The following is a 57,671-nucleotide window of genomic DNA, read 5'->3' on the forward strand; positions in this document are numbered from 1 at the left end:
TGAACACTCTGTACATTCTAAATACTAATAAATTAATTCAAACAAAGACATTGACTAATCGTAAGAAAGGCATGAGCCCAGTAGATTTCCGGGTTCATGCCCTCAAAGCTGTGCTTATTTAAATAAAGTGTCTAACTTTTGGGCTCACTGGGACGAGGTTACATATCGTATGCCAGCTACCATTCAGTTACCTTTAGGTCCCCCTTTGTAAAGGACATTAATTTTGAACTTAAACAAAGGAAGGTACTACCTCATTGAATAAAAAACAAGCAAAGGAGCTTGCCGTCGATACGATGCAAAATGTCAACCTACCAAATCCCGCGAAACTATTAAAAAGCTATCCTTTTCAATTGTATGAACATAAAAGCTGATGATGAATTGGTCAAATAAAGAACTGATTTACAAAATCTTAACATTGGATTAATGTGGGATTTATATTAAATGATTATGATTAATCCGTAACAAACAGTAATAAACATTAATAATTCCACATTAAATGGAGGCACTTTTTATGAATTACACATTCAAGAAGAATTGTTACAAGTCTATTCAAGCTGTGATGTTAGGAGTGAGTGTACTAGGATTAGCTGCTTGTGGAGCTACTAAAGAGGAGACTGCTCCAGTTATTAAGGATCCAAGTTCGTTAACCCTGAAAGAAATTGAAACAAAGGCAAAAGAAGAGGGGACAATTAATAGTGTCGGTATGCCTGATTCATGGGCTAACTGGGGAGAAACGTGGAATGAAGTGATGAAAAAATATACATTGGAACACAATGATACAGATTTATCCAGTGCCGAAGAGATTGCCAAAATGGAATCTGAAGGAGAGAATGCAACAGCTGATATCGGCGATGTAGGGGTTTCCTTTGGGCCCATCGCGGAACAAAAAGAATTAACGATGCCATATAAAACTTCCTATTGGGACGAGGTACCTGACTGGGCAAAGGATGACAATGGAGATTGGGTTGTTGGCTACCAAGGAACGATTGCATTCTTAACTAATAAAGAATTAGTAGATAACCCGCCAAAATCATGGGATGACATATTAAAAGGAGATTATAAAGTAACAGTTGGAGATGTTCAGCGTGGTACACAGAACCAAATGGCCGTTCTTGCTGCCGCTAAGGCTTACGGTGGTGATGAAACAAATCTCCAACCAGGAATTGACTATTTTGCTAAGCTTGCCAAGCAAGGCCGCCTTAGCTTAACTGATGCCAAGCCGGCTAACATCGAAAAAGGTGAAGTGGAAGTTGCCCTTGTTTGGGATTTCAATGCTCTTGGCTACGCTGACCAAATTAACCGCGATCAATTTGACGTCGCCATTCCAAGTGAAGGTTCAGTCGTAAGCGGCTACGCAACTATTATTAACAAAAATGCAAAGCATCCGCATGCGGCAATGGCAACTAGAGAATATATCTTAAGTGATGAAGGACAAATTAACTTAGCTAAAGGATTTGCCCGACCAATTCGCGATGTAGAACTTCCGAAAGAAGTAGCTGAAAAAATGGTTCCAGAAGAACAGTACAAAAATGCAAAACCAATTGAAGATTACAAAGCTTGGGAAGAAACGGCTAAAAATTTACCACAGCTTTGGCAAGAAGAGGTGTTAGTCCATGTCAAATAAAGTTATAGCAATTATTGTTGATGGTATGAGATATGATAAAGCATGTGAGGCTCTTGGATTTATTCAACATCTAGTTGAAACAAATCAGGCAGCACTTTACAAAGTAAAGTCGGAACTCCCAAGTCTTTCCCGTCCATTATATGAAGTGTTACTAACAGGTACACCGGCATCAGTGAACGGAATTACGTCCAATCAAGCCGTTCGCTTATCTACTGAGAAAAGTCTCTTTCATCTTACGAAAGAAAACGGCTTAAGAAACGGAACGGTATCTTATTACTGGGTAAGCGAACTTTATAATCGCGCGCCATTCCATTTTATTGAGGATCGTGAGCAAGAGGAAGAGTCTAAGCCGATTCAATATGGGAAATTTTATTGGGATGATGACTATCCGGACAGTCATGTGTTAATGGATGCAGAAGCTTTGCGCAGAAAGTATGACCCACACTTTTTATATATTCATCCGCTCGGTGTAGATGTAAAAGGAGAAATTTTCGGTTCGGAATCGAAAGAATATCGTGAACAAATCTTAAAAATGGGAAGCTTGTTGGCACAACTTTTGCCAATTTGGATCAAAGAAGGTTACCACATTTTAATTACATCTGATCATGGCATGAGTGAATATGGCAACCATGGCGGCATAACTGATGGTGAGCGTGATGTACCGCTCTTTATCATGAGTCCAAAAGTAGAGCCTGGCGTTTACAGTGAAGTAGTTCCGCAATTAGCTTTTGCACCGCTCGTTTGTGAACTTTTAGATATTGAGCCGTCCAATAAAATGATTTCATATCAATTTCCAGGTCTGAAAGGAAAAAATACCCTTTAAAAAAGATACACTATTCAACATTAAAATGAAGAATGAAGGTTGACGGGAATTGGTTTAACGAACGTACTGTTGTTAAACCAATTCCCAAATTGTTAGAGAACATAGAGGAGCGAGAAGTCTTGCGAAAAATTAAAAAACAAAAAATTTACTTATTAGCTCTTTTACTGCCATTTATTTTGTTTGTGATTGGATTTGAAATAGGACCATTAGTGGCAATGATTAAAAATAGTTTTTATGCAGACAATGGAATTCAAGTTACGATTGATCAATATATCACCATATTTAAAAGTAAATTTTACTTACAAGCCATTCAAAATAGCCTTGTCATTTCTTTATTTTCTGCTGTAACTTCTGTGATTATAGCAGTCATTGCAGCCTATTCGTTTACAAAGTTCTCACAAAAAATACAAAATCGCTTACTGATGATCGCCAATATGACGTCGAACTTTGAGGGTATTCCCCTTTCATTTTCATTTATTATTTTACTTGGAAACAATGGGTTGTTTACGTTGCTTTTTTCAAAGATTGGTGGGGATGTGTTTGCGGATTTTAATTTATATTCATGGACAGGCCTCATTCTTGTTTATATATATTTTCAAATTCCGCTTGCTATTATGCTCATCTACCCATCTTATCAAGGAATTAAGAAACAATGGAAAGAAGCCTCTTCATTATTAGGAGGATCAACATTATCATTTTGGCTTCACATTGGGATTCCAGTTCTTTTACCTAGTATTGTAGGTACATTCAGTATTTTGTTTGCTAATTCGATGGGAGCTTACGCTACAGCGTATGCATTAGTAGGCAGCAACTATAACTTATTGTCATTGCAAATTGCCTCTCTAGTTGCTAGTGACGTTGCATTAAAGCCGCAGCTAGGTAGTGCGATGGGAGTTCTTCTAGCAGCGACAATGATTGGAGCGATGTGGTTCAATGAACGAATGATGCGCCGCATTAGGAGGGATTTAAGATGAAATCTTCATTGACTTTTCATAAAGTGATTGTTGGGTTACTAGTTATGTATTTATTAATTCCGCTTGTAGGAACATTTTTATTCTCGATTGCCGGTAAATGGGATCATACCATTTTACCTGAGAGTTATACAATGGATTGGTATATTGAATTATTTCAAGATGAACGGTTTTATGATGCTTTTCGACGAACGCTGTTTTTAATTGTCATGTCAGTAGGTCTTAGTGTTGTTATTATGCTTCCGACTATCTTTATCATCACGGTATATTTCAGTAAATGGGAAGGATTACTTCAAGCAGCAGCTATGCTTCCTTATGGAATTCCTCCCATTGTTGGAGCTGTAGGATTAATCAAGGTATATTCAGATGGACCGATTCAAATTGCCGGAACACCTTGGATTTTAATCGGTGCTTATTTCATTACGATTCTGCCATTTATGTATCAAGGTATTCGTAGCAGTCTTCGTACGATTAATGCTGTGCAGCTTGTTGATGCAGCTGAATTACTCGGTGCTACAAAATTCCAGGCGTTTCGCACAGTGGTGTTTCCAAATATAATATCTGGTATTTTAGTGTCTACCTTATTATCAGTCGCTCTTTTATTTAGTGAGTTTGCTTTTGCCAATTTGCTTGTCGGGGGCCGATTTGAAACCATTCAAATTTATCTTGCCGACAAACTAAACAGCAGTGGTCACTTAACAAGTGCAATTGTTATTACTTATTATTCAATGATTTTACTTTTAACGGGGATTGTATTAAAACTTACGTTTAGAAACGAAAAAAATCCTGTCGTGTCAAATAAGAAGCGAATTCCTTCATTTTTAAAAAAACAACACTGTAATAAAAATACTGCTATAGAAGGTGAAAAGTAATGTGCTATGTAACCATTGATCAAGTGACTAAGGGGTATGAAAATCAAGTCGTTCTAAATGACATTTCTTTAACATTAAAAAAAGGAGAATTTGCTACACTTCTTGGGCAAAGCGGATGCGGGAAAAGTACATTATTACGTTCCATTGCGGGGCTTGAAGGTGTGGATGTAGGAAGAATCTTAATTGATGGAAAAGATATTACTAATTTATCACCGCGTCAGCGTGAAGTCGGTATGGTATTTCAGTCTTATGCGCTTTTCCCAAATATGAGCGTTTTTGACAATATCGCGTACGGCCTTAAAATGAAAAAGGTAAAAAATATTAAATCAAAAGTGAAAAATATGATTGATATGGTTGATTTAATAGGAAAAGAAGAGTCGTATCCTCATCAATTATCTGGTGGACAACAGCAGAGGGTTGCTCTTGCCCGTGCGCTTGTCATGGAGCCGAAAGTACTGCTTTTGGATGAGCCGTTAAGCGCATTGGATGCTAAAATTAGAAAAAGTTTGCAAAAAGAATTAAAGAGAATACAGAAAGAGTTAGATATTACAACTATTTTTGTTACCCATGATCAAGAAGAAGCAATGACGATGTCTGATCGAATTTTTGTCATGAATAAAGGAAAAGTTGTACAATCCGGTTCTCCATCAGAAATTTATACTTCTCCAGTCAATACATTTGTTGCAAAGTTTATCGGAAATTATAATGTTTGTAATATGGAAGTTTTCCATAAACTTGTTCGCAGCACAGAATTAAAAGGGAATGAAGTCGCCATTCGTCCTGAAGTTTTACAATTAGTTTCTGCTGGTGAGGATAGCTTGGATTTACAAGAGAACTGGGGAATTAAAGGGTTTATCAAAGATGTTTCTATGACAGGGAATGTTTTAAGATATGAAGTAGAAACAGATGAGTCCGCTTTCCTTGTAGACTATCTTCACCACCGAGGGAAAATGTTTGAGCAAGGAGCACGCGTTCATATTCTTGTACCGAAGGAAGAATGCATTATTTTATAAATTATTAATGATCACGGGGGAAGTAATATGTCTGTTTTGCCAGAAGAAAGAAAGAATGAAATTTTAAAAGAACTTAACAAAATGGGAAAAGTAAAAGTTATGGAATTAGTTGATCAATTTAATGTTTCAGAGGAAACGATTCGACGTGATTTAATGATATTAGAGGAAAAAGGACTTTTAAAGAGGGTTTACGGTGGAGCGATTAAAACAGTTTTTGAATTTGCGGAGCCTCCATTTACACAGCGTAAAACGGTGAATCAAGTAGCGAAAATCAAGGTTGGGAAAAAAGCAGTAGAACTCATTTCTAACGGAGATGTGATTGCCATTGATGTAGGGACAACCATGCTTGAATTTGCGCAGTGTATCGAAAATAAAATAGACATTACGATTTTGACCAATTCTCTTCCTGTGTCGTCTGTGTTAACCGAATTGCTCAATGAAAATAAGTTTACAGGACAAATTCTATTACTAGGAGGACAAATTGATCCAAAGCATCAATCTATAAGCGGCGGTCTCACTGAACAAATGTTAAACCAATTTAATATTGATAAAGCGTTCATTTCAGCTGGTGGTGTTTCCATTCAAAGTGGGGTTAGTAATTATCATTTACATGAAACATTAGTTTCACGCAAGATGGTCGAGGTATCAAAGCAAGTTATATTGCTAACGGATTACTCTAAAATTGGTGTCGACACATTTAGTAAAGTTTGTCCTCTAGAAAAAGTCGATGTGATTGTCTGCGAGCAACCATTTCCAGTGGAATGGAGAAATCATTCAAAATTAGAGGAGATCAATTGGATTCAAGCATAGTCAATCCGTAAAAGGACATATCGAGATGGATGAAGGAGTTCTCTCTCTTTTTTGATTGGATTTTTATTGATAGCAGGTATAAAAGCTAGAAAGAGAATTTAATAGATAGAATGAGAAAAGGGGCTATATAGCATGAGTTTCATTGCGATAGATTTAGACGGAACATTATTAAACGACCAGAATGAAATTAGTGAAGAAAATATAAAGGCGGTTCAATATGCCCAAGATAGAGGCTTTGAAGTAGTTATTTCAACAGGACGGGCTTATTTTGACGTTCAAACAATTTGTGAAAAAGCCGGGATTTCCCCATTTGTAATCGGGACAAATGGCGCAACCATCCATTCCAAAAGCGGAAAGTGCATTTCTTCTATTACGATAACTAAAGATTGTGTCGAATCTATACTCCAATGGTTAGATGAACGGAATTATTATTACGAAGTGTTTACTGATAAAGCCATTTATACTCTTAAAAAGGGTAGAGAACATTTCCATAATGAGATTAAAAGTTTGAAAAACGCAGATTTGAATACAGATATGAAAGAATTAGTTGAAGTAGCGGAAAGGCAATTTGACCAGTTTGGATATGTTTTAGTTGAAAACTATCATGATATCTTAAAACAGGAGGAAGAATTCTATAACATATTGGCATGTTCTTTTGATAAAAAGAAATTAGAAGAAGCATGGAACCAATTCAAACAGTTTGATGAGTTGATGGTTGTTTCATCTGCTGATCACAACATTGAAATTACTAGTAAAAGAGCTTCAAAAGGAATGGCCCTTGAAAAATTGGCTTTTTTGAGGAATGGCTCCCTGGATCAGGCTATGGCAATCGGGGACAGCAACAATGATTTATCCATGTTCCAGAAAGTTGGATACAGCGTAGCGATGGGAAATGCGAAAGATGTCATAAAAGCTGTTTGTACAACGACAACCCTTAAAAATGATGAGAATGGGGTAGCTTATGCGATTTATCGATATATGGAGAACTTCGTGGTTCAAAAATAAGTGTCAATGCCGAAGGAGAGAGCGATAAAATGGCATGGATATATATCATAATGGCAGGACTTTTGGAAATCGTCTGGGTGATCGGTCTTAAATATTCTCACGGATTCACCAAAATTATACCTAGTATAGTAACGGTAGTTATTATAATCTTTAGTTTCTTTTTACTTTCAAAAGCTTTACATTCCATTCCCTTAGGAACTGGTTACGCCATTTTTACCGGATTGGGAACGGTGGGAACAGTAGTAATTGGGATGCTTTTTTTGGGAGAGACCATTAATCCACTGAAAGTATTTTTTATGGCTTTAATGATATTGGGGATAATTGGAATAAAGATCAATCCGGCACAACCTAAACATTAAAGGAAATGATATGATTTATGCAAGGTTAGGAGATGATTCAATGGCTTGTTTTTTTCTTCTTATTGCCGGATTTGCCGAGATCGGCAGTGTTATAAGCCTGAAACGTGCAGACGGGTTTAAAAAATTGCTACCCTCTGTAGCGTGTCTTTTTTTGGGGAGTTTAAGCTTTTATTTTCTTTCTTTGTCATTAACTTCTATTCCAGTGGGGACTGCCTATGCAATTTGGACCAGTATCGGCTCTGTTGGAAGTGTTTTAGCAGGAATGATCTTCTTTAATGAACCTAGAAGTTTAAGATTAACCCTATTTATTATGTGTATTATTGCAGGGGCAGTAGGTATTAAAATGACTTCTGGACATTAAGGTCAGGGTTTTAAATGGCAATAAGTAGATTTGGTGGCCTATTTACTAAAATTTTGTATGCTATCGGTGGTCTTACTCCATCTATACTGATGTTCACTGGTGTCTATATGTGGTGGTATAAGAAAAAGAACAAGAACAAACGGAAACAGAAAATCGACTCGAGAGCCGTAGCATAAACACACGGCGATATGAAATCCCTTGTAATCTTATCGCTTATATCCATGTCAAGTAAATTTCAAGAAAAATTATTTACTCCCGGATCGAAGGCCGGGAAGTAGACGTCTATTTAATGGGCAGCAGTTTTACCTTAACTTTAATAGCTTTATAAAATGTCCGATTCTAATATTATGGAATCGGGCATTTTTTTATGCAAGGAAAGCATCAATTTCCCCAGTATTAGGTTCCTGTATTGGTATCTAATTTCCAATGGATATAGATATGATTAGCAAAATATCCTACGCAATGTATAGCCATTTATACTCATCATGTAAAGGTCCATATGATACACGATTTGGTAGCATACTTAGATTCACATCCAAAAAGTCTGCTAACTCTCTTTGCGGTGGAAGTTTTGTGCCTGGAACTAAACGCCCCTATATAATGTTACATTCTACTGCTTAGCTAATGCCTGATAAATCGGTCTATCTTCTCGATTTAATGTCGGCTTCCATGTCATTGAATATTTTTCAAACGGATTAATAGGCACAATCCTCATCCTTTTTTCATACATTTATAAAATTGTATGGCAACAAATTCAAATCCATAAATTCCTTTAAGTATTCATCCATAAGAGCCCGATTTTTAATGAATAAAGGACATTACCTATTTGATATAAACTAATATGTAATGTCCTTTAATTTTATCTATATTTTTTAAATGTAGGTCTTGATAAACAATGATATGTGGCAAATAGACATATTTTTCCTAATATTGCCCAATTAACATATGATATCGATAATAGATCAATAAAGGCCCAGGTCGAACTGGATGCCAAAAGATATAGTATTCTCTAGTGGAAAAGGAATGGAGAAAGCCCAAATAAATAACTGACTGCTCAAAAAAAACGTATTTCGGTCCATTAACAGACATTTACTTTTATTATTTAGATAGTTAAAGTTATAAACAATAATAAAAACTTACTATTCAGTATTATTCGAAAAATAAAAATGGAGGATCGGATGAATACAAAAGTATTAGTAATAGGTCCTATAGATTTAGTAGAACTAGTGTTTACTATCGGCCAATCGTACTCTGACATTACCATGTTACCTGCACCTTACAAACATGAACAGGAAACAATAGAAGTGATTAAAAGAAGAGTCGACGAGGCGGATGTTTTATTCTTTGTAGGCATAATTCCTTATCAAATGGCAAAGAATCAAAATATTACAAAACCTATGGTATTTATCCCCTCAACAGGAACATCCTTGTATCGTACTCTTTTTAAGATCATTACAGAAACTTCTTTTAATCCAATCAAGGAACCGTTAAGGATTAGTATAGACACATTGCCAAATAGAGAAGTAAAAGAGTGTTTTGAGGATTTAGAAATATATCCAGAAAAGATGTTTCTGAAAGCTGATCAAAAAGCGGATGAATTGGTTCATTTTCATTATGAATTATGGAAAAATAATCAAACTCAGGTGGCCGTTACCTGTGTTAAATCCGTATACGAATCGTTAAAAGGGCTAGGGGTGCTAGTATTCAGGGTTCTCCCTACAATGTCCGCTATTCGAACTAGCTTGAATAATGTTCTTTTGGAGGGGAAGGCCTTGCTTCAAAGCGATACACAAATTGCCATTGGTATCCTGCATTTTAATAACTTGCTTTCTTCTTTAAAAAAGCCCATATCAGAATATGGGGAACAGCGAAAAAAGGCTGCACTTCAAAATCTTCTAATCGATTTTTGTGAAGAGGTCCAGGCTATTTTTGACTGGTCAGAACGAGATGAAGTCCGATTTATAACCACTCGGGGCGCCATTGAAAGGACTACCCACAAATATAAAAAAGCTCCGCTATTAGATGAGATAGCCATGAAAATTGATGTAGAGACCACCATTGGAATAGGATTTGGACATACAGCAAACGAAGCGGAAGTGAGTGCTCGTAAAGCACTTATGAAAGCGAGAGTTAATAAACCGAGTTGCTTTGTGGTTGACATGGATGGAACTGTTTTTGGGCCTGTCGGAAAAGATGGGAAATTGAAATATTCCTTGCGGAGTGACGACCCACATCTAATGAATTTAGCAAAAACAGCTGGGCTCAGTATTGCAACCATAAACAAATTACTTTCCTTTTGTGAGTGCTTTGGCAATAGATGCATCACTTCAAATGATCTTGCTAACGGATTAGGTTTGACCATTAGGAGCGCTAGGAGAATCCTGAATACCCTTGAAAATACGAATCTAGCTGTCATCGTGGGTGAGGAACAGCCCATTAACCGGGGGAGACCCCGACAGTTATATGAATTTCAATTTTCCAGGGAGTCAGTCAAATAGGGTTTTATTCATTTAATAGTGAAGAAAGGGGAAATTTTATGAGAATAGCAATTGGTCAGTTGGCTCACGAAACGAATACATTTTCTCAAGTAAGAACGACAGTCGACTTATTTAAAGTATGGGAATGGACCCAAGGAGAGGAACTTCTCGATAGGCATACTGGTGTATTGGATTATTTGGGTGGGATGATCCATCGGGGAGAAGAGCTAGGGATTGAAATTGTGCCGACCTTTGCAGCCATGGCCAATCCATCAGGAACGATAACACCTGAAACGTTTCAAAAAGCAAAAAATCTATTAATATCAAGCATTATGAATTCGGGCAAACTGGACGGGATTTGTCTATTTCTTCATGGAGCAGGAGTAGCAGAAGGTATTGACGATATTGAAGGTGAGATTTTATCGGAATTAAGAAGCATTTTGGGATCAGAAATACCAATCGTAGCTGCTTTGGACCTGCATGGTAATATTACGGAAACCATGGTTAAAGAAGCAGATGTACTACTCGGCAATATAGATTACCCTCATACGGATTCCTATGAAAGGGGGATAGAAGCGATTGATGTAACTGCTCGTATCATTCAAGGTAAAGTTAACCCGGAAATGTCTCTAACTAAATTACCATTACTTATTCCTACTACTACTTCCTACTATTCTCCAATTAAAGAAATCAATGAATGGTGCCAGGAATGGGAAAAGCATCCTAAGGTGCTTGATTGTACCTTATTTCACGGCTTCCCATATTCAGATATCCCTCACGCAGGAGTTTCAGTAATTGCCATTACGAACAATGAACCCTCATTAGCACAAAAAATTTCAGATGATATAGCTGTTAGAATTTTTGAGAAAAAAGATGAATTTTTTCCTATATTGCCTTCACCAAAGAAAGCCATTACATATGCTTCCTCCCAGAAGGAAATGCCCATCATCATTAATGAAGCTTCCGATAACCCTGGTGCGGGTACACCAGGAGATGGCACATTTTTATTGAAGGAAATGATTGAAGCAAACATTCCAAATAGCTGCTTTGGATTTATTTTTGATCCAGGAGTTGCGGAAATGGCGCATAAAGAAGGTGTGGGTTCCCTAATTCAAGTCGAATTAGGCGGTAAAACAGATACATTACACGGCAGCCCTCTAAAAATATCAGCTTATGTAAAAAGTCTATCTGATGGCAAGTTTATTCAATCCTCACCGATGTGGAAAGGAAGCAAAGTGAACCTGGGTAGGAGTGCAAGATTATTGGTTGGAAACGTGGATATCATTGTATGCTCTGTAAATTCACAGACATTTGATGAACAAATTTTCCTCCTTCATGGAATCGATGTTGAAAAATCAAGTATTGTTGGATTGAAATCATCTCACCATTTCCGGGCAGCCTTCATGCCTATTGCTAAAGAAATTATAACTATTGACTCGCCAGGGTTAAGCAGTGCAAAGCTATCAACCTTTAATTACAAGAATATAAGCAGACCTATTTACCCTTTTGATTCTAGTTTAAATAATCTATTAGTCTAACTAAAATATAGGATGTGATCAAATGCTAGACGTAATAATAAAAAATGGAAGGGTTTATGATGGAACAGGAAACCCATGGACGAAAACTGACATTGGAATAGAGGATGGAAAAATTGTTTTTATGGGAAATTTAAGCGGTGAACAAGCTGTACGAACTATCGATGCCAATGGGTTGGCAGTTTCCCCAGGGTTTATTGATCCTCATGTCCATTCTGATTTGCTCTGCACCGTTCCGGAAGTTCATAAAATAAAGGCACTTCAGGGTGTGACTACAGAGTTATTTGGACAGGATGGCATTTCTGTCGCTCCTGTATCGGAAAAAACAAAGCCGTTATGGCAAAAACAATTAAGTGGACTAAATGGCGATATCGGGGAGTGGCCCTGGAATAGCATTGATGAATATTTTTCATTTCTAGAAAAGTCAAAGATGATAGGCAATGCTGCTTACCTAGTACCTCATGGCGCGGTCCGTTCCTTGGTTATGGGATTTGAGGATAGAGCGGCTACTAAACAAGAATTGGAAAAAATGCGTTTGCTGGTCGAGGAAGGAATGCGTTCAGGAGCAGTAGGCTTGTCCTCAGGTTTGGTATATCCGCCAAACGTTTTTTCCAATAAGGAAGAATTAATTGAAATATGTAAGGGTACTGCGAAATATGACGGCTGTTTCGTTGTCCATATTCGCAATGAAAGCATTCACTCGTTAACTGCATTGGATGAAGTCATAGATGCCTCCAGACAATCGGGTGTAAGATTACATATTTCCCATTTTAAGATAATCGGCCAGGGAAATCGGGATAAATTTAAGAAAGCACTTGACAAGATGAATGCCGCTAGACAGGAAGGGATTGAAATTACTTTTGATCAATATCCATATTCAGCCGCTTCAACCGTTTTTCATGCCATACTTCCGCCTTGGATGCATTCAGGGGGAACGGAAGAAATGCTGATTCGATTGGGTGTTCCAGAAGTACGAAAAAGAATCACGGAAGAATTTAAAACAAACACAGAATATGAAAATTGGGTGTTAAATTGTGGCTGGAAAAATATCATTATTACATCCGTTCAAACTACTTCGAATAAAAGCTTAGAAGGTAAAGGTATGATTGAAATTTCAGAAATTAGGCAGCAGTCCCCTGAAGATGCCGCATTTGATATTCTGATAGAGGAAAAGGGAAATGTAGCCATGGTTATTCATTGGGGTTTTGCAGAAGATGTTCTGCTGGGCATGTGTCACCCACTGCAAATGGTAGGATCTGATGGGATTTTTGGTGGAAAGCCGCATCCTCGGTTATATGGGACATTTCCGAGAGTATTAGGAAAATATGTTAGGGAAGAAGGAGCTTTGACACTTGAACAAGCCATTCGTCGAATGACAGGTGCTCCTGCGCAGCTGATGAGATTAAAGGATAGGGGGTTAATAAAAACGGGTTATCAGGCAGATATTGTTATATTCGATCCTGACAAAATTAAAGATCGAGCTACATTTGAGAATCCGCTATCAGAGCCAGAAGGCATACTTGCAGTTTATATAAACGGAAAATTAACCGTTTACCAGGGGGAATACACAGGAGCACGAGATGGAAAAGTAATCAAAAGTATTCCAAGTTCAAAAATTGATACAGTGGGAACATTCCAGGGTCGATAAATAATTCCAATTAATTTGCCTACGAAAAATGAGTAGAAAAGGGAGGAATAAGATGAAGCGTTCCATTGGAGTGTCCCAAAATAAGCACTTTATATTATTTTTACTGTTTGTTGGTTATCTGGTTGATTACTTGGATCGGATGGTCATGAGTGTGGCTGTTGTATCTATTAAGGAAGAATTTAATTTGGATGCTGCTGCTGTCGGGGCGATTTTAAGTAGCTTCTTCTTATCCTATGCTATCATGCAAATACCAGGAGGATGGCTGACAGACAAACTGGGCTCGAGAAAAGTCTTAATATGGTCCATCATAGTGTGGTCGGTTTTTACCGTATTTACCGGTTTTGCTTGGTCTCTTATTTCGTTACTTATCATACGTTTTCTCTTTGGACTTGGACAAGGAGGGTATCCTTCAGCTTCCCAAAAGGGGCTTGCGGATTATTTTCCCCGGGATGAAAGGCCAAAGGCTTCTGCTTACTTGATGTCATCCAATTACTTTGGGATGGCACTTGCCCCATTGGTGGCTGCGCCGATGATTTTATTTATGGGCTGGAGAAACATGTTTTATGTAATCGGATTGCTAGGAATACTGTTAACGATAGCTTTCTGGGTGTATTTTAAACCAAAAGAAAGCACTGCTCCATTAAAAGAAAATAGAATTCCAATGAAGGAATTGCTGATGAATTCCGGATTGTGGAAAATAACCGTCATGTGGTTTGCTGCCGGAATAGTAAATTGGGGGCTTTCTTCCTGGATTCCATCTTATTTGATGGAAGCAAGAGGAATGGATCTGTTGTCCATGGGTTTTTATGCAGCGTTACCGGGTATTTCAACTGGAGTTGCTATGTTGTTCAGCGGATGGGTTCTTGACAGGTTTTTTAATAACTTAGAAAAATATTATGCAGCATTTGGCATGCTCATGTCAGGGATATTCCTGTATATGATGTTTACCTCGACCTCCCTTGAAGCAGCTATGGTATATTTGAACCTTTGTATGGTCTTTAAAAGCTTTGCCTTTACAGTTGCCTTTGCTTTGCCGCATAAAATCATGTCTAAAAAGGTTATCGGTTCCGCAATGGGAGTAATTAATATGGGGGCACAGGCGGCAGGATTCATATCACCTCTTGTCATGGGCTTTATAATCACCCTTACAGGATCCTACAATGGGGCCTTTTGGTTCTTAATCGCTTGTTCCGCCATTTCAATAATTGCTGCGCTATCCATTAAAAAGAATAATCATATGAAGCAACCAAAAGATGTTGACTTATTAGCATAGTACATGAAAAGGCGACGCATACCTTGCCAAAAACGATAAAAATATGAAAATTCAAAAACCCCGGAGTTGGCCTTGAAAGCCACCCCGGGGTTTTTGAATTAATTTAAGAAGACTCAAAAATAAGCAGGTTTCTCTTTTTCCTTCCCTTCATTGAAAAATTTGTAGTTTTTTCTAGTATCATCAGCTACAGTACAAGCCGTTTTATAATAAAGACATATCATATTACGAAGGGGAAATCTTGAAAAACTGAGAAATGGATTTATTCTTCTATTGTTTTTTCATCCAAGAAACTCCATCTCTCTATTAATAAATTTTTAAAAAAAGGAGACATTTAGGGAATGTGGCCAATTAACAATGGTAAGGAAAGGATACATCAGCCGAATAAAAGTACAATGCTGTCCATACAAGAGATAAAAGCCATTGAGTCCTGGATATCTCAAATAGGGATATTCCAATTTTATTTAACCGCTGCACAAATAGTATCTACCGCCAGAAAAACGCTAAAGTTCAAGTATAAAATGATCGGGCATGGTCTTAACAGAGTCGTCTATGATTTAAATAATGGCTATATTTTAAAAATTGCATTGTCAGAAATAGGATTAATAAGCAATGCAAATGAAGCCTATATATATAATAACTGTAATGAGGAAGTCAAAAAGTATTTATGTCCGGTTAAGGAGCATGGGACGGGCTGGATTATCATGAAGAAGGTGGACACGAAAGTGCCGTTTGCAATCAAGGAATATACGAAACTGATCACGTTGGAATTAAAATTCCTGAGGTACGGTATTATACCCATAGATTTGCGTTTAGATAATGTCGGATATAACGAGAATGATGAAATGGTTGTCATTGATTATGGTTTATTCACCATGGATCTCAAAAGCCCCGTGCTGCGATGGTTTGTTTGATCATGGGTCTATCCAAAGAAAATATAAAATGGAAATTACAATGAAGTGATTAGGCGAAGCGGTGAATCTTGTGGGCCGTTCTTGATTTTATCGAATTGTTTAAATGAAAGAAGCATGTTACGAAGGGCTTTTTGTGCAACATGCTTTTTTATCTGGTTTAAAGGATCATAAGTGATGACACAACGCTTGCCACTTTTTTATCATTTTGAAATAAATCTGCGAGTACATAAGCAGTTTTTTTCCCGATTCGGTCTACTTTTGCTTCAACCTGTACGTCTCCTAATCTCACTGGTCGATGAAAGGTAGTATGTAAATCAATGGATGCGAAGGATTGTCCGATGCTTAATTTAGATGATATCGCATAAGCCATCATAATATCCGCTGCAGAAGTGACAAATCCACCCATTGCTACACCAATTCCGTTAATAAACTTTTCATCTACTTTCCATACACCTCTCGCAATTCCATCCTGGGCATAATTTGCTTCAATCTGTAACGTTAGATCACAATTCGGAGGTTGTTTCCCCTCTGTTAAAACTTGTAAAAGTTCATGTCCTTTAAGTGATTTCCCCATTAAATTGCCCCCCTTGAATAAGTTGAAACTACAGAATATTCTAACATATATCTCGATGTTAAATGTCAATGAAGTTGTTGAGTTTACAAATAAAGTAAATGAAAATGAAGAAGGGAGCGGATTTCTGAAATCAACTGGAATGTTTTTTGTTGGGTTGTAAAATTTCAACGTTGATTGGAACGTAGGGTACTCGCTTTCCGCGGGCGGTCCCGGGAGCCTCCTCGGCTTCCGCCTGCGGGGTCTTCCTAGACACGCTTTTCTAAGCAGGAGTCTCGAACACCCGCTCCAATCAACTGTAATGGATTTTTAGAAAAAAACTGTAGGCATAATGGCTTTTCTTCGAACTTGCCTACCTTCTTATAGTTTTTTTTGCTTTTTAACTAAAAGGCATATTATCTGATTGAAATTTGAAGTTATTAATTATCAAAAAAATCAAAAATCTCCTTCTTTTTCTAATTAAATTGTGATAGTGTATAAAACAAAGAAGGATTACCTTCACCATTTTTATAATAAAAAGTATTTGATTCGTCGGAAAGGGGTAATATTTTGGAACATCTTCCTTTTAAATTATTAGTAAAGGAAAAATTTGACCATTTATCGGCAGGTCAAAAAAAAGTTGCCGCTTACCTGATTGAAAATTTGGATGAAGCCGCCTTTAAAACGGCATTTCAAATTGGTCGGGAAGCGGAGGTTAGTGAAACGACGGTCATTCGGTTTTCCTATTCATTAGGATTTGAAGGGTTTAGTAAAATGCAGGCCAGAATTCAAAAACAGCTGCTGCACCAAAATCATATAGACATATCCAATAGTGATTCCATTCTCGGCATTGATGACAAGCAAGATCCATTTACCAAAGTGATAGAAAACGAAGTTCATATTTTAAGACATCTATTAGATCATACGAACGTTCAGGATATATGGAGAGCTGTCGATGTCTTGATCCAGGCTGATCAAGTATTAATTGCAGGGCATCGCATTTCCCATGCCGCCGCCTATTGGTTCTCCTATACTCTAAGTTCATTAAGGGAAAATGTAAGTTTATGTTCACCAACAGGTGACTTTTATGAAAAGTTTTGTAACCTCACTAACAAGTCTGCGATAGTTGTTTTTTCCTTTCCGAGGTATGCGAATGAAACATTAAAAGTTGCTGAGTGTGCCAAAGAACAAGGAGTTTGTTTAATTTCAGTTACAGACCGCCTTCTGTCACCTGTTGGCCGCATCGCTGATATTGCATTGACAACTGAAGAAAACGCAGAAACCGGAACCAATTCAATCGCTTCCGTTATTAGTTTATTGGACTTGGTTATTGCAGGCATACATCAAAAAGACGAAAAACGGATCCATACCCATCAGCAAAAATTAGAAAGGCTATATTCAAGTTATGAAGTGTTTAATGAATGAGTTTTTAATAAAGTTAAAATTCATGTAAAGGAGGAGGTGCATCATTATGAACCCGATTCAATATATTGATCAGCATCAAGAATCATTGATAAAGTCCTACCATGACCTGCATTCTTTGGCTGAGCCAAGCTGGCAGGAGGAAAAAACGTCTTGCTATATATTAAAATGTCTTAGGAAAGCAGGAATAACCACAAAAACATTTCAGAGCCATCATGGAATCATTGCCGAGATTCCAGGCATCTCAAAAAAGGTTGTGGCATTAAGGGCTGATATGGATGCGCTTGTTCAGGAAGTAGATGGAATTGTAAAGGCCAATCATTCATGTGGACATGATGCACATAGCACAATGGTTTTATATACAGCATTGGCCATTGCCTCCAGTGGAATCCGTCCTAAACACACTCTCCGATTTATATTTCAGCCTGCGGAAGAAAAAGGAGAAGGCGCTCTTCAAATGATCAATGATGGCGCATTGGAGGATGTTACATATTTATTCGGGGTACATGTAAGACCCAGTACGGAGGTTCCTTATATGAAAGCTTCCCCCGTCATTGTCCATGGCTCTGCCGAAACAATAAGGGGAACAATCAAAGGCATTCAGGCCCATGCATCCCGACCGCAAGATGGAATAAATGTCATCGAGGCAGCGGCTTTGCTTATACAAAAATTACAGCAGATTAATCTAGTTACCGAAACTCCTTATTCCATCAAAATGACTCAATTTGAAACAAAAAACAAAGCATCAAACGTCATCCCGGAAACAGCTGGCTTTGCAATTGATGCCAGAGCACAGTCAAATGTTGTAATGAATGAACTAAATAGCTTAACAAAGGAAGCTATTGATCAGACAATGGTGCAAACTGGTACATCCATCTCCTGGTCTGCGGAAGAATTTGTTCCAGCTGCGAGCTTGCATGAAAAAGCGATAAAGCTGGCTGAGGCCGCCATAGGAGATATCATTGGGACGGAAAATGTCGTTCCAGCTTGTGTTTCTCAAGGAGGAGAGGATTTTCATTTTTATACAGCCCAAAATCCTGATATAACCGCAACCATGATAGGGTTAGGCTGCGATTTAACGCCTGGTCTTCACCATCCGGATATGAAGTTTAATTTACAAGCACTAATTTATGGAACGAAAATTTTAATTAACACAGTAATGATGGCGACAGAAGAAGAGAATTTTTCACTATAAAAATCTAATTAAGAGGTGTTTCATGAAAAATACCGCACTCGCATCACAAACGGATGTCCAAGTAGCTTCAGATGGAAAACAGCTGGAGCGCAAGCTCAAACCAAGGCATCTTTCCATGATTGCAATCGGCGGAACCATTGGAACAGGGCTATTTTTAGCAAGCGGTTCCATCATTCATACCGCGGGTCCTGGAGGAGCTGTAGCTGCCTATATTATTGCCGGAATCATGGTTTTCTTTCTGATGACAAGCTTAGCGGAAATGGCCGCCTTTATTCCTATTACAGGCTCTTTTAGCACATATACATCAAGGTTTGTCGATCCGGCTTTAGGGTTTGCGATCGGATGGAATTATTGGTATAACAATGCAATCGTAGTCGCTCTTGAATTAGCAGCTTCCTCCCTGATCATGAAATTTTGGCTGCCTTCTGTCCCGGGCATCATTTGGAGCGCATTATTTCTTGCAATCATATTTGGCCTGAATATCTTATCGGTAAAAGGATATGGGGAATCAGAATTCTGGTTTGCCATTATAAAGGTTTTAACGATTATCATTTTTATAGCGGTAGGATTATTAATGATTTTTGGAATAATGGGCGGTCATGCCGTAGGTTTTGAAAATTTCACCAATGGGGAAGCACCGTTTAAAGGTGGCTTTTTATCCATAATAAGTGTCTTTATGGTGGTTGGATTTGCTTTTCAAGGCACTGAGTTAGTAGGAATTGCAGCCGGGGAGAGTGAAAACCCGAGAAAAAATATTCCCAAGGCTATTAAGCAAATCTTCTGGAGACTCCTCTTGTTTTATGTATTGGCGATCATCGTGATTGGATTTTTAATAAGCTATGACGATCCGCGTTTGTTAAGCTCGGATATTGAAGATATTGCGGTAAGTCCCTTCACACTAGTTTTTCAAAACGCCGGGCTTGCCATAGCTGCCTCCGTTATGAATGTGGTCATTCTTACTTCTGTTCTTTCAGCAGGCAATTCCGCCATGTACGGAGCTTCTCGCGTCCTTTGGGTGCTGGCGAAAGAAGGAAAAGCCCCTTCGTTTCTAAAAAAAGTGAATGCAGGCGGCATTCCAGTGAACGCTGTGTATTTTTCTACCATCGTTGGGATGGCAGCCTTTCTAACCTCCCTTTTCGGTGAAGGCACGATTTATACCTGGTTATTGAATGCTGCAGGTTTATCCGGTTTTATATCCTGGTTAGGAATTTCGATAACACATTATCGTTTCCGGAAGGCGTTTATTGCACAAGGAAGAGATTTGAAAGATTTGCCTTATGTATCAAAATGGTATCCATTCGGTCCGATATTAGCCACAATTTTATGTGTTACAGCTATCCTGGGACAAAATTACTCTGCTTTTTTCGGCTCTGAGATTGACTGGTATGGAATTTTAATTTCTTATATTGGGCTTCCTTTATTTCTCCTGGCTTTTCTAGGCTATAAAATCGTAAAGCGAACAAAAAGAATTCCATTGCAAGAAGCTGATTTCAGTAGTCAGGAATGATTTCTTTGTCAAAAAGATAGGGAAGTACGACATTTTATAGTAAATAAGGGGTTAAGTGCCTAGCCCGACAAGCGAACAGCTGTTTAACTAACTTGACCAGCTTATGGTTGTTTGGACAAAAAAGGCGCTTGGGCTTTTCTTAGGAGGTTGACCATGACGAAACCACAGGAAATTGTAATTTGTTCTCTTCATCGAATTGAAGAGCTTGAGGACGTAAGAAAGCTAGAATCTAACATTTGGGGAGATACTGATTCAATCCCCTCACACCAAACCATAACAGCAGTGAAAAACGGCGGTTTGGTTTTAGGAGCTTATTTCGAGGGTCAGCTGATTGGATTTCAATACAGCTTTCCGGGTTTTAATGGTAAATCAGCCTATCTTTGTTCACATATTCTAGGCATAGATGAGCAATTTCGCAACAAAGGTATAGGGGAGAAGTTAAAGTTAGCCCAACGTGAGGAAGCGTTAAAGCTCGGCTATTCCCTTATTACCTGGACTTACGATCCTTTGGAAAGTATTAATGGGTATTTGAATATAGCCAAGCTTGGCGGGGGATGTTCCTCATATATCGCAAACTGCTATGGAGAAATGGAAGATCTTTTAAACAGTGGAGTTCCTTCTGACCGCTTTCTTGTCGAATGGCATATTGGCAAGAAGGAGACAACGGATTCTAGTGGACGGGAAATTCTGCTGGACCTTATGATGGAAAACTCGCTTATTCAATGGGAAACAATTGAAAAGGGATTGCCAGTTCCATCTTTCACTCTTCCTCTGCCAGAACAAGAATATGATATAGCTTTTGTGGCCATTCCAAAAGATTTCCGAACAATAAGAGATACAAATATTCAAGCGGCCAATGAATGGCGAATGAAAACCAGGGACATATTTACCGATTTATTTCAGCAAGGATGGGAGGTAACAGATTTTATAAAGAACTCCATGACAGAAATTCCGGTTCAGTTTTATGTGCTAAAAAGGAAATAAGCAGGGAGATTTTAATATGAGCCCGTAATTTCAGGCTGCTGTCAGCCTATTTAATAAAAAATTGGTAAGACTGTGTCTTTTAACAGTTTTATCACCAAAGGAGAATTTCTAAGTGAAAATTAAACAAGTTATTCTAAGGCATCTTAAGCTAGACTTGCTTGAACCTTTTACAACTAGCTTTGGGACGGAATACAATAGGGATTTCATCCTTGTAGAAGCAAAAAGCGAGGATGGCATTTCCGGTTGGGCTGAATCGGTTGCGATGCTCGACCCTCTGTATAATGAAGAGACCTTAAAAACAAACTGGCATATACTCGAGGATTATCTAATTCCAATTATTCTTAAAAATGAAATCAAGCATCCGGATGAACTCTCTGAAAAATATTTCTCCCATATTCGTGGTAATTATATGGCAAAAGCAGCTTTAGAGGGTGCTGTATGGGATTTGTATGCGAAAAAGCAAGATGCTTCTCTCTCAAGTGTGTTAGGTGGAACAAAAAAGAAAATTGAAGTGGGGGTAAGCATCGGAATAAAGGACTCGATCGATTCGACCCTAGATATGATTGAAGCTCGTCTCGGTGAAGGCTATAAACGCTTTAAACTAAAAATCAAACCGGGCTGGGATGTTGAATTAATAGACAAGGTCCGAAAAGTATATCCTGAAATCCCGCTCATGGCAGATGCAAATTCAGCTTATACCTTACAAGATATAGACCGGCTATCCGCCTTGGATGATTATAAATTAATGATGATTGAACAGCCGCTTGCCTATAACGATATCATTGACCATGCAGATTTACAATCAAGGTTAAAAACACCTATTTGCCTGGATGAAAGCATTCACTCCTTAGAGGATGCAAGGAAAGCTATTAAATTAGGCAGCTGTAAAATTATTAATATTAAGATTGGCCGTGTCGGAGGTTTGACCGAATCCAAGAAAATCCATGATTTATGTCTTGAACATGAAATTCCGCTATGGTGTGGTGGTATGCTGGAATCAGGCATTGGAAGAGCGCATAATATTGCAATCACTTCACTGCCAAACTTTACTCTTCCGGGAGATACCGCAGCTTCCTCCCTTTACTGGGCAGAAGATATCATTGACCCTGAAGTTACAGTGGAAAACGGAATAATCAAAGTTCCGGAATTGCCTGGAATTGGCTATGAACCAAGCTTGGAAAAAATCAATAAGTATACTATACACAGTCAAACATTTAATTTAAGTTAGAATTAGTTAAAAGAAAAAGGGCAGTTACTTGCTTCAACATCTATTTGTCAACAATCACTGCTAAATATGGACCTTCAAGTAAAGCTTATTTAATCGTTCCGATAGTGGGTGCATTTCTTATTGATGTTTTTGCCATGCCAATTATCATTATAAGTATTAATCTATTTAAATGATAATTTGTTCTTAATGATGGAATGAATTTCATAATTAGTAGCTTTGTTTATCGGGTTTATTATAATGCATGAAAAAAGTGGTTTTATTGCAAAGCCCTAAATGGTCAAAATATAGTTTAGAATATAGTGACGATACCGAATGTTTTTGATTGTATCAAGAACATTCGGTATTGTCTTTTTTTTCCGAAATTGCCCACATAGCAGTTAATACACATTGGTTTTTCTGTCTGATTATTAATGCAACAGAACCCCATCAATTTCAAGTAGGTATGAACGACCTTGTGTGTATAGCACGATCAAGTAAGAATGAATTTATGCTACGATGGTCAGAGACCAGTACACCTAAGCTCAGTTATGCCTCTCTGTTTATTGTATCCACACTATTGGCAATACACATTTTTTTTGGATCTGCACTCTGGTCGAAATTGTTTTCAACTGAAGTAAAGTAATAATAAAAGGGGAGAAAATAGTTGTCATATTCACTAAAAATAATAAGAAAAAGTGAACAAATAACCAGTCTTTGGTCAGGTGGTAAAACAACTCAACTTGCTATTTATCCTGAAGATGGAGATTACTCGAACCGTGATTTCAACTGGCGGATAAGCACAGCAGATGTCGAGGTGGACGAATCCTTATTTACTCACCTTCCAGGCATTCAGAGAATCATCATGATCCTTGATGGTGAAATGTTACTGGAACATAAAGGAAAGCACCGTGTGCATTTACAGCCATTTGAACAGGATCGGTTTGATGGAGGCTGGGCAACCCGAAGTATTGGGAGGGTTACGGACTTTAATTTGATGTTAGCAGAAGGATGCGAAGGAGACCTTAGCACGATTCATTTGAATGATGGAATCCATTCTGAAGTGTTGGATAATGGCGAATCTAAGAGAAGATCCGATGCGTATTATTGTTTCAAAGGAAAAAGTAGAATGAGTATCGATGAAAAAGAGTCAATTGTTTTAGGGCAAGGTGACTTGGTAATCTTGAACATGGTTCATTTCTGCAATAATTTAAATATAAGGTTATCCAATTACGAAGACGGCACATCTGCAACAATTATTAAAGTAAGTATTTTTTATTGATGGAAAATCTGGTTCTAGTGCAAAAAAACATTCAATTATGAAAGTAGAAAGAGTTTACTTTATTCAGATTATATACAGGAAAAAGTAAACAGGATATTAAATAATAATAAATCAGAGCTGTCCTTAGACGGCTTTTTGTTTTTAAAAAAAATTGAGATAATTCAGTGACTTAAGGAGATAAAAATTCTATCAAGATAATTTTATGATTAAAATTATTTTGATATATCCAACTTTAGGAATATTCGGTAAGTAAAATCAGAATTAAAACACTTACATTTCCTATTATCTGTGTACAATTAACTGAAAATATTGAATTGTCTTTAAAATAAAACGATTTAGTGTTATTATTTTAGAATATTCAAAATATTTAATTGGAAGGTGAGGGAACTCATATGTCACAGATGTTGGCTTTAGTTATTGTTATTCTGATTTTATTTGTAGGAGACATTGTGGCGGTACGAACAAAAGCCTGGGTACCTTCCGTTTTCGTTTCCGCAATCCTATTTCTATGTGGTTATTGGACATTCTTCCCGCAAGACATCGTTTCAATAGCAGGTGTTCCACCGGTAGTGGCAACCATGATGATGTACCTATTGATCACGAATATGGGAACATTGCTTTCAATAAGAGAATTGGTAAACCAATGGAAAACGATTATTATCTGCTTATCTGGTATTCTCGGTATTGTTGCACTATTATTCGGAATTGGCATATTCATATTTGATTTGCAAACTATCCTTGTGGCGATTCCACCTTTAGTAGGCGGTATGGTATCTTCAATAATCATGTCAGAAGGAGCGGCAGATGCAGGACTTACGAGTTTGTCCGTTTTTGCCATCGTTATTTATGTAATGCAAGGCTTTGCTGGATATCCTTTAACTTCAATTGTCTTGAAAAAAGAGGGGAAGAAGCTTCTAGGACAATACCGCAATGGGCAATTAACGGTAAAAAAGAGTGATACTGCATCCGCTGCAGAAGGCATGACGGAACTAAAGCTGTTTAAAAAACTTCCTGAAAAATATAATACGGAATATTTTAAATTTTTCAGACTTGCGGTTGTTGCTTTTCTCGCATACCTTGTTTCGACTGGATTAGCGCCGATTATATCAATAAATGCGTTTGTTCTTTGCTTACTATTCGGGGTTGTTGGAAAAAGTATAGGTTTCTTGGAAAGACAGACTCTGCAAAAAGCAAATGGATTTGGATTTGCCATCATGGCCCTTATGCTTTTCGTCTTTGATGGATTAAAAAATGCAACACCGAGTATGATGATGGAGATTCTTTACCCACTTGTTGTTTGCATTTTCTTAGCTGTTATTGGCATGTATATATTCTCATTCATTGCAGGGAAATTGTTAAAAGTGAGCAAAGAAATGGCCTTTGCTGTATCTTTAACAGCATTATACGGATTTCCTGCAGATTACATTATCACCAATGAAGTCGTCAATTCATTAACAAAAGATGAAAATGAAAAAGAAGCATTGCTAAGCCATATGCTGCCGCCGATGCTTGTTGGTGGATTTATATCGGTTACAATCGTATCGGTTATTTTGGCAGGAATATTTGTACAATTCTTGTAAAATAGGAGGGATTCTAAGTGAGTCTTATCGAACGTATAGAAACGCAAATAAATGATTTGAGCGAATTTACATCAACACCCGGAAAAGGGACTACCCGGCTTACGTATAGCAAGGAAGACTTACTTACACGCAATTATATTAAAAATAAAATGATGGAATCCGGTCTAACAGTACAGGAAGATGGATTCGGAAATATTTTTGGAAAGCTTGAGGGCACTTTAAAAGATGCACCAAGCGTTTTGATCGGTTCACATTTTGATTCCGTTCCAAATGGTGGTGCGTATGACGGACCCGCCGGTGTAATTGTCGCTCTAGAAGTGGCTGCCCTATTTGCAGAAAATCAATTAACACCTAAATATCCATTGGAAATCGTTGCCCTGATTGAAGAAGAGGGTGCTCGTTTTGGTGGAGGACTAATGGGGTCGAGAGGAATAGTGGGAACACTTAGTGAGGAAAGTTTTAAAAACCTAAGGGATAAAGAAGGTATCACAACAATTGAAGCGATGTCAAAAATGGGTCTGGATTCATCACTTCCGAAAAGGAGAAATCCCAATAGCATTAAAGCATTTCTCGAATTGCATATAGAACAAGGGCCAATCCTTGAAGAGAAGGATATCCCCATTGGTGTTGTAGAAACTATTGTTGGTTTAACTCAATTAGAAGTAACCATTGAAGGAAAGGCAGGACATGCAGGCACAACCCCGATGGATCGCCGTACGGATGCATTGGTTGCATCCGCTCAGATTATTTCTCAATTACCGGGCTTTGCGATTGAGGAAGGTGAAGGAACGGTTATCACGACAGGAAGACTACATGTTTTACCAAATGGAGCCAACGTCATCCCAAATAAAGTCGAATTTTCGGTAGATATCCGATCTAGCAAGGAAGAACATATTAACAATGTCATCAAGCGGATGAAAGAATTAATCGAATCCTATCATGAACAGGGGATCCATACAACTGCGGAACAGGTGTTATATATGCCGCCAAAGGTATTGAGTGATGAAATAAAAGCCTTATTAAAAGATAAAAGTTCTGAATTGGAAATTCCATACTGTTCCATTAATAGTGGAGCAGGTCATGATGCGATGGTTTTTTCCGATGTGACTGATGTTGGCATGCTCTTTGTTCCAAGTAAAGCAGGACTAAGTCATTGTCCAGAGGAATGGTCTGATGCACGTCATTTAGCAAATGGAGTGCAAATATTTTACGAAGTGGCTAAATGTTTAACGGAGGTGGAGTGAGAATGATTAATCAAACGATAAAAGAAGCGATTCAAAATTATAGTGATGAATTAATAGAGATACGTAGAAAACTTCATAGCGAACCTGAGTTATCATGGGAAGAAGAAAATACAACTGCCTTTATATGTGAATACCTTGAAAAATTAGGAATACCTTATCGCAAAGCAGCACCAACAGGTGTCATTGCAGAAATTAAAGGCGGTAAGGCAGGAAAGACGGTCGCATTAAGAGCGGATATGGACGCCCTTTCTGTTGAAGAATTAAATAAAGACTTGCCGTATGCTTCAAAAGAAGAAGGGAAAATGCATGCATGTGGTCATGATGCACACACTTCAATGCTATTAATTGCAGTGAAGGCACTAAACGAAATAAAAGAAGAATTACCTGGGAATGTGCGATTAATCTTTCAACCAGCTGAAGAAGTAGCAACAGGTGCAAAGGAAATGGTTAAACAAGGGGCTGTCAAAGGTGTTGATAATGTTTTTGGCATACATATTTGGTCGCAAATGCCAACAAACAAGGTTGCTTGTTCTCAAGGACCTTCATTCGCTTCAGCAGATATCTTTACAGTAACGTTTAAAGGAAGAGGGGGACATGGTGCAATGCCACAGGATTGTATCGATGCAACTATTGTGGCCTCTTCATTCGTCATGAATGTACAATCTGTCGTATCAAGAACGGTCGACCCACAAAATCCCGCAGTTTTGACAGTTGGAAAAATGGTCGTTGGCACACGATTTAATGTCATTGCAGAAAATGCCGTAATTGAAGGGACTGTCCGTTGTTTTGATCCTAAAACACGTGACCATATTGAAAAACAGCTCCAGGTTTATGCTGAAAATGTTGCTAATATTTACGGAGCGACCGCACAGGTTGAGTACTACCGTGGAACGCAAGCTGTCATTAATGATGAATACAGTGCCAAATTAGTGCAAAAAGTGGCTTCAAATGCTTTTGGTGAAGACGCAGTATATAATGAAAAGCCAACAATGGGTGGAGAAGACTTTAGCTTCTATTTAGATGAAGTACCTGGAAGCTTCGCTTTAGTTGGATCTGGAAACCATGAAAAAGATACGGTATGGGCCCATCATCACGGGAAATTCAATATCGACGAAGATGCGCTTGCTACCGGTGCAGAACTTTATGCTCAATATGCATGGGCATATTTGAACGAATAATTGACCAGATAAAAGAGGGGATAAGGAAATTAATAATAGGTGTTTGAATGCCAGAAGGCCGCCAATTGGCGGCCTTCTGGCGTAAAGGGTTAAATTACAATTATGCATCATATCAAGTGAAAATCTATTTCATATTATAGGTCGTTTTGTTCGCAGATTTCGTTAATATGTATTGTTTTTAACAATTTCAATATCAAGAAAATGAGTTTGACGAAAAAAAGTTAGCTTTTTCAGTGGACGGATTGGTGACTATCACAATATTTTTATTATTCTTTCCTATTACTTTATTTTCCATGGCGTGCTTTCTATTCATGTAGAAATGCCTTATATTAAGCATGCAGCGACCGATTCTTGTTAAGGTCGTAACGAATTCTCAAGGAGAATCAGTTTACATGGATTTTTTATACAAGCAAACGGTATCTACTGGTAAATCAGTTATACTGACGTTACGGTTAAATAAGGAACTATTATTGTGAGTAAATGAGTCGATTATTGGATTCAATTTGCTCTTTTTATCATTATTTTTGGGGTTTTAGAACCGATGATAATACCTAGGGACGATTGAATATAAAGTTTTTAAATATTAAAAATTCATAAATTAATTTGAAAAAAAATCAAATGACCATCAACTTTGATTAGCTTTTAATTTACTACACCCCATCATGTGAAACAACTAGGAAGTCAAATTAAATATAGGAAGAATTACCAATGTCTATTTTGTATAAAAAATTTCCCGTGAAGTATTATATGAAGATAATACCCATTAAAAAGGGGGGGGAAAATGAGCGATCATGTAAAAGGCGAATTATCTTTATTCACCGAGTACCTTTTATCATTATTATTTACAGCATGCCTGGCAATTTTTCTCTCAAAGTTTACTGATTTATTTCCATGGCTTTCCTTTATTGGAGTGTCAATAGGTCTTGCTCTTATGATTTTCTGTTGGGAACAAAAGAAAAATCAATGGTATCTTTTTATTACAGGCTTATTATTTAACACCATAGTTTGGTCAATAGTTTTGAAATGGCCCTCACTTTTCTAAATATATTTTATTCCTGAAAAAACATAAAACAGCTTAATTCATATTCAATGGATTTGCGCTGTTTTATGTTTTTTAAGTCCATCACTCTGGAAATTACCATATCACTTTTTCCGTGATAACCACTCTGCCACGATTGCAGCTTCTTCATTTGAAATAACCCCTGCTGGCATGCCGTTTTTACCATTATTAATAATATCTTCTATATCACTTTGTTCATATTTTCCACCAACTTTATTTAAAGCTGGACCAGCTCCCCCTTGTAAATTTTCCCCGTGACAAGATATACAACTATTACTTACAATTTCTTCTGCATTACCAGCTGAAGTACCCTGTGTTCCCCCATTTGAGCTTGGTGATGGTTGATGACCTTTGTAAAAAAATAGTAAAAATATTAGACATCCTGCAAGAACAATACTTACTCCAGAAGTAAGCCAAATTTTTTTCATAAATACCTCCTGTATTTAATGTATTGTGGATTAAAAATCCTTTTGATAATAGAACAAAGAAAGTTTCTAATTTATCTTCTACATAATAATAGAATCCGTTTATTGGGGAAAATACATAAACCTCTAAGTTTTTATTTACTCTTCCAAAGTTTTAAGGATGATTATTTAATTCATATCTTTCCCCAAAGTTATTTTTGCATGAATAGATTTTTCTAAATGATAGGATTCTTTTAAATCTAATCTTGAATTACAAAAAAATCCCCTCATAACATTTCCAACTTTCTGAATGATTATCTAACAAAAGTTAGATATCATGATGGTCGAATTACTGAAAAACTGATTTGAACTATTAGAAAAGATTGAATTTGAATCTTGAACTGTAAACAAAACAGGCATGTATAGATATAAACTAGGTATAAAATTGAGCAGTTTTGAGAATATATGTATAAGGAATAAATAAGTCACCTACCACCCTTTGGTGTGAATAATAACGTTTACTGGAAAGGTTACAAAAAGAATTTACCAGTAATGCAACTGACGTTTTTTTAATGGAGGATTGACGTGATGTTTCAGAATATTGGGATTCCAGGCTTGGTCGTAATTCTTATCATTGCACTTGTTATTTTCGGTCCGAAAAAACTACCTGAAATTGGTCGAGCATTTGGACGGACATTAACTGAATTCAAGGGTGCAACAAATGAATTAATTTCTGATGATGATAAACAGGAAGAGAAAAAACATGAGCTATCGACTGCTGAAAAGAAGATGCTGGATAAACAGTAGGGTCCATAGTGTATATACAGGTGGGCATTTTTCGTATAACAGGAGGCGGCCACCATGGAAAACATAGATTCACATCTTATTGAACATCTTGATGAACTTCGGCAACGAATGATTAAAACTTTGATAGCCTTTATTATCTTTTTCGTTGGTGCGTTAGTTTTTGTCGAAGACATCTATAGTTTGATAATTAAAGATCTTGAGGGGAATTTAGCTATCCTTGGACCAAGTGATATTTTATGGGTGTATATGATTATTTCGTGTGTTTTTGCCATTGCGGCTACGATTCCTGTAGTAGCCTATCAGACTTGGAAGTTTATAGCACCTGCCCTGACAAAAGAAGAGAGCAAAGTGACTCTAAGGTTTATCCCAGGATTATTTATTTTGTTTATTGTCGGAATCTCGTTTGGATACTTTTTGTTATTTCCAATTGTGCTCGGATTTTTAACAAATATGTCAGCGGGGCAGTTTGAAATGATGTTTACAGCAGATAAATTTTTTCGGTTCATGCTTAACTTGATTTTACCGTTTGGCTTTCTATTTGAAATGCCATTGGTAGTGATGTTCTTAACAAGATTAGGAATTCTCAATCCAGTAAGGTTGGCAAAAGCAAGGAAAGTATCCTATTTTTTTCTGATGGTCGTATCTATTATGACGACTCCTCCGGATTTCATATCGGATATACTCGTCATTATTCCTTTACTGGTTCTTTACGAATTGAGTGTCACTATATCCAAGATTGTTTATAAGAAAAAGATAATAAGCGATGCATCAATGTGATGAAGAATTTCACACCTTTATTTTGAAGAAGGAGGCTTTTTTGTGTCGGACAAAGAGAAAAGTCAAATCGAAAAACAAGGGACGACTAGACGTACCTTTTTAAAGAATTCTGGATTAGCGGTCGGAGGTCTCATTTTAGGTGGAGCAGTTGGAAGTATGTTCGATAGAAATTCGGAAAGTGGAGTGAAAACAGAACAGAAGAGTCAAACTCAAGCTAATAATCCGAATGAAGCCCTGATGTTTTTTTATCCAGAAGAATATCAGACGACAGCCGCAGCGGCAGAACGTATTTTCCCAAAGGACGATCTTGGACCAGGGGCTATGGAATTAAATGCGGCGATTTATATTGACCATCAACTTAACAGTGGGTGGGGAGTAAATGAAAAGGATTATAAGCTAGGACCCTATTATATGCCAGAGCCAACACAAGGTGAACAGAATAAGCTTTACCGAAAAGATTTGTTCCGGCTAGGCTTAAAAGAATTGAATACATATAGCAACAAAAACTATAAAAAGAAATTTACAGAATTAGAGGCTAATGTACAGGATGAAGTATTAGCTGCGTTTGAGGAAGGTAAAGCAAGTTCACTTTCTGGTGCATCTTCATCGGCATTTTTCCAATTGTTAAGAACTTTGACCATTGAAGGTGTATATGCTGATCCATTGTACGGCGGAAATAAGGAGATGCTAGGTTGGCAGATGCGAAAGTATCCTGGTTCTCGAATGGGTTATACAAAAGAAATTCAAAGTAAGGAATTTGTAAAACTAGATCCAAATAGCCTTCAGAGTCATATGAAACATTAATGATTGAAAGGGATGAAAAACATGGCAAAAAAACTACCTAAGGTAGCCGTCGTTGTTGTCGGGATGGGCTGGGCTGGAGGTATTATTGCCTCAGAATTAACAAAAGCAGGCATTAAAGTCGTTGGACTAGAGCGCGGGAAAGAACGGGATATGAGCGATTATTTAATGGTGCATGACGAACTACGTTTCCAACATCGTGAAGAATTAATGCAGGATTTATCAAAAGAAACTATTACTCATCGTAATAATCAAAAGATGAGGGCACTCCCTATGCGTAATTATGGAACTTTTATCGTGGGTGAGGGTCTTGGGGGGGCTGGTAGTCACTGGAATGGGCAAACCTACCGTTTTCTTCCTTATGATTTTGAAATTAAATCGCTAACTGAAAAAAGGTATGGCAAAAATAAAATTAAATCAGACTATCCGATTCAAGACTGGGGCATTACATATGACCAAATCGAACCATATTATGATACATTTGAAAAAATGGCGGGTATTTCTGGTGAAACTGTTGAGTTATATGGAAAACGCTCCAATCCTTATCCAACAGGACCTATGATAAAAACACCTGTTTTAGCCGAATTTGAACAAGCAGCGAAGAAGCTTGGCTATAAACCATATATGATTCCTTCTGCAAATCTATCAGAGAATTACGAAAACCCGGATGGTATTTCACGTTCAGCCTGTCAATATTGTGCGTATTGTGAAAACTTCGGTTGTGAGTACGGGGCAAAAGCAGATCCAGTTGTTACGGTCATTCCTGTTGCAAAAGAAACTGGTAACCTTGACCTGCGCACCTATTCAAATGTCACCCGTATTTTAAATGATGGCACAAAAGCCACTGGTGTTATTTATGTGGACACCTTCACAGGTGAAGAATTCGAACAACCGGCAGAAGTAGTGGTCTTAGCGAGTTATGTATTTAATAATGTAAGACTTTTACTTAATTCAAACCTTGGAACACCTTATGATCCAAAAACCAGAAATGGTGTAATTGGTAAAAATTACTGTTACCAAGTGAGTTCAGGATATTCAAGCCTTTATTATAATGACCGTGAGTTCAATATATATGGAGGAGCCGGTGCATTAGGTATTGAGATCGCAGAATTCACAGGTGATAATTTTGACCATTCCGAAGTAAACTTCCTTCACGGAGCGGGAATTCGTACAACCCAGTATGGTAACAGACCCATAGCAAATAATAATTCACCGATCGGGACACCTTCTTGGGGTGCAGAATTCAAAAAGCAATCAATCAAATATGCCAATAGCATCCTGCAAGTCAAATCACAAGGTGCAAGTATGCCGCACATACAAAACTACCTTGATCTGGATCCTACTTATAAAGATGTATATGGTATGCCTTTATTACGGATGACATATGATTATACCGCTCAAGATCGTGAGTTAGTAAAATACATGGCGAAAGTAACAAGATCGATTGCAAAAAAAATGGGTCCTGATCATATTGATACGGTCGCTGAACAAGCAGATTTTAACGTAAACACAGATACGAATACGCATAATACAGGCGGCGTCATCATGGGGGCTGATCCAAAAAATTCAGCAGTTAACACTTACCTGCAAATGTGGGATGCTGAAAATGTATTTGTTGCGGGTTCTTCAGCATTTCCTCATAACAGTTCGTTTAACCCAACTGGTACATTAGGTGCCTTTTCATATAGAGCAGCGGAAGGAATAGTAAAATATCTTAAAAAGGGTGGTTCTCTCGTATAAGACAGTTTTTGACTCTAAAATAACAGGACCTGTTCCCAACAAAAATGGGAGCAGTGTTTTATTTTAGGACGATTTTTCAAAAGTAACAAAAATTGCATGCTCTATTTAAGACTAAGTACATTGTTTAAGGTACATATTAAATTAAATACCAAAAACTTAGGATACGGGGGTTTATAAAATGAAAGGTAAATGGAAAATCACTATTTTACCCGCTTTACTTTCGGTAAGTTTTCTATCAGCATGTAACGCTGGTAATAATGACTTTAATGATCAAGAGGAAGTAGATTATCGTCCTGTTCGGTATGATAGTGATACGAATTCTAATAATAATGATGATAATAATCGATCATTCAAGCATGATGAAAACCCTGACCAAACAGATAAACAAATGGAAAAGGGCGATAATCTTGAATTTAATAAATCGAGAGGCGATTTATAGAACCTTAACCATAAATCCTGAGACGATCAAAAATCCGTTGTTTATCCAATACCCACTAGGAATAGATTCTCATTAAATTTATACTGTTTGATATTCTTGGTATGGTGTATGAAAAGAAGAGGAATCAGAGGCAACCTGCATAAGAAAAAAAAGTTTTTTCCAGAGGTTTGTTTTACCGTTTTTTCAAGTTGAACCTTTTATATATCTTCTTTAAAACGATAAACATAGTTATTCTTCAATTTTTTTAATTCTGTGTATTCACATATATGTGTAGTTGTTTTGTTATATAAGCAGAGCGAATATTATGTATTAAACTAGCAGGGTTTCTTCAAGCATAAGGTTTATTTGTACCGATCTAATTGAAATTGGATAAACACCTCATCAATAGAGGATTTTAATATAAAGAGACGATTAATTCCATTATTTCGATAAAACATCGACCATTTAACTGTCTGGAATTGTAGAAAAGCCAACGCTTTTTCTGCTTCAGAGTAGCTTGTAGAAATACTTTCAAGTTCCCCAATGCATGTGCTAATTTCCATTCGAAGAGATGCGTCATTTGCAAACTGCCAATTTGATTGAAAAAGTTTCAATCGGTTATCAAAGTCAGTTGAATCCATATGTCTTGGGAATTGAAATAAAACAATTACTTTATCTTGAAAACCGAATACAACTGGAGCGTAATATTGAAACGTCTTTTTAACATGAGACACAAGCCGGTGAACTGCATATTCATGAAATGTATATCAGCATGAAAATATATTTGTATAATTGCTGCCGTATGATATGAATGCTGATCGATACCAAGTTCAGTTGCTTTTGACATAAAAGTAACTGATCTTTTATTAACAAAAGACTTTGAAAACTATCGTTCATTTTTTATATAAAATGAATCGGAAAGCGTTTGCCTTCGAATCATTTCTAAGGAAATAATAGAGCTTGATTGATCAAAAGGGTAAGCTCGTCTTCATTTACATCTACAATCAGTATGCCTAATATTGTACTAATTGCTATAATCGAAATGAAAGTAAAAGGTTTTCATTTGCCCATTAATCTCGATTGTTTTAAAACCTTGTATTCATTTCAGTTTGCGTCAAGTTGAACTTGCATGAAACATACCATAATGATAATTATCCATGTTAATTCATTCTCTAAAACCCTTATTTGCCATTCATTATTTTGTTTATACAATCAAGATAAGCTACCTATTAATTTTAAGATGTTGATAGATTCATTTTTTTCTATAGACAGGGCCTTTGAAAATCCATTCATTTTAAATGGGAAACTGCTAAAGTTAGGGGAGATAGATGTTGTCTTTCAAACTGAACTTCTCCTATCGGTTGTAGCTGCCGTATGGAAGTAAAAGTAAATGTAAGACATAGAAGAACTTTACAAAAAAGGTTTTGCGAAGGAGGAACACATGTGGGCAATTACTTATCAATCAGTGAAATGGCTTCCATTCACAGTATCTCAAGGCAAACACTTATTTATTACGATAAGATCGAATTATTTAAACCAGTACATATAGATGAACATGGTTATCGGTATTATAGTGCAGTTCAGATTCCGTTTCTAAGGGAAATTTGCTTTTTGAAGTCGATTGGCATCAAACTGAATGATATTAAGGACCATATAGGAAATCGGAATTTAACAACTGCCATGTCACTTTTGGAATTTCATCAAGAATTCATTGATAAAGAAATAAATGCCTTGATGAATACACGTACATTTATTCAGCAGAGATTAATGAAATATTCAGAAGCCAAAAATATTAAAAGTGAATTGGATAAACCTATTATAGAAGAATTTCCTGAAAGGCATGTCTTATTTATACCATTTGAAAATGAATTGTGCCGAGAAGAATTACATTTAACGCTGATGAAAGCTTGGAATGTATTAAGTAAACATGAGATGCTTCCGTCAGAGGGATTTGGCACGGTTATTTTAAAGGATAAGCTTGGAACTGATGATGTTTTCGAGGGTGCGGGAATATATACTTCTTTACCCTTTATAGATCCTGATATGGATAATATGATGACGTTGCCTGCTGGTCAGTATGCATGTGTGTATAAATATGGCATGCCATATGACATTGAGTTTTTAAATGAATTGGTTCATTGGATCAGTGAAAATCAGTATAGAATTGCAGGGGACGTCGTGGACGCTTGCTTATTGGATACGACCTTTTACGAGAATGATAATAGTGTTGATTTTTGTCAGCTGCAAATCCCTGTAGAGAAAATTACTTGAATTTTCAAATATCCATTGACTGTATAGTAGAAATACACTTTAGAATATCAGTTGTAACCGATACCATATAGGTTATTTGAATTTGATTGATACATAGGATACTGGTCATAAAGTTATAGGGGGATTTTTTATGTCTGAAAAAATGAATAAAGTGACAGATTTACGTTCTGCCTTGGAACTACTGAAGTCCATTCCAGGACAATTGATTGAAACGGATGAACCTGTCAATCCTCATGCTGAATTATCTGGGGTTTATCGTCATGTCGGTGCTGGCGGAACAGTAATGCGTCCAACAAAAATCGGACCTGCCATGGTTTTCAATCATGTATTGGGACATGAAGATTCAAGCGTGGTGATTGGACTTTTAGCCAGCCGGGAAAGAGTCGGTCTCATGCTGGATACAAAACCGGAGCGACTGGGGTTCCTTTTAAATGAAGCTGTAAAAAATCCAATTGATCCAATCACCATTACAAATGATAAAGCGAAAGCTCAAGAAGTGGTTCACTATGCAGAAGATCCGGATTTCGATATCAGAAAGTTAATACCTGCGCCTACGAATACAGAGGAAGATGCAGGTCCGTATATCACCATCGGCATGTGCTATGCCTCCGATTCGGAAACGGGTGAATCTGATATAACGATACATCGTTTATGTTTACAAAGTAAAGATGAGATGTCCATGTATTTTGTTCCTGGCCGCCATTTAGAAGTCTTTCGTGAAAAGGCTGAAAAAGCAGGAAAACCGTTACCTATTTCCATTAGTATCGGTGTTGACCCTGCTATTGAAGTCGCTGCTTGTTTTGAAGCACCTACGACTCCCCTTGGCTTTAATGAGTTGAGTGTTGCAGGGGCGATAAGGAAAGAAGCGGTGGAATTGGTCCAATGCTTGACTATTGATGAAAAAGCTATCGCAAATGCTGAATATGTAATTGAAGGGGAATTGGTTCCCGGAGTGCGCGTTCGGGAAGATCAAAACACCAATACTGGAAAAGCAATGCCGGAATTCCCTGGTTATACAGGTTCAGCTGTTGCGGAACTGCCTCTAATCAAAGTGAAAGCTGTAACGCACCGTGTCAATCCAATCATGCAAACAGTTATTGGCCCAAGTGAAGAACATGTGAATATGGCTGGCATTCCAACTGAAGCAAGCATTCTGCAAATGGTGGAAAAGGCAATGCCAGGAAAATTATTGAATGTTTATGCACATACTTCAGGAGGAGGTAAATACATGGCTGTTCTTCAATTCAAGAAAAGTCAGCCAAGTGATGAAGGTCGCCAAAGACAAGCTGCACTACTGGCGTTCTCTGCCTTTTCTGAACTTAAGCATGTGTTCATAGTGGATGAAGATGTGGATCCCTTCGATAGTAATGATGTTTTATGGGCGTTAAATACTCGTTACCAAGGTGATGTTGATACGGTTCTCATTCCTGGAGTGCGCTGTCACCCGTTAGATCCTTCACAAGATCCCGCATACAGCCCCACCATTCAGGAAAAGGGGATTTCTTGTAAGACCATTTTTGACTGTACAGTACCGTTTCATTTAAAAGATGAATTTAAAAGGTCTGAATTTAAAGAGGTAGATCCAAGTCGATTTGTGCCTGGATTTTCCAATGCATGAGTTTCCATAAAGTTTCGATTCGATGACTAATGTAAGGAGGGGAATTAATGAAAATCATTGTTGGGATAACAGGAGCGACTGGAGCCATTTTTGGAATTAGGATTCTTCAAATGCTAAAAAGCAGTGAAGTGGAGACCCATTTAATCATGTCCCCTTGGGCACTTGCCACCATTCAACATGAAACATCATATTCTGTTAAAGAAGTGGAGGGATTAGCTGATCATTCCTATTCTTACAAAGATCAAGCAGCAAGAATTTCAAGTGGATCGTACCGGGTTGATGGCATGATCGTGGCACCTTGCAGTATGAAAACTCTAGCTTCCATCCGGATGGGACTAGCGGATAATTTATTAACGCGATCTGCTGACGTCATGTTGAAGGAAAGAAAAAAATTATTACTAATGACTAGAGAAACCCCTCTGAATACGATTCACTTAGAGAATATGACGGCGCTTTCCAAAATGGGGACTATTATATTCCCTCCGATGCCAGCCTTCTATAATCATCCTGAGAATGTTAACGATATCATTGACCATCTTGCTTATAGGGCGTTAGATCAATTTGAAATCGATACTCACGGTGCGAAACGGTGGGAAGGAATGAAATATCGCACCAAAATATAACGGATTGCTTGTGAAGTAGGGAAAAAGGTGGGAAATGAATGGTATGGAAATGTCAGTAGAAGTTTTCGACTTGTTAAATGGTAAAGAGCTTGTCGACAAGCAGCATGAAGCCATGATGCTGTTGACGGTAAGTGAAGAAGGATGGCCACATACTGCAATGATTAGCGTGGGTGAGATCGTAGCGATAAGCAGGAAGGAATTAAGGATTGGCCTATGGCCGGATACTTCGACTACAGCCAATGTCATTCGTACCCATAAAGCTACACTGGTTTTGTTTTGGAAAAATAAAGCACAATATATCAGACTCTCATTAGAGAGATTAAAAGAGCTGCCAAATGCCCAATACAAAAGAGAAAGATTCCACGCCAAAATAATAGAGGCACGGGAGGATATGGCTAAGTATGCTGAAATAACCTCTGGAATTAAAATCGACTTGAAAAACCCTAAAGAAGTTGTTGAACGTTGGAGTGAGACCGTAGAGGACCTCCTTCAATAAAAAACCCAGGCATCGACTTTAAGTTACTGAGAAATCGAAATTATCAAATAATAATTGTAAAAATCCGAACTTCATGTAAAATGGAATCATTACATGTATTTATAACTTGCCTATTCATTAACCATTAAAAAAAGCCCTTTTTTAATGAAAATTAATGAACTGACTGGCTATCTTAATTTCTCGATCAAGTTAACTTGATGGTGAAGTTAAGATAGCTTTTTTTATTAAATATGCTGGCTGGTTATGTTAATAATCATGAAATGGGGAATGTCACTATGGAAATGTATGTAAAGGAATTGGGGAACAAAAGAATTCAAATTGCAGATTATCCTGGAGAGAAAGGGCCAATCATCGCCATACATGGTTTAACGGGTAATCATAAGCAAATGCATTATTATGCAGAAATGTTAAAGGACGAGTACAGAGTCATCTCGATTGACTTGAGAGGGAGGGGAAATAGTTCGAGGACAGATGTACAGTCTTCTCTTTTTAAACATGCAGAAGATGTAATTGAGTTAATTCAAGAATTAAAGATTAATAACCCGATTTTAATCGGGTATTCAATGGGAGCCTTCATCTCAAGCGTTGTAGCCTGCAAATTAACCTCGGTAAAGGCCCTGATATTATTGGATGGTGCGGCCAATTGCTCTCAACAACAAAGAGACATCGTACAACCTTCTCTAGGCCGATTAAGTAAAGAATATGAATCCCAGGAAAGCTATATTGCAGAAATTAAGGAAATCTATAGCCGTTTGGGTATCAAATGGACGGATCATCTGCAAAGTGTAGCAGAGTATGAGGTACATGAAGTGGATGGTCATTGGGAGAATAAATCAACAGAAGACAGCATTATTAAGGATTTTGATAGTTTTTATTCTTTTGTCCCTAAAGAGATTTGTAGACAAATTTCCTGTAAAACGTTATTGGTGTATGCCAGTGGGAAAATAGGGGAATTTCCCCCTTTATTTTATGAAGAAGCCTATGCTGATACGAAGAAATATACGCCTGATATCGAAATGATCGTTTCTACATGTAATCACTATACAATGGTTTTTGAAAATAGAGTGGAGATTAACGAAGGAATAAAATCTTTTTTAAAACGAATTTGATTTTTTGCAGTTATTTTTTAAAAATATATTGAAATTAACAGAAAGTAGTGTAATATTATGAATATATAAAAAACTTAATTATTGCCTATTCATTAGCTATTAAAAAATAACCTTTTTTAATAACAACTAGTGAACAACTGGCTACCTTAAACACCTGCTGTCAATTATTGATAGTAATGTTTAGGGTAGCCATTTTTGTCGTGATAATGTAAACGCTTAATGAATTTGGGGGTTTTACCGTTGAAAATCATTGATTTAACATTGGAACTTTACGATGGTCTAGTTACGGATAATGATTTACCTGCAATAGGCATTAAAGATGAACCTTTTGAACATGAGGGGAAATCTGATTCACATCCTAAAGGCTGCCGTTCCAAGTTGATTTCTTTTTCTGACCATAGTGGGACACATGTCGATGTGGCTCCACGTTACTCAGAAAACGGGGAGTCGGTTGAAAACATCAATCTGAAGAATATGTTTGGGGATGCCCTCATACTGGATGTAAGCTTGTTAAAAGCGACACATGAACCTGTTACGAAAGATTTACTTGAAGAGGCGGAAAGCCGGCAGGGAGTATATGTTGAAAAAGACGATATCGTCCTCATCAGGACATGGGGGAAGTCCTGGGGGGAAGAAGGCTTTTTTGAAGCACAGGCATTAGATGATAGTGTGGCCCAATGGTTAATTGAGAAGCAAGTACATATTGTCGGGTTGGATTTGCCCAATGCCGATTTGAACCAGGATTCAGAAAGCGGAATTCATCAAAAATTACTGAAGAATGATATATATATCGTTGAAAATCTAGTGAATCTCGAAAAATTACCCAAGCATTCTCGTTTTCTTTTCTTCGGGATTCCTTTAAAACTAAAAAATTCAACAGCTTCTCCTATTAGAGCACTATCGATACTTGACTCTCAATTAATTTAAAGAGGTGCAGACGAATGAGCGAAGGATTATTGTATTTCAAGGATGTATATGATGTTGTACCAGGCTGGGTACAAAAAATGCACGAATATAGCCCTAATGCACTTGATCACTATACCAACTTGCGCAGTAACATCATGCAAGAGGGAGCCTTGACGAAGAAGGAGAAAGATATATTACTGGTCGGTATGAATGCTGCAAGGTTGTATGAACGGAGTATGGTTTACCATACAAAAGGGGCAATGGATGGTGGAGCAACATTACCGGAACTGGTGGAATACCTAATAGTTTCATACTTATATAACGGAACTAAGGCATTAAAAACTGGGATAAAGTCATTGGAATATGCCCTTACACTTAAAGGGATTCGATATCCTGAAGGAAGTGGCCATAAAGAAACAACAGAAGAAATCCTGTTGTATATGATTGAGTTATTAGGTGATGAGGAAACGGGATTCGTCTCGAATGTTTTGAAACTGGTTAAATCGGAAGACCAAAACTCCCTTAAAGATTATATATTAAGTGACTCAGCTGTATCAAAAAGGCTAAAACATATCCTTATGACAGGAATATTCATTACAGAATTAAAAGGGAAACAGGTTGGGGAATGGATGGAGGCGGCAAGGGTAAATGGAGCTTCGGAAGAACAATTAGCGGAAGTGGGCCTCATTTGCTTATTGACTGCTGGAATACCTGCTTGGTTTGAGGCAAGCGATTCATTGATTGAAAATAAGTAACGTGAGATTGGTGGGGAAAACATGACGAAAGTACATCAAGATATAGAAGCAGCTTTATCTTGTGTGAAGAATGGTCATACATTAATGGTAGGTGGATTTGGCTTGATCGGGGCCCCTCTTACGTTAATTGATGGATTGGCCAAAAAGGATGTAGCAGGCTTGACGGTAATCAGCAACAATTTAGGCGAGAAAGGGAAAGGTCTGGGAGCTCTCCTAAGCCAGAAGAAAATAAAAAAAGCGATTGGTTCTTATTTTACAAGCAATCGTGAAATTGGGGAGTTTTACCAACGTGGCGAAATAGAGTTAGAACTATTACCACAGGGAACATTAGCTGAATCCATTCGTGCTGGCGGTGCAGGCATAGGCGGTTACTATACGAAAACAGGTGTAGGGACCGATTTAGCTAAAGGAAAAGAAGAAAGGGAAATAAATGGGGCTACCTATATTTTTGAACCTGCCATAAGAGCAAATGTAGCTTTAATCAGGGCGTGGAAGGCAGATACACTTGGTAATCTTGTTTATTATAAAACGGCTCGAAACTTTAATCCTGCTATGGCAACGGCCGCAGATGTCGTAATTGCAGAAGTGGATGAGATAGTTGAACCTGGAGAACTTTCGCCAGAGGAGATTGTAACACCGCATCTATTCGTCGATGGAATCATTAAGGCAAAGAAAATCCTGACGAAGGAAGGTGTGAAAGATTATGGGTGACAAAGAATTCATGCAAAATATGATAGCAAGACGCGCGGCAAAAGAATTGACGGGTCCTTGTATAGTGAACCTTGGAATCGGGATTCCGACCTTGGTTGCAAAGTACATTGATGATGAAAATGTTTTTTTTCATACGGAAAATGGATTATTGGGAGTTGCTGATGTAGAGGAAGATGAAATCGATCCCAATTTAGTCAATGCAGGCAAGTTACCAGTAGCGCAATCGATTGGAGCATCATTCTTTAATAGTGCAGAATCGTTTGCAATGATCCGTGGAGGTCACATTGATGTTGCCATCTTAGGTGTTTTGCAGGTAGGTCAAACCGGTGAAATTGCAAATTGGGCGGTACCAGGCAAGAATATCATGGGTGTTGGAGGAGCGATGGACCTGTTGGTTGGCGCCAAAAAAGTGATCGTGACCATGACACATACAAGTAAGGAAGGTAAAAGTAAAGTTTTAAAGAAATGCACCTACCCGATTACTTCCACTAGAAGCGTTGACATGATCATCACCGAGTTGGCTGTCTTTGAAGTTATTGACAAACAGTTGAAATTGATTGAATTGATGCCCGGTGTAACGATCGAAGAAGTAAGAGCAAAAACAGAAGCGGATTTTATCTATTAAATGTTAAAAAGGTGGATTAAATGAAAATACGTTCAGTAGAAGTATACATTATTGATTTACCCACAATTCGTCCTCATCAGCTTGCCATGCATACGATCGTGGAACAAACGATCATTCTTGCCCGTGTCATGGATGAAGAAGGCGCGGAAGGTTGGGCAGAGGTGGCGACAATAGGCGGGGCTTCATATGGTGAGGGGACGCCAGAGGCGATAAAAGTGAATATTGATACATATATCGCCCCGCTTATCATTGGTAAAAACCCCGTCCATTATGACAAAATCATGCATGAAGTTTCACTCAATGTTAGAGGAAATAATTTTGCGAAGGCTGTCGTTGAATCAGCCATGGTGGATTTAGTAGCCAGAAGGAGAAACATCCCTGCTTATGAATTATTCGGTGGACAAATTCATAAATCATTGCCGGTGGCATGGACTTTGGCAAGTGGGGATACAAATAAAGATATCGAAGAAGCGAAAGAATCCTTACACAAAAAACGTCATAATATCTTTAAATTGAAAATTGGCAAAGGGAATCCATATAAGAATGTGGAGCATGTATTGAAAATTATTGAAGCCGTGGGAGATCAAGCACGCATTACGGTTGATGTTAATCAGGCATGGGATGAAACAACGGCTACGTATTGCATTGAAGCCTTACAGGAAGGCGGGGTTTCCATGGTCGAACAGCCGCTGCCAGCTTGGGATAATGAAGGGATGTCAAGATTGACCGATCGTTTTAAGGTCCCGATCATGGCCGATGAGTCATTGAATTCTTTACAAGATTCATTTCAAATAGCTAAACATAGAGCAGGTAATTCATTCGCCTTGAAAATATGTAAACATGGCGGGATGACCCAGACGAAAAAGGTGGCTGCAATTGCTGAAGGTGTAGGTTTTGGTTTGTATGGCGGAACGATGATTGAATCATCACTAGGCACGGCCATTTGTGCCCAACTTTATTCAACCATTCCCAAATTTGAATTCGGTACTGAATTATTTGGTCCGTTACTTTTCAAAGAAAATATTACGCTAAACGAAATAAAATATGAGAATTATGAAATAATCATCCCGGATGGTCCAGGATTTGGCATGGAGATAGATATGGAAAAAGTAAAACATTTTTCAAGAGGTCTTTAATTAATATAAACTGAAAAGGGGATTATGGAAAACCCACTAGTTTATGCAAGTAATCTTGAGAGGATGTAGTTTTATATGGGACAGCCAACATTATTAATCACCGCCTATGCGAAGGCGCCGCAAAATACGAGCATGTATGAAAATTATAAATACGCTGGGATGGTACTTGAAATCCACAAGGAAAGTCACATCATCATTAATGCAGAATTTACGTTTTTAACAACATTGGCCCAGGATTTTTTTAAGCGAATGATAGTTGGTTTTGATTTTAGTAAAGATATTGATTCTTTAATAGAGAATATTAAAACGGACTTTTTAGCTCCATCGCAGCAGTCGGTGATTGTTGCCCTGAAAATAGCTCACCAGAGATATAAGGATAGTTTAGAAGAAAGAAATAAAAATAGCAGGAGGTAGAAAATTGAGCAATGTAGTTATTATAGACTCGGTTCGCACCGCTATAGGGAAATTAGGGGGAGCATTGGAAAATGTTCCTGCCGATTTCCTGGCAGCTGCTGTCCTTGATGAAGTGATCAAGAGAGCGGATATTCCTAAAGAGAGTATTGATGAAGTGATCATGGGACAAGCCAAACAAAGTTCAGACGCGTCGAATTTGGCAAGAGTTGCATCACTCCGGGCAGGATTTCCTGTGGAAGTACCAGGTTATACCGTACACAGACAATGCGGATCCGGCATCCAGGCAATCAATTCTGCCAGTCAACAAATACAAAGCGGATTAGGAGATGTAATCATTGCAGGCGGAGCGGAATCAATGAGCACGGCCCCATACTATATGAGAAATATCCGTTTTGGATTGAAATCAGGGAATGGACAGTTATTGGACCCGAATACGGAAAGCCAGCCCGGTTCACAGCCTGTTGAAGATTACGGAATGTTAACGATGGGAATGACAGCAGAAAATCTGGCTGAAAAATATTCCATTTCAAGGACTGAACAAGATGAATTCGCTTTAAGGAGCCAAGAAAATGCAAGACGCGCAATTTCCACTGAAATATTCACGAAAGAGATCGTTCCCTATCAAATTAAAACGAAAAAAGGGTTAATGGAATTTAATGTGGATGAGCACCCAAGAGAAACCAGTCTGGAAAAGTTGGCTGATTTAAAACCGGTTTTCAAGAAAAATGGAACGGTGACCGCTGGAAATAGCAGTGGAAGAAATGATGGTGCATCCGCTCTGATACTAATGTCAGAAGAAGCAGCAAAAAGGCATGGTAAAAAGCCGAAAGCAAGAGTGATCGCTCAAGCGGCAGCAGGCGTATCACCGAATTTCATGGGGCTGGGGCCTGTCAACTCTACCTTGAAAGCGCTTCAAATGTCAGGGTTGAAACTGAATGATATTGATTTAATAGAACTGAACGAAGCCTTTTCTGCGCAAGCTTTGGCAGTTATCAAAGAATTGAAACTTGATATGAATAAGGTGAATCCTAACGGCGGTGCCATTGCCATGGGACATCCAATTGGTGCCACTGGTGCAATTTTAGCAACCAAATTGATACATGAGTTAGAAAGAACCGGAAAAAGATATGGGCTAGTCACACTATGTATAGCAGGTGGATTAGGAATCAGTACCATCATTGAAAATCAACAAATATAAAAACTTTATAAAAATTGGAGGAAGTATTATGAAGAATCAAAAAGTAATCGACGTTTATAATGGATTGGTAGTTAAATTCAAGGAATTAGTTAGTGAATATGAAATAGATCATAATGACTATCAAGCTCTTGTTGATTGGATGGATCAATTAGGCAGGGCAGGGGAAATTCCGTTATTTATGGATGTTTTCTTTGAAACGCATGCACTTCAAGAAATGTATAAAAGCGTAAAAGGAACGGAACCTACTATTCTAGGACCATATTACATTGAAAATACGCCAGTCGTTCAAAATCCCGGAATGCTGCCACAACGAGAAAATGAACCAGGTGACGCCCTTTACTTCTCAGGATCTGTTAAAGATGTTAATGGAAATCCGTTGGCAAATACCAAAATCGATATGTGGCAGGCTGATGCAAATGGTGAATACTCCTATTTCGCTGAAGGTATTCCAAATGATAATTTGCGTGGTGTTTTTTATACGGATGCGAATGGTAATTTTGAAATAAAAACAGTTGTACCGGGTAATTATTCAATTCCAACAGATGGACCTTCCGGACAATTCTTAAAGTGGATTGATCATCATTCATTTCGTCCAGCACATTTACACCTCCTGTTCCAACCGGAAAATGGCGATAGATTAGTAACGCAAATATATTTTGAAGGCGATGAATATTTAGAAAATGATGTTGCACAAGGTGTTCGCGGAAGCTTAATTACGAAGTTAGAAAAACATTCAGGTGCAGAAAAAGGATTGAAAAATGATTATTATACGGCTCATTTAGATTTTGAACTTAGATTACAAGATAAACCTGTTTTCAATAAAGCTGTTGTAAAAAACTAATCTTCGCTAAGAATATGAAAGCAAAGAATCTAGAAAAAAAGGGTAGTTTCCTTAGTAAATATATCTTTTAAACGAAAGTGTCTAAGTGGGTAATAAAAATAAAAAAGATGGTTTGTTGGACAATTCCAATCTTCATTATCTGATTTTTCGAAAACTTACCGAGTTCCTATTTTGGAACTCGGAAAAATAAATTCGTAACGGATATTATTTAAAATGATGGGAGGCGGAAAATGCGTAGTGTAATTGCTTCGGATATCATTGCTGTCAGTAAATTTAACCGCTTTCATTTACTTGTTTTTCTTTGGTGTTTTTATGCCATAGCTTTCGACGGGTATGATATTGCGATGTATGGTGTGGGTTTGCCTTGGATGATGGAAGAGTGGGATCTAACTTCCATTCAGGCAGGGGCAGTCGGCAGTTATTCCTTATTCGGCATGATGATGGGGGCCCTGATTTTAGCACCGATCGCAGATAAATTTGGCCGGAAGAATGTTCTCGTCATTTGCATGATTTTGTTCAGCGTATTTACCTTGGGGGCAGGGATTGCACCCAACCTCACATGGTTTACCGTCATGCGTTTCATTGCGGCCATAGGCATGGGAGCTTTGATGCCGAATGTTATATCGCTAATGACTGAATATTCCCCAAAACAAAATCGGGCCATCATTGTAGCTGCGATGTATTGTGGCTATTCAATCGGCGGAATCATGGCATCGTTAGTGGGAATGTATATCATTCCTTTTACGGATTGGCGTGTATTATACTTTATAGGAATTCTGCCATTACTTACACTTCCTATATTCATGAAGCAGTTTCCTGAATCCCTTTCCTACTATTTAGCAAAGAAGGAAATTGGTAAGGTTGTTGAAATCCTCAATAAAATCAAACCAGAAGGGGATTTTAAACAAACAGATGATTTCAGGATAAATGAAGCTGTACAGAGGGGGAAAGGATCTCCAGTAAAAAAACTATTCACGAATAAACGGGCATTCAGCACGATATCCATATGGGTGGCTGTGTTCTGTACATTGATGATGGCTTATGGATTAAATACATGGCTTCCAAAAATGATGCAGGATTCCGGATTCAGTATCACCTCGAGCCTTTCATTTAACCTGGTTTTATGCCTTGGTCAAATTGGAGGTTCCTTAATCGGCGGTTATTATGCAGGGAAAATTGGGCATCGCAAAATACTTGTTACACTATTCTTTTTAGGGGCCGTTACCTTTGTCGCATTGAGCGCTACGACTAATACCATCGGAGTATATTTACTTATTTTTATGGGGGGTGCATGTACTGTTGGTGCCATGAACTTAGCCAATCCATATATCACAGAATATTACCCCCGTGAAATCCGTACGACGGGAATGGGCTATTCGCAAGCTATAGGCAGGATTGGCTCCATTCTCGCTCCTACTTTAATTGCCTTTCTTCTATCAACAGGCATGGATCCGAAGGTGGCTTTTACTACATTTGCCCTGCCAAGTATCATCGCAGCAATCGGTTATATTCTGGTCCAAGAAAAACATGGATCTTTTGACAGGGTAGTCAAGGAGGACAACGACGAGGTAAAATCAGAGAAGACTGTAACTATCTGAAGAAATGATTCACAATTCAAAAAATAATCCCCTTGGTTGTTTATCTTTGCAACAAGGGGATCTGTTGTCAATGTTCCTAGGGGCTGCTCTTGAAAATATTAAACTCAGATTGATAAGTAATTTGAAACATACAAGTATTTATGAAATTTCAATAGAATTAGTAGAACGATGTACTAATGTTGGGCATTAGGTTAGGGGGAAAAATATTGAGCTCAGAATTAAAGGCAATAATAGACGATCGCACATCGGAACTGGTAACGGACAGATCAAAAAAAGAAAAACCGAGAACTGTTCGATGGTTCATCTTATCTCTCATTGCTTTAGTCACTTGTATTAATTACATTGACCGTGCCATCATTTCGCTTGCAGCTCCGAATATTCAATCCGATTTACATATTGATCCGGCTTTGATGGGAATCATATTTTCCGTATTTGGCTGGAGCTATACCTTTTCGATGCTATTCAGCGGCTATTTTCTTGATAAATTCGGTCCTAGGAAGGTTTACACGGTTTCCCTGATTTTATGGTCTGTATTTACATTCATGGTAGGAACCGCGAAAAATATATCGTCACTGATAACATATCGCATAGGGCTGGGTGCTTTTGAATCTCCCTCCATACCTACTAATGCCTGGTGTGTATCCGAGTGGTTTCCTAAAAAAGAACGTGCCACTGCTGTAGGGATTTATACGGGTACCCAATATATTGGGTTAGCCTTCCTGACTCCAGTTTTTACTTGGATCATCATAACTTTTGGCTGGAATTACCTGTTTTATATCGCCGGAATTATTGGGGTCCTTATTGGATTTGTTTGGTATGGATTCTATCGCAACCCTAGGGAACATAAGCGAATTTCTCAGGAAGAGCTAAATTATATCAAAGAAGGCGGAGGAATGATCGGAACTGAAGAGAAGCATCCTTTCTCCTGGAAACGAATAGGCCAACTGCTTAAACACCGTCAAATTTGGGGAATGTTCATCGGGCAATTTTCCATTCAAACCACTTTGTTTTTCTTTATGACTTGGTTTCCATCCTATTTGATTGATGAAAAGGGAATGACGATGCTAAAAACTGGAATTTATGCGAGTATCCCATACATTGTAGCCATATTAGGAACTCTCATTGGCGGCCGATGTTCCGATTGGATGCTGACTCGCGGTATATCAACAGGATTGGCACGTAAACTTCCCATTATAGTCGGATTGTTATTGTCTTGTTTGATTCTTGGGGGGAATTATACGGATTCACCAAACATAGTCATCACCTTTATGGCGATAGCATTCTTTGGACAGGGGATGGCATCAACAGTTACCGGTGCACTTTTAGCTGATATTGCGCCGAAAGGAATGGTTGGCCTAACGGGCTCCTCACTATATTTCGTAGCTAACATTGGCGGGGCTTTATCTCCGTTAATCGTCGGTTTAATCATTAGTGCGACACATTCTTATGCAGCGGCGCTAACCTTCATATCCGTAGTGGCCCTAATTGGCGCTTTTGCTTATATCTTTCTTATCGGAAAAGTCCAGCGGATAGAAATCACAATGAAAAAATAAATGGAGAAAGGCGGAATTACATTGAAACTGAGTTTATGCACGACAGGATTTAAAGAATGGGACATAGAGGAAATAATAAATTGGCTGCTTCCTTTGCAAGCGGATGTTAAAGGACTTGAATTATGGAATAAGCATATAGAGGGATTTCAGGAGAAGCACGGACCACTGGACAAATTAGCCAAATTACTTGAAACCAATGATCTACAAATACCTTCCATTAGTGGATATACGACTTTTTCGAAACTATGGAACCAAAAAGAACATCAAAACGAAATCAATCAAGCAAGAAAATTGTTAGATATGGCCCATCAATTAAACTGCCCCTTAATACGGACATTCGCAGGACATATAGCATCAAGGAATGCCTCACCAGAACAATGGTCGGAAACGGCTACCGAATTAAATAAATTAGGGCAAATGGCAGATCTATATGGAGTGGATGTAGCAATAGAAATTCACTATGACTCTTTTGCCGATAACCTCGAAGCCATTCATAAGCTTTTAGAAGATATCGACCATCCACGGATAAAACTGATATTTGATGGTGCTAACTTATACGTTGATCAATTGAATCCGAAGGAGGTATTGGAAGCCATCTTCCCCCATGTCAGCCATGTACATTTAAAAAATTATCACTACAATCATAAAGAGCGTTATAAAAACAAACCAGCACCCATTTTTAGTGGGGACGTTGACAATCTTTGTTTACTTGAAGAATTGAGAAAGCGAAATTATACAGGCTTTGTTTCTCTGGAATATTTCGGCCAGGAAGGAATGCCAAACTTGCTTGCCTCAATAGAACAATGGAAACAACAACTGACATATTGATTACTTCTCGTATTTACATGAAGATTATTAGGGCATTTCAATTTTTATTTAAATGATTCTATTCTCTTTGATGAGCAGGAAACCCCATCATGGCAGTCGAACATCAATTAGTAAAAGAGCGGTCTAATTAAGAGAAGCTGAATAGGAGGGTGAATATGCAGAATCATGAGCTGGAACAAGTCATAAAAAATGCGGACAGGGCAATAAACAATGAGGATTTCGATCATTTAATGGAGTTCTATTCTGAGGAAGCGACTTTAGTTGTCAAGCCTGGAACATTCGCAAAAGGGAAAGAGGAAATTCGTCGGGCATTCATTGCTATCGCTGAATACTTTAATCATAGTTTAATCGTCCAGCAAGAAAAGATGGCAATAATCGAAACGGGTGATACGGCATTGGTTGTGGCAAAAGCCCAGCTAAGTGCCAATCAAAAGGACGATTCCGAATTCTCTATGGAAAGAACAGCGACATACGTTTTTAAAAAGGATTCCACGGGTACATGGCGCTGTATAATCGACAACTCTTATGGTGCTGAAATAATTTAGAATTGAAGTAATTAGCTGCCGATAAATGGTGGCTTTTTATTTTTTCAAGAGTTATCTTTTATCGCATTCCAGGATCAATTGGCTACTCCCCACTTTCAGACTTGAAGTTCGATGCGGCAAGTTCTTCATTTCATAGTTGATGAACGAGAACAGTTGAAACTACTCGAACCAAAATGGATAATTCGAATTCAGGTGCTGCATTCGTTCACGTTTGTACATACGGAGAACAAGAAGCGGCAAAACTTCAATTCAGAATAATAATTTCTGATTGTGTCCGTTATGAAAAAAACTACAATAAAAAATTAATGTACGACAAAACAAGAAGACGAAATCCTTAAGATATCGCCCTCTCATCATTACCACGGGTTAATAATCCTCAATGGTCGCTTATTTTAAAGCTGATAAACTTCTGCTCCATCATTTCTTGCATCGCATATTTGACGCCTTCCCGGCCAACGCCGCTGTCCTTCCAGCCGCCATAAGGCATATTATCAATTCGGTAAGTTGGGATATCATTGATTACGACCCCACCTGTTTCCAAGCGTTCCGCCGCATAAAAAGCTCGTTCTATACTCGGTGTCATCACTCCTGAGTTCAATCCGTAACGCGAATCATTTGCATCAGTGATGGCATCATCCAGCGTATCGAATGGGAAAATGCAGACAATCGGACCAAATACTTCGAAACGAAATACCTTTGAGTCACGATTTACATTGGTTAAGACGGTAGGCACTAGTACATTGCCTTCTACTGTACCGCCGCACTCAATTTTTGCTCCTTCCTGTACAGCCTCGTCAATCCAACTTTGTAACCGTTCCAATGATTTTTTTGAAATTACCGCTGTAATATTTGTAGTTTCCTCCATGGGGGAACCGATGACAAGCTGTTTTGTTGCACTGACGAATCGATCTAAAAATTGTTGGTATAGTGATTTGTGGACATAAATTCGTTGAATCGAGATGCACACCTGCCCATTATTCGTAAATGAACCCATCACACTTCGTTGAATAATTTTATCGATGTCGACACCTTCATCAATGATGAAAGGCGAATTGGATCCGAGTTCAAGTGTAAGCTTACGAAAGCCTGCCTGCTGCTGGATAAGGTGTCCGACCTCTACACTGCCTGTGAAAGTCACTTTTTTTACATGTGGATGGGTCGTCAACGCTTCACTTAAAACATCCCCTTTGCCCGGTATGATGTTCAATACTCCATCCGGCAACCCTGCTTCTTTAAAAATATCGGCAAGAACCAGTGCACTCAACGGGGTTTGTTCGGCAGGTTTTAACACAATCGAATTTCCAGCCGCAATAGCTGGACCAACTTTATGGGCGACCAGATTAAATGGAAAGTTAAATGGGGTAATCGCGGTAACGACGCCAATCGGGGTGCGAACCGTGAATCCAAAACGGTTTACCCCACCGACTGCCGCATCCATCGGGATTTGTTCTCCATAATTGTTCTTTGACGCTTCTGCAGCAAAACGATAGGTCTGAACCGTACGATTCATTTCTTCACGAGCATTCCGGATCGTTTTCGCCGCCTCTAAAGAAATGATTTTCGCAAGTTCTTCACTGCGTTCTTCCATGATTGCGGCAGCTTTAAATAAAATTTCTGCTCGTGCATGAGCCGGGTAGGATCGGTATTTCTGAAAAGCTGCATTTGCCTCAACAATCGCTTCAATGGCATCCGCTGGTTCAGCCTGTCCGATTTGTGCAATTTCTTCGTTTGAATGGGGATTATATAATGGCTCATATGATTTTGCCTCCCGCCATTTACCACCAATCCACAATTGCCACTTTTTCTTCATCTGAAATCCCTCCAATAATATCTGCCTTTATAGTTTACAAATATAATCACCTAGTGTTTTCGAGAGCTTTACATTTTCCGAATAATCGACATCCACATCAATCAAGACAATTTCCTGACTCGAAATCGCTTCTTCTAATGCATGAAGCAATTCATCGGAGTGGGTTACTTTTACTCCTTTAACACCAAAACTTTTTGCGAAGCTTAAAAAGTCTGGGTCTGTAAATTCAATCGCATTCGTCCGATCAAATTTATTCAATTGCTTCCACTCAATCAGGCCGTATTTTGAATCATGGAAAATGACTATCACGAAGGCAAGACCTAGACGTTTTGCTGTTGCTAATTCAACCCCATTCATCAGAAATCCGCCATCCCCTGTAACCGCAATGACAGGTTTATCAGGTTTTGCCAATTTGGCTGCAATTGCGCCGGGAATGGCAATTCCCATCGATGCAAAGCCATTAGAAATGATAGTGTGATTAGGCATTTCCGGCTGATACATCCGGGCCATCCATAATTTATGGGCTCCCACATCCGATATTACAATGGCATTGCCCTTTTCCGCTCTTTTCAAATCGGCGATAATTCGCTGAGGGATGATAGGACTTCCTGATACATCATCCGAAGAATGAAATTTTTCTATGATTTGAGACCTTAACCTTTTCACTTCAGGCCAAAGCTCCTTTTCTGCTACACCAGTGGACAAGGCTTCAAGTCCCTCCGTGACGTTCCCGACCAATTCAGCTTGAACAGGGTAATAAGCATCAACCTCAGCCGGTCGAGCATCAATATGAATAATCGGATTCATTGCCTCATCGTTCCAATACTTTGGCAAATACTCGACGAAATCATAGCCGACGGTGATAATAAGGTCGGCCAAATCAAACCCGCATAGAACATAATCCCTTGCTTGCATCCCTACTGTAAAAAGGGTCAATGGATGGTTGGAAGGTAAAACTCCTTTGGCCATGAACGAATTCACAACGGGAATTTGCTTCTCTTCTGCAAATTTCCGTAAGGACTCAGCAGCTCCATCGCGGACTACGCCATTACCAGCTAGAATAATAGGTTTTTTTGCGCGATTTATTAATTCGACGGCTTTTTTGATTTCTTCCTCGGCAGGGCGGGATCTTGGCATTGGTGTAACGGGAAGAGGTTCACCCTCAGTATCCATCATCGCCACATCTTCGGGGAGTTCGATATGAACAGATCCCGGCTTTTCTATGACTGCAGTTTTAAATGCTTTACGGATAATTTCCGGAATCGTATGCGGCACCTTAATTTGTTGATTCCATTTCGTTACTTCCTTAAAAACCCCAATAATGTCCACATATTGATGCGACTCCTTATGAATTCGATCAAGGCCCGCCTGACCTGTAATCGCGACAACAGGGGAATAATCCAGATAAGCACTTCCTATCCCTGTCAATAAATTTGTTGCACCCGGTCCCAATGTACCCAAGCAGACGCCAGGCTTTCCAGTTAGCCGGCCATAGATGTCTGCCATAAAAGCTGCAGCTTGTTCATGATGAACCAAGATAAATTTAATATCAGAGCTTATTAGAGAATCAATAAGATCCGTATTTTCCTCACCAGGTATCCCAAAAATATACTGAACCCCTTCATTCTCCAAACATCTTATAAACAAATCAGATGCCTTCAAATTATTCCCTCCTCGACCATTTCGATTTCTTCATTTCTTTCCCTATATGTTGGCTTTGTCTACTAGAAATTATGTACTTGCGTATTGTTAAAACCATTTCGAACATTTGCAACACTAAATAAAGAAAACTAGGTTTTAGTAAATTAACCTCAATAGTCATAACTTGGAAAAGTAAAATGGAATCGCAAGTCGTTTATTTATCTTCTCAATTATTTCTGTTGCACTTGTTATAATGGCACTTATCCTTTTTATATTCTATTTATAATATTTGACCAAATCAGAGGCATCACGTCATACTACGGAATTATCCATTACTAGGCAGGGTGCGCTACGAAACATACAATGTATCCTAACAGTTGGGGATGGGATAAAATAATTAATCATTTTTATCTTGCATATATTAATTCATCGTACAAAAGTGGTAATATATTTGTTGGTGAATACAAAATGGAAGGCGAAAGTCTTCCTGTGGAAATAGAAATATGTTTAGGCGAAAAATTTAGACCTATATCATTTTGGCCGGTTGGAAGTTAGTCTAAGGAATAATTAACATGTAGCATTAATTTTATAAGGAGTAAACTCACAGCAAGCTCATGTTTGTTGCCACATACACTCTGGACATGAAAGAAGTCGTGACGGATTTGGAATTGATGATGTCTAATTAAAAAATTCTCTTGCTAGTTAAAATGAACATTTGCCAGTCCGACCCTGATTTCGTCAAAAAATACTTTTGCGATTTCGGGGGCTTTTTCCTGTTAACCCCTTGTCAATCCAGTGTTCTTCAATTTTTTTCCGTTTTTTTTAGCAAAACTTTATTTTAATTCGAACAGTGGAATGCTCGTTGATGGGGTGGATCTCAGCAGGAGATATTTTGGGTGTACAGAAATTGTGAAGTTAAAATAAACATTTCCGATACAAACCCCGATTTCGTGAAAATAAACATTTCCTCAGTTTGATAAAAAGTGCCCAAGCATGGTATAAGTGTAAAAGAAGCAGGGACATTTTGCTTTTTAATTTTGGGATAAGGGGTTGGCCTGGTATCCCACATAATGAGAGGATTTGAATTTGAATATGATAGATAACTTTTGGCGTGATTTACCACGACCATTTTTTATACTGGCACCAATGGAAGATGTGACGGATGTGGTTTTTCGCCATGTAGTGAGTGAAGCAGGCAGACCTGATGTGTTTTTTACAGAGTTTACAAACACGGAGAGTTATTGTCACCCAGAGGGCATCCATAGTGTGCGTGGGCGTTTGACTTTTACAGAGGATGAACAACCGATTGTAGCCCATATATGGGGGGATAAGCCTGAATACTTTCGGCAAATGAGTATTGGTATGGCGAAACTAGGCTATCGGGGTGTGGATATCAATATGGGCTGTCCTGTACCTAATGTGACACAGAATGGGAAGGGAAGTGGCCTTATTCGTCGTCCAGAAGTTGCAGCAGATTTAATACAAGCAGCAAAAGCAGGAGGATTGCCCGTAAGTGTAAAGACAAGGCTTGGTTTCACGGATGTAGACGAATGGCACGACTGGCTAACACACATATTGAAACAAGATATTGTTAATCTTTCCATTCATCTGCGTACAAAAAAGGAAATGAGCAAAGTAGATGCTCATTGGGAACTAATCCCGGAGATTAAGAAACTTCGTGACCAGGTGGCACCAGATACACTCTTGACGATCAATGGGGATATCCCTGACCGTCAAACTGGCTTAAAGCTCGCTCATCAATACGGTATTGATGGGATTATGATTGGGCGTGGTATCTTCAATAATCCATTTGCCTTTGAAAAGCAGCCGAAAGATCATAGTAGTAATGAATTGCTTGATCTCTTAAGGTTGCATCTGGATCTCCATGATAAATATTCAAAATTAGAGCTACGTCCGTTCAAGGCTCTTCATCGCTTTTTTAAGATATATGTCCGAGGGTTTCGAGGGGCAAGTGAATTAAGAAATCAATTAATGAGCACAGAGTCAACAGATGAAGTGCGTGCATTGCTCGATAACTTTGGGTCAAAGAATTTTGATGGAATGAGGGAACAGTAGAAGTGTCCCAATTCAAGGTAAAAGCGAAGTAGGACGTTAAACTGGTGTGCCCCCAAAAAGTTAGAGTTTATACTAAGCAGTTAATTGACTAATGTGAAGGCGGTATTGAACCGGACTCCCCGCCAATTTTTGCTTTATATGTTTGTTAATATAGTAATCTATTATTAGGTTATGAATTTGCAAACTAAAAGTACGCAAATGGGGAAGACCATTATTTTCTTCAATATTTTAGATAGATTACCCGCCTACAAGTAAAAAACACAGATAAAATGGCGTATTAAATGAAATATTGCTAACGGAATCAGATGATACTGGTTCCGTTAGTTTTTTTGTAAAATCACCAACACCACTTGTGATGTCAATTACAGTCAAATAAACATTGCGGTCTTGAATTATTGGACTTATTGGAATCTATTTATGCAAAAGTACTGTATAAAAGATAGTTTAGAAAATTGACAGGGAAGGGGCCGTGGGTTCGAATCCCCCACAGGTCATCAACTGCCAAAGGCTCAAATCCTTGGTATAACAGGGTTTTGGGCCTTTTTTATTTTGTCTTACTGGATGCGTTTAGATCAACTAAAGTGATTTGCACGCATTTTGCTAACGGGACTTCTTAAGGGCGTTGTGGAAAATATCAGCCACTTCATCATCTTGGTTTGGCATCATATGGGGGGGAATGCTCTAAAGTGATGCAAGGTTTCGAATGTCCTAAACGAGTTTATACTTTGACGATATCTACCCCTTCAAACTGAGGGAGTTCAACAAGCATATTATAGTAGTACTGTTCATTAATTTAATTTCGAAAATAAATGTCGAAAGGTACAAAAAGTGTCTAATAGATTTTGTATAACATTCTTAAAAAGTATAGAGATGTTAAAATTAGGTATTAATTCGAAAAAAAACCTATAAGGAGATTGGAACATCTAAACTCAGAATAGTGAACATGTCAAATTCTTTATTTATAGTTGAAAACCATTAGGAGTTGACTTTATGCTTAATCGGATTCGGAATAAATGATTCCCGCACAAGAAATGGGAGAAGAAGTAGATAATATCTACGCTATTTTACCCCCGCCAGGAACC

52 protein-coding genes and 3 pseudogenes (1 of these 55 running past the window's edge) are annotated in these 57,671 nt (G+C 38.2%); 50 read left to right on the forward strand and 5 right to left on the reverse strand.

Annotated features, from left to right (window positions below; genetic code table 11):
- Window positions 1-248 precede the first annotated feature (248 nt).
- The 10 genes and pseudogenes from ACFX4I_RS11535 to ACFX4I_RS11580 all read left to right on the forward strand — a co-directional run.
- Window positions 249-353: pseudogene (locus ACFX4I_RS11535) on the forward strand (nickel import ATP-binding protein NikD); the annotation flags it as partial.
- A 158-nt stretch (window positions 354-511) separates the two neighbouring features.
- Window positions 512-1,624, forward strand: a complete 1,113-nt coding sequence (locus tag ACFX4I_RS11540; RefSeq protein ID WP_230304177.1) for an ABC transporter substrate-binding protein — start codon at window positions 512-514, stop codon at window positions 1,622-1,624.
- Window positions 1,614-2,447, forward strand: a complete 834-nt coding sequence (locus ACFX4I_RS11545) for an alkaline phosphatase family protein (protein ID WP_230304178.1) — start codon at window positions 1,614-1,616, stop codon at window positions 2,445-2,447. Before ACFX4I_RS11540 ends, ACFX4I_RS11545 begins: the two co-directional genes overlap by 11 nt.
- A gap of 119 nt (window positions 2,448-2,566) precedes the next feature.
- Window positions 2,567-3,421 carry an ABC transporter permease gene (locus ACFX4I_RS11550; RefSeq protein ID WP_377420702.1) on the forward strand — a complete coding sequence of 285 codons (855 nt, stop codon included), beginning with the start codon at window positions 2,567-2,569 and terminating at the stop codon, window positions 3,419-3,421.
- Window positions 3,418-4,290: an ABC transporter permease gene (locus ACFX4I_RS11555; RefSeq protein ID WP_230304180.1), complete on the forward strand. Its 873-nt coding sequence runs from the start codon at window positions 3,418-3,420 to the stop codon at window positions 4,288-4,290. The genes ACFX4I_RS11550 and ACFX4I_RS11555 overlap by 4 nt, the downstream gene beginning before the upstream one ends.
- Window positions 4,290-5,303, forward strand: coding sequence for an ABC transporter ATP-binding protein (locus ACFX4I_RS11560; RefSeq protein ID WP_230304181.1), 1,014 nt, complete (start codon window positions 4,290-4,292; stop codon window positions 5,301-5,303). The genes ACFX4I_RS11555 and ACFX4I_RS11560 overlap by 1 nt, the downstream gene beginning before the upstream one ends.
- A 27-nt stretch (window positions 5,304-5,330) precedes the next feature.
- Window positions 5,331-6,113: a DeoR/GlpR family DNA-binding transcription regulator gene (locus ACFX4I_RS11565; protein ID WP_230304182.1), complete on the forward strand. Its 783-nt coding sequence runs from the start codon at window positions 5,331-5,333 to the stop codon at window positions 6,111-6,113.
- A 132-nt stretch (window positions 6,114-6,245) separates the two neighbouring features.
- Complete coding sequence (locus tag ACFX4I_RS11570; protein ID WP_283932884.1) at window positions 6,246-7,118, forward strand: Cof-type HAD-IIB family hydrolase; 873 nt, start codon at window positions 6,246-6,248, stop codon at window positions 7,116-7,118.
- 29 nt (window positions 7,119-7,147) lie between these two features.
- Window positions 7,148-7,477: a DMT family transporter gene (locus tag ACFX4I_RS11575; RefSeq protein ID WP_098373169.1), complete on the forward strand. Its 330-nt coding sequence runs from the start codon at window positions 7,148-7,150 to the stop codon at window positions 7,475-7,477.
- Between the two features lie 40 nt (window positions 7,478-7,517).
- Entirely contained in the window at window positions 7,518-7,838 is a 321-nt protein-coding gene (locus tag ACFX4I_RS11580; RefSeq protein WP_377420705.1) for a DMT family transporter, read from the forward strand.
- Between the two features lie 515 nt (window positions 7,839-8,353).
- Here ACFX4I_RS11580 and ACFX4I_RS11590 read toward each other — a convergent pair.
- Window positions 8,354-8,553: pseudogene (locus ACFX4I_RS11590) on the reverse strand (GntR family transcriptional regulator); the annotation flags it as partial.
- A gap of 463 nt (window positions 8,554-9,016) precedes the next feature.
- On the opposite strand from ACFX4I_RS11590, the gene ACFX4I_RS11595 reads away from it, so the two are divergent.
- From ACFX4I_RS11595 to ACFX4I_RS11615, 5 genes are all read left to right on the forward strand, one after another.
- A complete protein-coding gene (locus ACFX4I_RS11595; RefSeq protein WP_377420707.1) occupies window positions 9,017-10,336 on the forward strand; it encodes a helix-turn-helix domain-containing protein in 1,320 nt (439 codons plus the stop codon).
- 38 nt (window positions 10,337-10,374) lie between these two features.
- The gene (locus ACFX4I_RS11600; RefSeq protein ID WP_377420709.1) at window positions 10,375-11,853 is read left to right on the forward strand and encodes a M81 family metallopeptidase; all 1,479 of its coding nucleotides are present in this window, start codon (window positions 10,375-10,377) and stop codon (window positions 11,851-11,853) included.
- Between the two features lie 22 nt (window positions 11,854-11,875).
- Complete coding sequence (locus ACFX4I_RS11605) at window positions 11,876-13,498, forward strand: N-acyl-D-amino-acid deacylase family protein (RefSeq protein ID WP_377420711.1); 1,623 nt, start codon at window positions 11,876-11,878, stop codon at window positions 13,496-13,498.
- 52 nt (window positions 13,499-13,550) lie between these two features.
- Complete coding sequence (locus ACFX4I_RS11610) at window positions 13,551-14,771, forward strand: MFS transporter (RefSeq protein WP_377420713.1); 1,221 nt, start codon at window positions 13,551-13,553, stop codon at window positions 14,769-14,771.
- Window positions 14,772-15,109: 338 nt separating this feature from the next.
- Window positions 15,110-15,682 carry a hypothetical protein gene (locus ACFX4I_RS11615; RefSeq protein WP_377420715.1) on the forward strand — a complete coding sequence of 191 codons (573 nt, stop codon included), beginning with the start codon at window positions 15,110-15,112 and terminating at the stop codon, window positions 15,680-15,682.
- A 157-nt stretch (window positions 15,683-15,839) separates the two neighbouring features.
- On the opposite strand, the gene ACFX4I_RS11620 is transcribed toward ACFX4I_RS11615, so the two are convergent.
- Window positions 15,840-16,256: a PaaI family thioesterase gene (locus tag ACFX4I_RS11620; protein WP_377420717.1), complete on the reverse strand. Its 417-nt coding sequence runs from the start codon at window positions 16,254-16,256 to the stop codon at window positions 15,840-15,842.
- Between the two features lie 546 nt (window positions 16,257-16,802).
- Between ACFX4I_RS11620 and ACFX4I_RS11625 the strand changes: the two genes are divergently transcribed.
- From ACFX4I_RS11625 to ACFX4I_RS11670, 10 genes are all read left to right on the forward strand, one after another.
- Window positions 16,803-17,657 carry a MurR/RpiR family transcriptional regulator gene (locus ACFX4I_RS11625; protein ID WP_377420719.1) on the forward strand — a complete coding sequence of 285 codons (855 nt, stop codon included), beginning with the start codon at window positions 16,803-16,805 and terminating at the stop codon, window positions 17,655-17,657.
- Between the two features lie 46 nt (window positions 17,658-17,703).
- The gene (locus ACFX4I_RS11630; RefSeq protein ID WP_377420721.1) at window positions 17,704-18,849 is read left to right on the forward strand and encodes an amidohydrolase; all 1,146 of its coding nucleotides are present in this window, start codon (window positions 17,704-17,706) and stop codon (window positions 18,847-18,849) included.
- A gap of 22 nt (window positions 18,850-18,871) precedes the next feature.
- Window positions 18,872-20,356, forward strand: coding sequence for an amino acid permease (locus ACFX4I_RS11635; RefSeq protein WP_377420723.1), 1,485 nt, complete (start codon window positions 18,872-18,874; stop codon window positions 20,354-20,356).
- A gap of 153 nt (window positions 20,357-20,509) precedes the next feature.
- Window positions 20,510-21,340, forward strand: a complete 831-nt coding sequence (locus tag ACFX4I_RS11640) for a GNAT family N-acetyltransferase (protein ID WP_377420725.1) — start codon at window positions 20,510-20,512, stop codon at window positions 21,338-21,340.
- A 112-nt stretch (window positions 21,341-21,452) separates the two neighbouring features.
- Window positions 21,453-22,568: an o-succinylbenzoate synthase gene (gene menC, locus ACFX4I_RS11645; RefSeq protein ID WP_309519069.1), complete on the forward strand. Its 1,116-nt coding sequence runs from the start codon at window positions 21,453-21,455 to the stop codon at window positions 22,566-22,568.
- Between the two features lie 643 nt (window positions 22,569-23,211).
- The gene (locus ACFX4I_RS11650; protein WP_377420727.1) at window positions 23,212-23,826 is read left to right on the forward strand and encodes a HutD/Ves family protein; all 615 of its coding nucleotides are present in this window, start codon (window positions 23,212-23,214) and stop codon (window positions 23,824-23,826) included.
- A 392-nt stretch (window positions 23,827-24,218) separates the two neighbouring features.
- A complete protein-coding gene (locus ACFX4I_RS11655) occupies window positions 24,219-25,406 on the forward strand; it encodes a hypothetical protein (RefSeq protein ID WP_377420729.1) in 1,188 nt (395 codons plus the stop codon).
- A gap of 17 nt (window positions 25,407-25,423) precedes the next feature.
- Window positions 25,424-26,650, forward strand: coding sequence for a Zn-dependent hydrolase (locus ACFX4I_RS11660; protein WP_377420731.1), 1,227 nt, complete (start codon window positions 25,424-25,426; stop codon window positions 26,648-26,650).
- 2 nt (window positions 26,651-26,652) lie between these two features.
- Window positions 26,653-27,828, forward strand: a complete 1,176-nt coding sequence (locus tag ACFX4I_RS11665; protein ID WP_377420733.1) for a M20 family metallopeptidase — start codon at window positions 26,653-26,655, stop codon at window positions 27,826-27,828.
- A 781-nt stretch (window positions 27,829-28,609) separates the two neighbouring features.
- Entirely contained in the window at window positions 28,610-28,870 is a 261-nt protein-coding gene (locus tag ACFX4I_RS11670) for a hypothetical protein (RefSeq protein WP_377420735.1), read from the forward strand.
- Window positions 28,871-28,971: 101 nt separating this feature from the next.
- On the opposite strand, the gene ACFX4I_RS11675 is transcribed toward ACFX4I_RS11670, so the two are convergent.
- Entirely contained in the window at window positions 28,972-29,316 is a 345-nt protein-coding gene (locus ACFX4I_RS11675) for a c-type cytochrome (RefSeq protein WP_377420737.1), read from the reverse strand.
- Between the two features lie 564 nt (window positions 29,317-29,880).
- Here ACFX4I_RS11675 and ACFX4I_RS11680 point away from each other — a divergent pair.
- The 23 genes from ACFX4I_RS11680 (at window position 29,881) to ACFX4I_RS11790 (ending at window position 51,062) form a co-directional block, all read left to right on the forward strand.
- Complete coding sequence (locus ACFX4I_RS11680) at window positions 29,881-30,099, forward strand: twin-arginine translocase TatA/TatE family subunit (protein WP_377420739.1); 219 nt, start codon at window positions 29,881-29,883, stop codon at window positions 30,097-30,099.
- 54 nt (window positions 30,100-30,153) lie between these two features.
- Window positions 30,154-30,876 (forward strand): twin-arginine translocase subunit TatC, encoded by a 723-nt coding sequence (gene tatC, locus ACFX4I_RS11685; protein WP_377420741.1) that lies wholly within the window; start codon window positions 30,154-30,156, stop codon window positions 30,874-30,876.
- A gap of 42 nt (window positions 30,877-30,918) precedes the next feature.
- Window positions 30,919-31,680 carry a gluconate 2-dehydrogenase subunit 3 family protein gene (locus tag ACFX4I_RS11690; protein ID WP_377420743.1) on the forward strand — a complete coding sequence of 254 codons (762 nt, stop codon included), beginning with the start codon at window positions 30,919-30,921 and terminating at the stop codon, window positions 31,678-31,680.
- Window positions 31,681-31,701: 21 nt separating this feature from the next.
- Complete coding sequence (locus ACFX4I_RS11695) at window positions 31,702-33,417, forward strand: GMC family oxidoreductase (protein ID WP_377420745.1); 1,716 nt, start codon at window positions 31,702-31,704, stop codon at window positions 33,415-33,417.
- A 178-nt stretch (window positions 33,418-33,595) separates the two neighbouring features.
- Window positions 33,596-33,856 (forward strand): hypothetical protein, encoded by a 261-nt coding sequence (locus ACFX4I_RS11700; protein ID WP_377420747.1) that lies wholly within the window; start codon window positions 33,596-33,598, stop codon window positions 33,854-33,856.
- 559 nt (window positions 33,857-34,415) lie between these two features.
- A complete protein-coding gene (locus tag ACFX4I_RS11705) occupies window positions 34,416-34,559 on the forward strand; it encodes a hypothetical protein (RefSeq protein ID WP_377420749.1) in 144 nt (47 codons plus the stop codon).
- A 719-nt stretch (window positions 34,560-35,278) separates the two neighbouring features.
- Window positions 35,279-36,106 carry a MerR family transcriptional regulator gene (locus ACFX4I_RS11710; protein WP_377420751.1) on the forward strand — a complete coding sequence of 276 codons (828 nt, stop codon included), beginning with the start codon at window positions 35,279-35,281 and terminating at the stop codon, window positions 36,104-36,106.
- Between the two features lie 130 nt (window positions 36,107-36,236).
- Window positions 36,237-37,724 (forward strand): UbiD family decarboxylase domain-containing protein, encoded by a 1,488-nt coding sequence (locus tag ACFX4I_RS11715; protein ID WP_377420753.1) that lies wholly within the window; start codon window positions 36,237-36,239, stop codon window positions 37,722-37,724.
- A gap of 47 nt (window positions 37,725-37,771) precedes the next feature.
- Window positions 37,772-38,347 (forward strand): non-oxidative hydroxyarylic acid decarboxylases subunit B, encoded by a 576-nt coding sequence (locus tag ACFX4I_RS11720; protein ID WP_377420755.1) that lies wholly within the window; start codon window positions 37,772-37,774, stop codon window positions 38,345-38,347.
- 34 nt (window positions 38,348-38,381) lie between these two features.
- A complete protein-coding gene (locus tag ACFX4I_RS11725) occupies window positions 38,382-38,843 on the forward strand; it encodes a pyridoxamine 5'-phosphate oxidase family protein (protein ID WP_377420757.1) in 462 nt (153 codons plus the stop codon).
- Between the two features lie 275 nt (window positions 38,844-39,118).
- A complete protein-coding gene (locus ACFX4I_RS11730; protein ID WP_377420759.1) occupies window positions 39,119-39,952 on the forward strand; it encodes an alpha/beta fold hydrolase in 834 nt (277 codons plus the stop codon).
- Window positions 39,953-40,192: 240 nt separating this feature from the next.
- The gene (locus ACFX4I_RS11735) at window positions 40,193-40,879 is read left to right on the forward strand and encodes a cyclase family protein (protein ID WP_377420760.1); all 687 of its coding nucleotides are present in this window, start codon (window positions 40,193-40,195) and stop codon (window positions 40,877-40,879) included.
- Window positions 40,880-40,893: 14 nt separating this feature from the next.
- Window positions 40,894-41,613: a carboxymuconolactone decarboxylase family protein gene (locus ACFX4I_RS11740; protein ID WP_377420762.1), complete on the forward strand. Its 720-nt coding sequence runs from the start codon at window positions 40,894-40,896 to the stop codon at window positions 41,611-41,613.
- Window positions 41,614-41,634: 21 nt separating this feature from the next.
- Window positions 41,635-42,324, forward strand: a complete 690-nt coding sequence (locus tag ACFX4I_RS11745; protein ID WP_063576613.1) for a CoA transferase subunit A — start codon at window positions 41,635-41,637, stop codon at window positions 42,322-42,324.
- Window positions 42,317-42,949, forward strand: coding sequence for a 3-oxoacid CoA-transferase subunit B (locus ACFX4I_RS11750; protein ID WP_098865449.1), 633 nt, complete (start codon window positions 42,317-42,319; stop codon window positions 42,947-42,949). Before ACFX4I_RS11745 ends, ACFX4I_RS11750 begins: the two co-directional genes overlap by 8 nt.
- A 20-nt stretch (window positions 42,950-42,969) precedes the next feature.
- On the forward strand, window positions 42,970-44,085 hold the full coding sequence (locus ACFX4I_RS11755) for a muconate cycloisomerase family protein (protein ID WP_377420765.1): 1,116 nt from the start codon (window positions 42,970-42,972) through the stop codon (window positions 44,083-44,085).
- Between the two features lie 75 nt (window positions 44,086-44,160).
- Window positions 44,161-44,499: a DUF3870 domain-containing protein gene (locus tag ACFX4I_RS11760; protein WP_048687694.1), complete on the forward strand. Its 339-nt coding sequence runs from the start codon at window positions 44,161-44,163 to the stop codon at window positions 44,497-44,499.
- 4 nt (window positions 44,500-44,503) lie between these two features.
- A complete protein-coding gene (locus ACFX4I_RS11765) occupies window positions 44,504-45,697 on the forward strand; it encodes a thiolase family protein (protein ID WP_377420767.1) in 1,194 nt (397 codons plus the stop codon).
- Between the two features lie 28 nt (window positions 45,698-45,725).
- Complete coding sequence (locus tag ACFX4I_RS11770; protein ID WP_063593084.1) at window positions 45,726-46,538, forward strand: dioxygenase family protein; 813 nt, start codon at window positions 45,726-45,728, stop codon at window positions 46,536-46,538.
- A gap of 230 nt (window positions 46,539-46,768) precedes the next feature.
- Complete coding sequence (locus ACFX4I_RS11775; protein WP_377420769.1) at window positions 46,769-48,136, forward strand: MFS transporter; 1,368 nt, start codon at window positions 46,769-46,771, stop codon at window positions 48,134-48,136.
- A gap of 206 nt (window positions 48,137-48,342) precedes the next feature.
- A complete protein-coding gene (locus ACFX4I_RS11780; RefSeq protein ID WP_377420771.1) occupies window positions 48,343-49,689 on the forward strand; it encodes an MFS transporter in 1,347 nt (448 codons plus the stop codon).
- A 21-nt stretch (window positions 49,690-49,710) separates the two neighbouring features.
- Entirely contained in the window at window positions 49,711-50,517 is an 807-nt protein-coding gene (locus tag ACFX4I_RS11785; protein ID WP_377420773.1) for a sugar phosphate isomerase/epimerase family protein, read from the forward strand.
- Window positions 50,518-50,672: 155 nt separating this feature from the next.
- Entirely contained in the window at window positions 50,673-51,062 is a 390-nt protein-coding gene (locus ACFX4I_RS11790; protein WP_377420775.1) for a YybH family protein, read from the forward strand.
- Window positions 51,063-51,438: 376 nt separating this feature from the next.
- Here ACFX4I_RS11790 and ACFX4I_RS11795 read toward each other — a convergent pair whose 3' ends face one another.
- The gene (locus ACFX4I_RS11795) at window positions 51,439-52,872 is read right to left on the reverse strand and encodes an aldehyde dehydrogenase family protein (protein ID WP_377420777.1); all 1,434 of its coding nucleotides are present in this window, start codon (window positions 52,870-52,872) and stop codon (window positions 51,439-51,441) included.
- 27 nt (window positions 52,873-52,899) lie between these two features.
- Window positions 52,900-54,534: an acetolactate synthase large subunit gene (locus tag ACFX4I_RS11800; protein WP_283932893.1), complete on the reverse strand. Its 1,635-nt coding sequence runs from the start codon at window positions 54,532-54,534 to the stop codon at window positions 52,900-52,902.
- A 1,071-nt stretch (window positions 54,535-55,605) separates the two neighbouring features.
- On the opposite strand from ACFX4I_RS11800, the gene ACFX4I_RS11805 reads away from it, so the two are divergent.
- Window positions 55,606-56,589 carry a tRNA dihydrouridine synthase gene (locus ACFX4I_RS11805; protein ID WP_377420844.1) on the forward strand — a complete coding sequence of 328 codons (984 nt, stop codon included), beginning with the start codon at window positions 55,606-55,608 and terminating at the stop codon, window positions 56,587-56,589.
- A gap of 1,013 nt (window positions 56,590-57,602) precedes the next feature.
- Window positions 57,603-57,671, forward strand: a pseudogene (locus ACFX4I_RS11810) (hypothetical protein); it runs 286 nt beyond the window's last position.

It is taken from the genome of Peribacillus sp. YIM B13472, assembly GCF_042788005.1.
Lineage (GTDB): Bacteria > Bacillota > Bacilli > Bacillales > DSM-1321 > Peribacillus > Peribacillus simplex_E.

Excerpts from the sequence above, each read along its gene's own strand:
- ACFX4I_RS11615 (WP_377420715.1), top strand. The coding sequence starts at position 15,110 with ATGTGGCCAATTAACAATGGTAAGGAAAGGATACATCAGCCGAATAAA.
- ACFX4I_RS11795 (WP_377420777.1), bottom strand. The coding sequence starts at position 52,872 with ATGAAGAAAAAGTGGCAATTGTGGATTGGTGGTAAATGGCGGGAGGCA.
- ACFX4I_RS11545 (WP_230304178.1), top strand. The coding sequence starts at position 1,614 with ATGTCAAATAAAGTTATAGCAATTATTGTTGATGGTATGAGATATGAT.
- ACFX4I_RS11695 (WP_377420745.1), top strand. The coding sequence starts at position 31,702 with ATGGCAAAAAAACTACCTAAGGTAGCCGTCGTTGTTGTCGGGATGGGC.
- ACFX4I_RS11570 (WP_283932884.1), top strand. The coding sequence starts at position 6,246 with ATGAGTTTCATTGCGATAGATTTAGACGGAACATTATTAAACGACCAG.
- ACFX4I_RS11555 (WP_230304180.1), top strand. The coding sequence starts at position 3,418 with ATGAAATCTTCATTGACTTTTCATAAAGTGATTGTTGGGTTACTAGTT.
- ACFX4I_RS11730 (WP_377420759.1), top strand. The coding sequence starts at position 39,119 with ATGGAAATGTATGTAAAGGAATTGGGGAACAAAAGAATTCAAATTGCA.
- ACFX4I_RS11770 (WP_063593084.1), top strand. The coding sequence starts at position 45,726 with ATGAAGAATCAAAAAGTAATCGACGTTTATAATGGATTGGTAGTTAAA.
- ACFX4I_RS11700 (WP_377420747.1), top strand. The coding sequence starts at position 33,596 with ATGAAAGGTAAATGGAAAATCACTATTTTACCCGCTTTACTTTCGGTA.
- ACFX4I_RS11750 (WP_098865449.1), top strand. The coding sequence starts at position 42,317 with ATGGGTGACAAAGAATTCATGCAAAATATGATAGCAAGACGCGCGGCA.
- ACFX4I_RS11715 (WP_377420753.1), top strand. The coding sequence starts at position 36,237 with ATGTCTGAAAAAATGAATAAAGTGACAGATTTACGTTCTGCCTTGGAA.
- ACFX4I_RS11540 (WP_230304177.1), top strand. The coding sequence starts at position 512 with ATGAATTACACATTCAAGAAGAATTGTTACAAGTCTATTCAAGCTGTG.
- ACFX4I_RS11725 (WP_377420757.1), top strand. The coding sequence starts at position 38,382 with ATGAATGGTATGGAAATGTCAGTAGAAGTTTTCGACTTGTTAAATGGT.
- ACFX4I_RS11745 (WP_063576613.1), top strand. The coding sequence starts at position 41,635 with ATGACGAAAGTACATCAAGATATAGAAGCAGCTTTATCTTGTGTGAAG.
- ACFX4I_RS11775 (WP_377420769.1), top strand. The coding sequence starts at position 46,769 with ATGCGTAGTGTAATTGCTTCGGATATCATTGCTGTCAGTAAATTTAAC.
- ACFX4I_RS11610 (WP_377420713.1), top strand. The coding sequence starts at position 13,551 with ATGAAGCGTTCCATTGGAGTGTCCCAAAATAAGCACTTTATATTATTT.
- ACFX4I_RS11575 (WP_098373169.1), top strand. The coding sequence starts at position 7,148 with ATGGCATGGATATATATCATAATGGCAGGACTTTTGGAAATCGTCTGG.
- ACFX4I_RS11805 (WP_377420844.1), top strand. The coding sequence starts at position 55,606 with ATGATAGATAACTTTTGGCGTGATTTACCACGACCATTTTTTATACTG.
- ACFX4I_RS11680 (WP_377420739.1), top strand. The coding sequence starts at position 29,881 with ATGTTTCAGAATATTGGGATTCCAGGCTTGGTCGTAATTCTTATCATT.
- ACFX4I_RS11595 (WP_377420707.1), top strand. The coding sequence starts at position 9,017 with ATGAATACAAAAGTATTAGTAATAGGTCCTATAGATTTAGTAGAACTA.
- ACFX4I_RS11640 (WP_377420725.1), top strand. The coding sequence starts at position 20,510 with ATGACGAAACCACAGGAAATTGTAATTTGTTCTCTTCATCGAATTGAA.
- ACFX4I_RS11790 (WP_377420775.1), top strand. The coding sequence starts at position 50,673 with ATGCAGAATCATGAGCTGGAACAAGTCATAAAAAATGCGGACAGGGCA.
- ACFX4I_RS11665 (WP_377420733.1), top strand. The coding sequence starts at position 26,653 with ATGATTAATCAAACGATAAAAGAAGCGATTCAAAATTATAGTGATGAA.
- ACFX4I_RS11620 (WP_377420717.1), bottom strand. The coding sequence starts at position 16,256 with ATGGGGAAATCACTTAAAGGACATGAACTTTTACAAGTTTTAACAGAG.
- ACFX4I_RS11740 (WP_377420762.1), top strand. The coding sequence starts at position 40,894 with ATGAGCGAAGGATTATTGTATTTCAAGGATGTATATGATGTTGTACCA.
- ACFX4I_RS11580 (WP_377420705.1), top strand. The coding sequence starts at position 7,518 with ATGGCTTGTTTTTTTCTTCTTATTGCCGGATTTGCCGAGATCGGCAGT.
- ACFX4I_RS11630 (WP_377420721.1), top strand. The coding sequence starts at position 17,704 with ATGAACCCGATTCAATATATTGATCAGCATCAAGAATCATTGATAAAG.
- ACFX4I_RS11605 (WP_377420711.1), top strand. The coding sequence starts at position 11,876 with ATGCTAGACGTAATAATAAAAAATGGAAGGGTTTATGATGGAACAGGA.
- ACFX4I_RS11600 (WP_377420709.1), top strand. The coding sequence starts at position 10,375 with ATGAGAATAGCAATTGGTCAGTTGGCTCACGAAACGAATACATTTTCT.
- ACFX4I_RS11635 (WP_377420723.1), top strand. The coding sequence starts at position 18,872 with ATGAAAAATACCGCACTCGCATCACAAACGGATGTCCAAGTAGCTTCA.
- ACFX4I_RS11670 (WP_377420735.1), top strand. The coding sequence starts at position 28,610 with ATGAGCGATCATGTAAAAGGCGAATTATCTTTATTCACCGAGTACCTT.
- ACFX4I_RS11755 (WP_377420765.1), top strand. The coding sequence starts at position 42,970 with ATGAAAATACGTTCAGTAGAAGTATACATTATTGATTTACCCACAATT.
- ACFX4I_RS11720 (WP_377420755.1), top strand. The coding sequence starts at position 37,772 with ATGAAAATCATTGTTGGGATAACAGGAGCGACTGGAGCCATTTTTGGA.
- ACFX4I_RS11560 (WP_230304181.1), top strand. The coding sequence starts at position 4,290 with ATGTGCTATGTAACCATTGATCAAGTGACTAAGGGGTATGAAAATCAA.
- ACFX4I_RS11655 (WP_377420729.1), top strand. The coding sequence starts at position 24,219 with ATGTCACAGATGTTGGCTTTAGTTATTGTTATTCTGATTTTATTTGTA.
- ACFX4I_RS11565 (WP_230304182.1), top strand. The coding sequence starts at position 5,331 with ATGTCTGTTTTGCCAGAAGAAAGAAAGAATGAAATTTTAAAAGAACTT.
- ACFX4I_RS11760 (WP_048687694.1), top strand. The coding sequence starts at position 44,161 with ATGGGACAGCCAACATTATTAATCACCGCCTATGCGAAGGCGCCGCAA.
- tatC (WP_377420741.1), top strand. The coding sequence starts at position 30,154 with ATGGAAAACATAGATTCACATCTTATTGAACATCTTGATGAACTTCGG.
- ACFX4I_RS11675 (WP_377420737.1), bottom strand. The coding sequence starts at position 29,316 with ATGAAAAAAATTTGGCTTACTTCTGGAGTAAGTATTGTTCTTGCAGGA.